Genomic DNA, 56,234 nt, shown 5'->3' with positions numbered 1-56,234 from the left:
CGGGTGCCGGATCACTGGCCCCGGGTCGGGGCCGCGACTTCACCCCCGCACGTGTGCAACCGATTGACACGTTCAGCCTCGGCGGGCGCTTCGACGTCGACGACGAGTCCGTCACGTCGGTCTCCGATGCCCGCGTGCGGGTGAGCACGCGCGGTGCGAAGGTGTTCACCGTGCTGTCTGGCCGCGGCGCACTGACCGTGCGCGTGACCGGCGAGCAAGACCGCACCATCGCCGTCGACGGGTTGCCGCGGCTGTACACCCTGGTCGACGGTGAGTCGCACCCGCGAGTGCTGGATCTGTCCTACACCCCGGGTATCTCGGTCTATACGTTCACGTTCGGGTGAGGTGGTGTCAGAAGCCGAGGTAGTCGGCAAGCCACTCGCGAATCGCACTGAGGGCATCGGCATCGATTCGGCCGATGAACCCGTCGAACCGGTCCCGGGACACGGTGCGCAGCTGCTCGGTCATGGCGAAGCCTGCCATTCCGGGGATCTCTACGGGAACGTGATTCGGCCACTCGCGGTTGGTCATGCTGAGTGGCACGCCCAAGGCGAGGGTGTCGACGAGTTCGAGGTAGGTGGGGGAGGCGACTAGGACGAATGGGCGCCGTCCCGCCTGTTCGCGTCCGACAACGGGATCGGGACGGACCCAGTACACCTCACCGGCCTGCATTCTCCGTGCCGCCGTTCTAGTCGCGTACCGCGGCGCTGAGGGAGTCGATCTCGGCAACCTCGGCCCAGTAGTCGGGCCCGGGCGGGTTCGCGTGCATCGCATTGGCCATGGCCTGCAGTCGTTCACGGCGCCGCGCGTCCTTGACGATCTGATCGAGGTACTCACCGATGGTCTGTCCGTGCTCGCGTGCGGCGGCACTAATGCGGTCGCGCAGGGCCGTATCGACCTTGATAGTGGTGACGCTCATGATGTCACCATACTGCGGCGGTATACCAATTGGTATGCCGTCTTGGGTTCGTCCGGTGTCGTTGGAGCTTATGCCTGGCATGTTGCCCGCCCGCCGCTGGTGGTCACGGTATCTGTGGCACGCACCTCGTCGTCGACGAGGATCGTGCACCGGGCGAACGAACCGCCGGTGGTGAACGTCGCGGACAGGCGCGTCGGGGCCTGGGCGGTGTACGCCAGGGTCGACGACCAGAGGGCCGCTGATCCCAGAGACTCGGCCAGCGGAGTCTTCGCCTGCGTACGGGGGCGGCCGAGGGCGTCGAACCACGTCGATTCGCCGTTGTCACGCACGTCGGACACGAACGTGATGGTGACGCGCATACCGGCGTCGACGTTCGGCTCCGCGTCGGGCTTGGCGGTGGCAGCGGGCGTCGCGAGGGTGCCGATGAAGCAAAGGAGAAGCAGGATTGCGAGCAGTCGTTTCGTCATACCTTCTTAGACGCACGAGCGTCCCGATCGGCTCCATCGCCCCTCCCGGCGCCGGTGTGGGCAGAAACGGCGAAGCCCCGTCGAGAAGGAGATTCGACGGGGCTTCGCGGGGCTGAGTCGGTGCAGGTCAGCGCGAGAACATCAGCGCGCGCTTGACCTCCTGGATCGCCTGGGTGACCTGGATGCCGCGGGGGCACGCATCCGTGCAATTGAACGTGGTGCGGCAGCGCCAGACACCGTCGACCTCGTTGAGGATGTCGAGGCGTTCGACGGCACCCTCGTCACGGGAATCGAAGATGAAGCGGTGCGCGTTAACGATCGCAGCCGGACCGTAGTACGAGCCTTCGTTCCAATAGACCGGGCAACTCGTGGTGCAGCACGCGCAGAGGATGCACTTGGTGGTGTCGTCGAAGCGGGCTCGGTCCGTGACGGACTGGATGCGCTCCTTGGTGGGCTCGTGGCCGCTGGTCATGAGGAATGGCTTGACTGCCCGGTAGGCGTCGAAGAACGGTTCCATGTCGACGACGAGGTCCTTCTCCACCGGCAGGCCCTTGATCGGCTCGACCGTGATGGTGAGGATCTTGGACGGGTCCTTGGGGAACAGGTCCTTCATCAGCAGCTTGCAGGCGAGGCGGTTGACACCGTTGATGCGCATCGCATCCGAGCCGCACACGCCATGCGCACAACTGCGGCGGAACGTGAAGGTGCCGTCGAGGTAGCCCTTCACGTACAGCAACAGGTTGAGGAGGCGGTCGGTCTCCAGCGCGGGGACACGGAAGGTCTCGAAGCCGGCGGCGTCGGGATCCTCGGGGTTGAACCGGTAGATTTTGAGATCCACCATGCGGGCCTCGGCGGGCACCGGGGGCAATGGCGGTTCGCCCTCGACAATGGTTTCTTCGACGGTTGCAGTCATCAGTACTTGCGCTCCATCGGCTCGTAGCGGGTCTGGACCACGGGCTTGTAGTCCAGCTCGATGTCGGCAATCAGGCCGGGGCCCAACTTGTACGCCATCGTGTGCTTCATGAAGTTCTCGTCGTCGCGAGTCGGGAAGTCCTCGCGGGCGTGGCCGCCGCGGGACTCCTTGCGGTTCAGCGCACCGACAACTGTGACCTCGGCCATCTCCAGGAGGAAGCCGAGTTCGATCGCCTCGAGCAGGTCGGTGTTGAACCGCTTGCCCTTGTCGTGGACGCGGACGTGGTTGTAGCGCTGCTTGAGGGCGCGCACGTCGGAGAGCGCCTGGGTCAGCGTCTCCTCGGTGCGGAACACCGACGCGTTGTTGTCCATCGTCTGCTGCAACTCGGTGCGGATATCGGCGACGCGCTCGTTGCCGTGCTCGGACAGCACGCCGTCGAGCCACTCGTCGACCATCGCCGTCGGCTCCGGCGGCATGGCCACGAAGTCGTGGGTGTTGGCGTACTCGGCGGCGGCGATACCGGCGCGGCGGCCGAAGACGTTGATGTCCAGCAGCGAGTTGGTGCCCAGGCGGTTGGCGCCGTGCACCGAGACGCAGGCGCACTCGCCGGCGGCGTACAGGCCGTGCACGACCTCGTCGTTGTTGGCCAGCACCTGGCCCTCGACGTTGGTCGGGATGCCGCCCATCACGTAGTGACACGTCGGGTAGACCGGCACGTACTCGGTGACCGGGTCGACGCCGAGGTAGGTGCGTGCGAACTCGGTGATGTCGGGGAGCTTCTCGTTGAGGACGTCCTCGCCGAGGTGGGTCACGTCGATGTAGACGTAGTCCTTGTTGGGGCCGGCGCCGCGGCCCTCGAGGACCTCCAGCACCATCGACCGCGCGACGATGTCGCGGGGCGCGAGGTCCTTGATCGTCGGTGCGTAGCGCTCCATGAAGCGCTCACCGTCGACGTTGCGCAGGATGCCGCCCTCGCCGCGAACCGCCTCGGAGATGAGGATGCCCAGGCCGGCCAGCCCCGTCGGGTGGAACTGGTGGAACTCCATGTCCTCCAGGGGCAGGCCCTTGCGGAAGATGATGCCCATGCCGTCGCCGGTGAGCGTGTGGGCGTTCGACGTCGTCTTGTACATGCGGCCCGAGCCGCCGGTGGCGAACACGATCGACTTGGCGTGGAAGACGTGGATCTCGCCGGTGGCCAGCTCGTAGGCCACGACACCGGTGGCGACCTTCTCGCCGTCCTCGTTCTCGGTCAGCGCAATGTCGAGCGCGTAGAACTCGTTGTAGAACTCGACGTCGTGCTTGACGCAGTTTTGGTACAGCGTCTGCAGGATCATGTGGCCGGTGCGGTCGGCGGCGTAACAGGCGCGGCGGACCGGACTCTTGCCGTGGTCGCGGGTGTGACCGCCGAAGCGGCGCTGGTCGATCTTGCCCTCGGGGGTGCGGTTGAACGGCAGACCCATCTTCTCCAGGTCGATCACCGCGTCGATGGCCTCCTTGGCCATGATCTCGACGGCGTCCTGGTCGGCGAGGTAGTCACCGCCCTTGACCGTGTCGAACGTGTGCCACTCCCAGTTGTCCTCCTCGACGTTGGCCAAGGCGGCGCACATGCCGCCCTGTGCCGCGCCGGTGTGGCTGCGCGTCGGGTAGAGCTTGGTGAGAACCGCGGTCCGGGCGCGGGGCGCAGCCTCGATCGCGGCCCGCATGCCTGCGCCGCCGGCGCCGACGATGACCACGTCGTAACGGTGTTCCTGCATGGCTGGTGGGTCTCCTTATGCGGGTCGCGGTGGTCTAGCTGCCGGTGTTGAACGTCAACAGCGCGTACGTGCCGAGGACGAGGGTGAGGATCATCGAGACGGCCAGCAGGAGGTTCAGCCAGAAGCGGGTCGAATCCTTGCGGGAGTAGTCGGCGATGACTGTGCGCACGCCGTTGCCGCCGTGCAGCTGTGCGAGCCACAGCATGGTCAGGTCCCAGATCTGCCAGCCCGGGCTGGACCAGCGCTCTTTGACGAACTCGGCGCTGATGCGGTGCACGCCCGTGTCCCAGGTCAGCATGATCGCCATGTGGCCGATCACGAGGAACACCAAGATGATCCCGGAGAAGCGCATGAACAACCATGCGTACTTCTCGAAGTTGCCGCCCTTGCGCTTGCGGGGCGCACGGGGGTTGTCCAACGACGGCGGGCGGTCGTGGCTCTTGAGGAGGGTCTTCGCGGGCTGCGGAGCGGCGGTGGTCATTGTGGCGTCCCCTAGTGGAAGGCGTGGGTCAGAATGAGCTGCAGCAGGCGGATGGCGGCCGCGCCGAAGACGATGATGAACAGTCCGACGACCACCCAGAGCATCTGGCGCTGGTAGCGCGGCCCCTTGGACCAGAAGTCGATGAGGATCACGCGGACGCCGTTGAAGGCGTGGAAGAGCACGCAGAAGACGAGGGCGATCTCCATGAGGCCGATGATCGGCGTCTTGTAGGTGTTGATGATCGCGTCGTACTCCTCCGCATTGATGCGGATGACGGCCGTGTCGAGGACATGGACGAAGAGGAAGAAGAAGATCGTCACACCGGTGATCCGATGTAGGACCCACGCCCACATCCCGGGATCGCCTCGATAGACGGATACCTTGCGCACCGGAGCGGGTGCCTCAGTGGGTGTGCTCATGGCGTGATTCGGCCTCCGAACGTGGTTTCTTAGGACCAGATGAGAATGACTCTAAACCCTGCTCAGCCGTCGTGAGAAAGCGCCCGAATACTTTTCTGATCCAACTGATCGGAACTAAGGTTTGCCTTACCAATACTAACTCTGGTAAAGGGACGGAAATAGCGCGGTCACAGGCAGTTGCCCGCTGTTATCGAGGTGTTTCCAAAGAGATCAGAGTGTGGAGAATGTCTCACCCGAAATCTGTGTCACGCTCAACACATGAGCGCTGAGACGACCTCCGTCACGCCCGGCGGCCCCTCATCCGGGTCGGGCGCGCCGATCACCATCGAGAACCTCCGCCTGTCTCCGAAGGTGCTGCTGCACGATCACCTCGACGGTGGTCTGCGGCCCGCGACCATCATCGACCTGGCCCGCGAGTCCGGGTATGGGGAGCTGCCCACCGAGGACCCCGCCGAGTTGGGCCGATGGTTCGTCGACAACGCCAACGCCGGGTCGCTCGTGCGGTATTTGCGGACCTTCGGACACACCGTCGCGGTCATGCAGACCGCCGCGGCACTGCACCGCGTCGCATTCGAATGCGTGGAGGACCTTGCCGCCGACGGCGTGGTCTACGCCGAGGTCCGGTTCGCTCCCGAGCTACACCTTGAGCAGGGCCTGACCCTCGACGAGGTGATGGCTGCGGTACTGAGGGGATTCGACGACGGTCAGCGCGCTGCCGCCGCGGCCGGACGGCCGATCGTCGTCGGATGCCTGGTCACGGCGATGCGGCACGCGGCGCGGTCGACCGAGATCGCCGAGCTCGCCGTGCGGTTCCGTCGCGACGGCGTCGTCGGGTTCGACATCGCCGGGGCGGAAGTGGGCAACCCGCCGACGCGCCACCTCGATGCCTTCGACTACCTGCGCGCCCACTGCATGAGGTACACGATCCACGCCGGCGAGGCGTTCGGACTCCCATCGATCAAGGAGGCCATCGGCTATTGCGGCGCCGATCGGCTCGGGCACGGCGTGCGGGTCATCGACGACGTGGAGTTGCCGGTCGGGGCGCAGTCGTCGCAATCACTGGCCGGCGCGCGTCTGGGCGACATCGCGAACTACGTGCGCGACAAGCGGATCCCGTTGGAGTTGTGTCCGTCATCGAATGTGCAGACAGGTGCGGTAGCCGACTTGGCGTCGCATCCGTTCGACATCCTCGCGCGGCTGCGGTTCCGAGTGACGGTCAATACCGACAACCGCCTGATGGGCGATACGACGATGAGTCGCGAGTGCCTGCTGTTGGCCGAACAATTCGGTTATGGCTGGGCCGATTTCGAGCGCTTCGCGGTCAATGCGATGAAGTCGGCATTCGTCCCGTTTGACAAGCGGATGGAGCTGATCGACAACGTGATCAAGCCCGGTTTCGCCGTGCTGAAAGGTTAAGACTTGCGCTCGAGGCGGTCCTCGAAGTCGTGGACCAGCGCGCGGAACGCCTCGGACTCGTTGTCGAACGGCGGGCTCGGCGCCAAGCGCTTCGGATCAGGGTTCGTCGCGTAGTCGATGAACCAGCCCAGCGGGGTGGTCGAGCTCAGTGCCTCGCCGACCGCCTCGTCGTCGGCGTACTCGCCGGCGTCGAGGAGTAGCTCCACGGCCAGATCGAGCTGCTCGCCGTCGATCCGGCGCGGGCCGTCGGCGATGTCCTCGGCGAGGCCGGGCAGCACATAGACGTTGTCGTCGTAGACCTCGAACTCGAGGACGCCGTCGGTCGCGGCGACGCGCACGTCGTCGAAGGTGGAGACCTTCGCAAGATCGTGGTCGTCATCCTCGGCGAGGAAGCGCGTGATCGAACGGATCGACGGGAACACGAAGATCGTTCCGTCCTTGCCGAGGAACACCGGCTCGTCATCGAGGTAGCAGCGCAGCGAGAGGTACTCGCCGTCCGACGTCGTGATCTGGATCGGGTCGATCCCGACGTTGACCCAGAAGTCGTCCTCCTCGATCTCGCCCTCGATCAGCTCGGCGGCCTCGGTATCGGTGTCGTCGTCGTCGTCGTCGACGAGGGACGCGGCCGACTCGTCACCGTCGTCACCGTCGTCACCGACGAGATCGAGATCGTCGTCCTCTGGCTCGTCCTCGTCCTCGGCCGACGCAGCGGCGGCGAGCTCGGCCTCGGCGGCAGCCGCGACGGCATCGTCCACGTCGGGGGTCTCCAGCACGTCGTCGAGCGCGTCGATCACGTCGTCCCAGTGCTTGGCGATGAGCCGGCCGATGCGGACCCAGAGGTCCTGGCCGTCGCGGCCCACGAAGTTGCGGGTGCCAGCGGTGACGGCGCCCAGGATCGGGTTGCCGTTGAAGAACTTGGTGATCTTGCCCAGCTCACACACCTCGCCGAGGATGCGCACGATCTCCAGTGCGTCCTCGAGCTCGGCGATGTTCTCCGGAGTCGGATCGTCGGCCGCGAGCTCGGGGACGCCGATGAGGTCATAGGTGTGCCGCTTGTCGGGCACCAGCTCGTCGGCCTGCAGTTCGACGACCGTCGACCACGCAGGATGGTCGACGAGGTCGTGCTCGTCGTCGGTGCTGCGGATGTAGCCGACGAGGTGGGCGACGTCGTCGAATCCGTATAGGTCTTCATCGAGCCCGAGGAACGCCTCCCACTCCTCGTCGTCCTCGCGCCAGCGCGGGGCCCAGAGGGTATAGGCGTTTCCGTCGGTGAGACCCAGCTCAATGGGGACGATGTCTCCGGCCATGGGGAAAGCCTAACGAAGTCAGGTGTGCCGCAACGAACCTGGGCTGCTCCTGACACGGTCCAGGTTGCCCTCGGGCGCCGGGTACGCCCCCTACGATGAGGGGGTGTTGGCGGAGTTCACCCCTGGCCAGCGCCGGGCACTCGGCGCGATGACGGTGGTCGTCCTCCTGTTCGCGGCCTACTTTCTCCGCCACTATCTGGTCCTGATCGGCTTTGCGGCGGTGCTCGCATACCTGTTCCAGCCGATTTACCGGCGTCTTCGCGCACACATGAGCAGCGGTCTGGCGTCGACCTTGACGCTGTTGAGCGCGGTCGCGATCGTGGGGATCCCGCTGGCGGGGATCCTCACGATGGCCGGTGTGCAGATCGCCCAGATGGTCTCCAGCGTGCGGGCCTGGTTGGACAAGACAGATCTGACGGAGGTGGGGGACCGGCTTCTCAACTCGGTCAACGAATTCCTGGGCAAGGTGCCGTTCGTCCACGTCGAACCGCTGACGATGGACCGGGTGCGCGACTGGGTGTCCAACGTCGCCGAGGCATTCGGCAAGTTTGCGATGGACGCGGCCGGTGACTCGGCCAGCGGCCTGGCCACGACGTTCACGATGGCGATCATCTTCCTGTATGTCTTCCTGGCGTTGTTGACCAACGCGCAGAAGGTCGTCGACGTGTTCAAAGACCTCAATCCGCTGGGGCCGGAGGTGTCTGACATCTATCTGGCGAAGATCGGGGCGATGGTCACCGCCACGGTGCGCGGCCAGTTCGTCATCGCCTTCTGCCAGGGACTGGCGGGTGCCGTGTCGATCTATATCGGCGGCATCCACCAGGGCTTCTTCATGTTCGTCATCTTCTTGACCGTGCTGTCGGTGATCCCACTGGGCAGTGGCATCGTCACCATTCCGCTGGGCATCGGCATGGCGTTGACGGGCAACATCGCCGGTGGGGTCTTCGTGGCCCTGTTCCACGTCATCGTCATCTCGAACATCGACAACATCCTGCGTCCGCAACTGGTGCCCCGCAGCGCGCGCCTGCAGCCGGCACTCATGATGCTCGGGGTGTTCGCCGGACTGGGGATGTTCGGGTTCGCCGGGATCGTGTTCGGTCCGGTCGTGATGATCATCGTGGTGACCACCGTGAACATGTACCGGTCGGTGTACAAGGGCGTTGCCTGGGTCGACGATTTCGAGGGAAACGACTCCGACGAGCCGGAGAAGCGCCCGTGGTGGCGGCTGGTCCTCTCGCTGGGAAAGGGCAAGGCGGCGTCGACCGACGCCGAGGTCCCGTCCGACGAGTCCGGGGCGACCGAATCCGACGCCGACGCGGCAAATCCGAGCCCTGCCACGTAGTCCGATGACGTCCGCCGACGACAGCAACGCGTCCGCCCCTGACACGCTCCAGGAGGCGGCGGATCAGGAGGCGGCTGCACCCGACCCTGCGGCCCCCGCAGATCTGGGGATCGTCGAAGCCGCGCTGATGACCGCGCTCGGTGGATTCATCGACGCCTACCTGTTCCTGCACCACGGCGTGTTCGCGTTCGCACAGACCGGCAACGTCATCTTCCTGGCCGTCGCGGTGGTGCAGGAGAAGCCGTGGCTCGTGTTCTTGTGGCCCCTGTTGGCCTACCTGGCCGGAATCTCCTTGGCCCATGTGGTGCGCGCATTCGCCCCGACGCTTCCGCCGCGGGCGATCGAGGCGGTGTTCCTCGGCCAGATCGCGGTCTTCACCGTGTTGGCGCTCCTGCCCGCGGGGGCACCCGCGGCGGCCTTCGTCGTGCCGCTCGCCGTCGTCGGCGGCATCCGGCTGCAACTCTTCCGGTCTGCGGGCGGGATCACCTTCGTCAGCATCGCGACGACGGGCAACTTCATGCGGCTCGTCGACTCGATAGTCAGGGCGGTGCGCACCCCGAGCAGCGAGAACAGGCGGTTGGCTGTCTTCGCCCTGCTCATCGTCACGGGTTTCATCGTCGGTGCCTTCGCCGGTGCCGCGGCCTCCAAGGCGTTCGGCGCCCCGGCGATCTGGGGCGTCGTCGCGATCGAAACCGCCGGGTTCATCGTCTACGTCGCGTCGCGGCGTCGTGCTCGTCGGCGCGGGTTGTCCTGACCGGGACCGCCGCAACCGCTACCGGTTTTCACAATCGCTACCGTCGCAACGGTAGCGGCGATTGTCGGGGCACGTAGCTGTTGTGGCCGGATTCCACTAGCGCGGCCGATAGAAGCCCTGGAATCCCTGGTCGAGGTTGGTGGTGCGGATCGGGTTGACCTGGACGGGGTCGCCAGCCTCCACCATGAGCCCATCGCCGATGATCATGGCCACGTGCCCGTCCCACACGGCGAGGTCGCCGGGTTGGACCTGGGCCTGGTCGACGCGATAGCCGGCCTCGTCCTGGTCCTGCGCGAGGCGGGGGATCTCCAGCCCGGCCTGCCGGTATGACCACTGCGTGAACCCGCTGCAGTCGAAGCCCTGCGGCGTCGTCCCGCCCCACACGTACGGCACTCCGCGCTGGCTGAGTGCGGCTCGTACCGCCTTGGCCGCGCGGGCGTTGGGTGCGTAGACGACCCTGCCGTTGGGCAGGGTGATGGCCAGTGAGGCGTCCTTCTTGTCGTCGCCCTCGCGATGATCACCATGACGGCCGTCGCCATGGTGCCCGTCGCCGTCGCGCTGGTGGTCGACCGGCGCCGGAACCGGTTTGGGCGCGGTGTGCCGTGAATCAGCGAGCAGCTTCGCCGCGTCGGAGGCGAGCTCACCCTGCGCCTTCACGACGGTCGCGACGCCGCGCGCTACGTGGTCGATCGCGACCGGTAACAGTGCCATCAGCCCCTCGATGCTGTGGATGGCGGGACCGAGGGACGACGCAGCCTTCGCGAACGAATCGACGAGGCGGCGCACCTCGGCAGCGGCCTGACCGACTCGAGTGCTGGCGGTTTCGACGATCGACGCCGACGACGAGTTGGCGGTCGCCGACCGTTGGTGGCGCCGACTCGCCGACGAGGAGGCGCGAGCCGCGGCATCTCCGCCACGGCCGGTCCACGACCCCGACAGCGACCTTGCACCCTGCTCGGCGTCGGCCGCCGCCCGGTGCGATGCTGCCGCAGCCTTCGCCGTGTTGGGCAGTGGTCCGCCCGCCGGGAGCACACCGGTTCCCAGAGTGTTGGCGAGACCGTGCAACGGGGCGATGAGGGTGTCGGCGCTCACCGTCGAACCGTCCCAATTCGAACGGCACCGGCTTCGTCAGTGGACTCGTAAGCGTTTGCCCCGGCGCGCGCGGCGTCTGCGGTCGACGCGTGGTGGGCGGCGAGGGTGTCGAGTTCGCCCGCCGATGCGTCGAGGACGTGGGCGAGAACGCCGAGGAACTCGGCGCCGATCAGCCCGAAGGTCGGCAGCAGTGGTGCGATATCGCCGCGGAGTGACGCGGCCGCGTCGGTAGCTTGCTGGGCGCTGGCGCGGTGTTGCGCGGCGAACCGGTGGGCGGTGGGGGAGTGAAGAGTGACCGTCATGATTCTTTGGACGCACGCGGTCGCTGAACGGTTCCCCGGGTTGTCGATCCGCAAGTCGCCCCGAACCGGCTTCGGACCTAGTCGCGCCACTGCTGCAACCACGGTTCGGTGACGGTCTGACCAGGTGTCTTTATGAGCAATGCGCTCGGGCCGACCTCGTACACGGTGCTTCCGGCGCGGAACACATACGTCGAACCGCGCATCTGTGGCCAGCTCACGTCCTTGGACCGCATACCTCCGGCGTAACCGATGTAGTACAGGCCACCCGACGCCTCTGACTGGCAGATCACCACCGACGAGCGCTGCGTGCGCCCGATGAACACGGCCGGGTCGTCGACGTTGCACCGCGCCGTCTCGCTAGTGAAGCCCTGCGCGTCCGTGCCGGGGATGCGTGAGTCGTTGGCGTCGGTGGGCGGAGCCAGGGGTGGCAGCGTCGGGGTGACGGTCATGGTCTCGGTGGTTGTCGTGGTCGTCGGGATGCCGCCGTCGTCGGCCGGAGCGGTGACAGTGGCGGTGGGTGCAGCTGTGCTGCTGGCCCGCGACTTCCCATAGATCGTCGCTCCGAGAGCCGCACCGACGACGAGGAGCCCGCCGACGGCCACCGAGACGGCGATCAGCGGCAGCGTGCTGCGCGGTGGGGGAGGCGGCGGAGGGGGTGCCATCTGCGGTGCGGCGGGGGGCTGCGACTGCGGCCAGAGTGCCGCGGTGTCAGCGGACGGTTCGTCGGAGCGGAACGGTGATTCCCCGTGCGGACCCCAACCCTGCGGGTACTGCGAACTCATCGATTCATCCTCCGAATAGGTCGTTGGCGATAGCGCAGGCAAGGTCGCTGGCCCTCGTGCGCGCCGCGCGCAGATCGTCGTCGTCGGGAGAGACAACGGGGACGACCGCCTCGACGTAGGCCTTCGCTTTCGGTTCAGTGCCCGACGGGCGGACCAACGCGCGAACGCGCGCGTCGCCGTCTGCGCCGATGAACTCGACCATGTCGGTGCGCAACCCGTCGTCGCGATTGGCATAGTCGCTCATCGCGCAGTCGATCCCGCCGAGGGTTCGTCGTGGTGCGGACCGGAACAGGTTCATTGCAGCGGTGATCCCGCCGGGCGTGGCGTGCAACGACCGCCCGACGGTGACGTGGCTGCCGTGCCGCAGTGCGAGATCGTCGAGCAGGGAGGCAATTGAGGATCCTTCGCGTCGCAGCCGCGCGGCGATCTGCGCGAGGAGGACGGCTGAGCCGATGCCGTCCTTGTCGCGCACGGCGTCGGGGTCGACGCAGTAGCCGATCGCCTCCTCGTAGGCGAAGCACAGGGGTTCGCCCGCGCGGACCAACCATTTGAAGCCGGTCAGCGTCCGTATCGACCGCGCTCCGGCCGCTTCGGCGACCTGAGCGGCCAGCGTTCCTGACACGATGCTGCTGGCGACGACAGCGCCGGGTACGGCGAGTTCGTGGCAGAGGATCGCACCTGTCTCGTCGCCGGTGAGCTGGCGCCAGCCGTCGCGGTCGGGGATGGCGATGGCGCACCGGTCGGCGTCGGGGTCCAAGGCGATTGCCAGGTCGGCGTCGACGCGCTGTGCCAGTGCCAGCAGCAGGCTGGTGGCCCCGGGCTCCTCAGGGTTGGGGAAGACGACGGTGGGGAAGTCGGGGTCGGGGGCGAACTGCTCGTCGACGATGTGGACGTCGTCGAATCCGGCGTTGGCCAGCGCCTCGACCGCCAGCCGCCCGCCGACGCCGTGCATGGGGGTCAGTGCGATGCGCAGCGAGTCGTCGACGTGGTCGAACCGGGTCGCCAGCCGGTCGAGGTAGCGGGATGCCGCTGCCCAATCGTGGTCGTCGGGATCGACGGGGTAGCACGGGATCTCTGGCGGTGCGGCGGCCATCAAAGCTTCGATCCGCGCGTCGACGGGGCTGACGATCTGCGCGCCGGGCACGTCGGTGCCGATACCGCCATAGAGCTTGTAGCCGTTGTCGCCGGCCGGGTTGTGCGATGCGGTGATTTGGATGGCCGCGGCGGTGCCGAGGTCGCGGCAGGTGAATGCGACCAGCGGGGTCGGGGAGTGGCCGGGCAGTGCGACGACGTCGAATCCTGCGGCGGCGAGGACCCCCGTCGTCGTCGCGAAGAAGTCGGCCGAGCCGTGACGGGCGTCGCACCCGACGACGACGGTGCGCCGAGAACCGTTGGCGCGCAACCACTCTGCGACGGCCCACGTGGCACGTGCGACGAGTTCGACATTCATCCCGCCGGGACCGGGGCGGACCGACCCGCGCAGGCCCGCGGTGCCGAAGCGTAGGTCGTCAGAGCCCATCGGCGCTCAGAAGTCGCCGAGGAGATCGGGGATCGTCCCCTCAGGTTCGCGGATGTTGTCCTCGAGAATGTTACGCACTGGGGTGTCGGGGATCGTGTTGGCCAGTGCGAAGACGATGCCGGCTAGCAGCATCCCGACGCGGCCGCCCGCGTCACGCCCAGACTGCAGCACCTCCTCGTGGCTCAGTGGCCCTCCGGTGATGCCTGCGGCGAGATTGGTGACCAGCGAGATCCCCAGGACCTCCATACCGGCGGCGCGTGCGGCGATCGTCTCGTGCACCGTCGACATGCCGACGAGGTCGGCGCCCATCGTCGTGAGCATCGCGATCTCTGCGGGCGTCTCATACTGCGGGCCCGGCAAGCCGGCGTAGACGCCCTCGCGCAGCGTGTTGCTGACGCCGACACCGCCGTCGAGGACGTCGTTGACCCGCTGGGCGGTGCTGCGCAGCGACGGTGAGTAGGCGTCGACCATGTTGACGAACTCCGCACCGATGAGCGGCGAGCGGCCGGTCAGGTTGATCTGGTCGCTGATCAGCACGGGGGAGCGCACCGGGAGTGACCGGTTTACCGCGCCCGCCGCGTTGGTCAGGATGATGCGACGGCAGCCGGTGGCTGCGGCAGTGCGTACGGGGTGGACGACGCATGCGAGGTCGTGGCCCTCGTAGGCGTGGATCCGTCCGGCCAGGATGAGGACGCGTAGGTCGCCGACGGCGACCGAGTAGATCGACCCGCCATGCCCTTCCGCTCCCGGGGCGGTGAAACCCGGCACCCGCGACATCGGAATCGCCTCGGGCAGTGGGTCAAAGGCCTTCAGCGCCGACGACCAGCCGGAGCCCAGGACGATGGCGACGTCGTGGCGAGGCGCTCCTGTCTCGGCTGCGAGGAAGGCGGCGGCCGCCGTCGCGGCGCCGCTGGGATCAGTGCTCGGGTCCATGGGTCCACGTTAGTGAATGGGCACCGGGTGCGTTCCGCGGAACGCACCCGTCCGGCCCCTGCGCGGTGGCCTACAGTGCTACCCATGCCATTCCTGCGCGAATCCGATGATGTGTACGAGCTTTACCTGGGCACCGAGGGCGTCGAGCTCGACGAGGCCAATCCGGAGAACCGATTCAACCTCGGGTGGATCGACACGGTGAACGCCCTGCTCGACGAGGTTGCCACCGCCGGCTCGTCGTCGAAGAAGGGCCTGGTGATCACCGCCACCGGCAAGTTCTTCAGCAATGGCCTCGATACCGACTACGTCTTCGCCAACGGTGACAAGCTGCCCGGATACCTCGACTCGGTGCACGACATCTACACCAAGGTCCTGACGCTGCCCGTGGCGACCGTCGCGGCCGTCAACGGCCACGCCTTCGGCGCTGGCGCGATGCTCGCGCTGTGCGCCGACTACCGGATCCAGCGTGCCGACCGCGGCTTCTGGTCGCTGCCCGAGGCGGCGCTGAACATGCCGTTTACCGCCGGGATGGCCGCGCTCGTCCGCACGCGGCTCACCGATGCGGCCGCCACCGAGGCGATGCTGACATCGCGTCGCTATGGCGCTGACGACGCGGCTGCCGCGGGGATCGTCGAAGAACCCGTCCCGGCCGACGACCTGCTCGCGCGGGCGCGTGCGGTTGCTGCCGAGCGCGCTGCGGCCGGTGCGGGCGCCAATCTCGCGATCATCAAGAGGGGCCTGCGCGCGCCGCTGCTGGAGCAGCTGGCGATCACGACGCCGACCTCGCTGCTCTGACGGACTACAGCTCGATGCCGTCGGCGTCTGCGCCGGGGCCAGGGCCGACGTTGCGCGCCGGATGCAGACGCAGCGACTGCACGTAATCGTCGGGGGCGCCGGCCTTCTCGGCTGCATCGGACATGACCCCGAGGTAGCGCGCCGACGGCAGGCCGCCTTCGAAGCCGTCGACGACGTAGAGCCAGGCAAGAGCAGGTCCGTCGGTGGTTTCGATGCGTGCCCGCAGCTTGCGGTGCAGCCCCAGCTCGGAGCCCTCCCAGCGGTCCATCGTGTGGACGTCCTCGTCGGAGACGTCGTAGAGGACGACGAAGACGCGGGCATCGGGGTTGTCGCGGTCTTCGACCACCGTCGCCAGGGAGCCCTCCCAGCCGATGTCCTCGCCGGCGAACGTCAGGCGCCAGCCGACCAGCCAACCCGTCGCCGACAACGGGGAGTGGGGCGCCCGCATCGCCATCTGCTCGGGATCCAGGTTCGAGCCATATGCGGCGTACAGCGCCACGGACATCTCCTCGGGGGCCGGGTGTGACAACAAAGCAGCGAGATAAGAGTAGCGCCGGGGCGACGCGTGCGTGGCACCGGTGAGTCCCGGTGTGGCGATGCGGCGCGAACCGTCGCGGTGTGCGACAGAATGGCACAAAGTGCCGGGCATTCAGCCAACTTCCCGGGAGTCAGGAGCGCGCAGTGACCAAGATCGTGATCATCGGAGGCGGGCCCGCGGGGTATGAGGCGGCCCTGTCCGCCGCCGCGTACGGGTCTGACATCACCATCGTCGACGCCGACGGGATCGGTGGGGCCTGCGTGCTTTACGACTGCGTGCCGTCGAAGACGTTCATCGCCTCGACCGGTGTCCGCACCGATGCCCGTCGGGCCACGGATCTGGGAATCGAGCTGCACATCGACAGCGCCGTCGTCGAACTGCCGCAGATCCACAAACGCGTCAAAGACCTCGCGTACGCGCAGTCGGCTGACATCAAGGCCCGGTTGATGAGCGAGGGCGTGCGGTTGATCGCCGGTGTCGGGGAGCTGGCCGATCCCGTGCTCGGGTCGGCCACCCACAAAGTCCTTGCCAAGTGCGCCGACGGCACGGAGGAAGTGCTCGACGCCGACGTCGTACTGATCGCGACCGGTGCCCGCCCACGCATCCTGCCCGACGCGCAGCCAGACGGTGAGCGGATCCTCACCTGGCGCCAGCTCTACGACCTCGACGAGCTGCCGACGCATCTCGTCGTCGTCGGGTCCGGTGTCACCGGCGCCGAGTTCGTCCACGCCTACACCGAACTGGGCGTCAAGGTGACCCTGGTGTCCAGCCGCGACAGGGTGCTGCCCGGTGAGGACGAGGATGCGGCCCTGGTGCTGGAGGACGCGCTGGCCGAACGCGGCGTGACGCTGGTGAAGAATGCGCGTGCCGACAAGGTCACCCGCGACGGCGACGAGGTGACGGTTTTCCTCGCCGACGGTCAGACGGTGACCGGATCACACGTGCTGATGACGGTCGGCTCGATTCCCAACACGAACAAATGTGGGCTCGAAGCCGCGGGTGTCGCGACGGACAAGGGCGGCTACATCACCGTCGACCGGGTTTCGCGCACGTCGGTCCCGGGCATCTATGCCGCCGGTGACTGCACCGGGTTGTTCCCGCTGGCCTCGGTCGCCGCGATGCAGGGACGCATCGCGATGTACCACGCGCTGGGCGAGGGAGTCCTGCCGATTCGGCTGAAGACGGTCGCGTCGGCGATCTTCACCCGGCCGGAGATCGCGACCGTCGGCGTCTCACAGAACGCGATCGATTCCGGCGAATACCCGGCGCGCACCGTGATGCTGCCGCTGGCCACCAACGCCCGCGCGAAGATGAGCGGGCTGCGACGCGGTTTTGTGAAGATCTTCTGCCGCCCGCAGACCGGCGTCGTGATCGGTGGGGTGGTCGTGGCGCCGGTCGCCTCCGAGCTGATCCTGCCGATCGCGCTTGCCGTGCAGAACAAGCTCACCGTCGGCGATCTCGCTCAGACGTTGTCGGTGTACCCGTCGCTCTCGGGGTCGGTGATCGAGGCGGCGCGCCAGCTGGTCCGCCACGACGACCTGGACTGACCCGGCTGGATCCTGTGCCGTTTCGTCAACCCAGCATCGATTGACGCTGGGTTGACGAAACGGCGGGGGTTCAGGCGGTTTCGTCGATACCGAGGTCGACGAGGAGTTCGGCCGCGTGGCGTTCCAATTCGGAGCGGACCGTCGTGAGGTCGGTGCCGGCGGGAACGCGGACGTCGAAGTTCGCCTCGAAGAGCAGGCCGCCCGACATCGGTGCCTCGCGAGTGCCGGTGGTCATTGACTCGATGCTGAGCCCGTTGGCGCTGAGCACCGTCGACAGTTCGCGGACGATGCCGGGATGGTCGTTGCCCAGGACCCCGATGGTGAGGTGGGTGAACGTCTCGGCGTCGGGCGTTTCGTCGGTGCCGGTGTGGACGGAGACGTCGAGGTCGGGCAGGGCACGGGCGGCGCCGAGCAGGCCGTCGGCCTTGTCAGCGGTGACGCTGACGACGATGATTCCGGCGAACTTGCCCTCCAAGCGCGCCAACTGGCTGCGCTCCCAGTTGCCGCCGTGGGTCGCGACGGTGTCGGCGAGGGCGGAGACGATGCCGGGTCGGTCGTCGCCGATGATGGTCAACACAAGATGCTGCACAGGCGAATGGTAGCGCCCGGCACCGTCGGATTGTGGCGATGCCGGGCGCGGTCGTGGAGCGCAGGTCGGGGGCGGGCCCGGATCGGCGGTCGGGACCCGGCCGACGCCGTCTGTGTCCGCGGGTTCAGTCGTCGGCGAGGAGCTCGTCGATCTGGTTGATCGCCGACGTGGCGCCCTCGATCATGCCCATCTCGAGGACCTGGGCCAGGCCCTCCTCGCTCGCGTAGACGGCGGTGTACTCGGCGCGGGTGCCGTCGCCGTCGGGGATGAAGCGGTACTCGTTCTTCGAGACCGGCAGATCGAGGTTGCGGGCGAAGTCCTCGGCGTTGAGGGCGAAGCCGTCCTCGAACTCGAAGGCCTTCTCCTCGTCGACGGAAGTGATGTCCCAGAAACCGCCGAACTTATCGCCCTCCGGGCTGGTCATGAAGTAGTGCATGGTGCCGCCGGGGTAGAGCTCGTGGCGGACGAACGTTGCCGGGTAGGTGGGCGGGCCCCAGATCTTCTCCAACTGGCGTGGATCGGCGTAGACCTGCCAGACCCGCGCGACGGGCGCGTTGAAGTGTGCGGTCATGCGCAGGGTGCGGTTGTCGGGGTCCTTGGTGACGTCGATGATCGGCATCGTCTTGCTCCTTTGATTGGTTGGTTCGGGTGATTGGTTGGTTCGGGCGGTCGTCGGTGCTCAGGCCCCGTCCGGGGAGTGGGTCCGTTGCGCCGGGGATGGATTACTACTCGTCACTGTCAGCGTCCGTGGGGGTTGTCAGGTCGGCCGCGAGCAGATCGTCGATGCGCGAGATGCGCCCGCGCCAGATCTGTTCCAGTTCGTCCAGCAGCGCGCTGACCGACCGGACTGCGGTGACTTCTCCCGACGCAAGTGCCTCCCGGCCGGCGCGTCGTTTTGTGACCAGACCGGCCCGCTCGAGCACCGCGACGTGCTTCTGCACGGCCGCGAAACTCATGTCGTAGTGCGAGGCGAGTGTGCTCACCGAGTACTCGCCGGCCAACGAGCGTCGCAGGATGTCGCGACGAGTCCGGTCGGCGAGTGCGTGGAACAGTGCGTCGACCTGCTCGTCGGAGAGGTCGAGGCGTTCTGCGGTGGTGGTCACGGAGCTATCATACAACCAAGCGGTTGTACGTTGTCAAGGGTTGGGTCACAACGGCTACCAGTCCCGACAATCGCTACGGTTGCTTCCGTAGCTGTTTTTGGGACTGGTAGCGGTTGTGGTGGTTGGGGCGTCGCCGATGAGTCGCAGGCCCGCGAGAGGCGCACTACTCCGGAATGCGCGCGATCGTGGCGCGCGTGAAAGCGATTGCGCGAGCGCAGATTTCAGAGCTTGGGCGTGTCGGAACCCGGTTGTAATTGACGATTGTGTTCACACCGGATTGCCCGCTCTGGACACGCGCGACGCAGGTACCGGGACCCATCGTGAATACGCCGACGCGTCGGCCATCGATCGCCTCGTTCGGTAGCCAGCCGAAAAGGTGGTTGAAGCGCCGATATGCATCGAGGCTGGGACTGTTACCAACTATCTGTGAAAGGCCCCAGACGGAGCCGTGTTTCCTGTCGAGCCAATCGCAGCCGCGTGCGGTTTGATTGTCGACGGTGGCAGCGTCGCGCCGTGACAACCAGTCCCAACCGAGTGTGTCTACGGCCGCCCGGTTCTCCTGGGTACACGGTTCGTAAGTCGTCCCGTCGTTGCCAGGGTTTAGGCGGTGGGGAAATGCGCCCGGGTGATCCGCCGCAGTGCGCGGATCTACGACCGCGGCTTGCCGTTGTGGCTCAGCCGATCCCGAGGTCGTGCACGCCACAATAGCCGCCATCAGACCGACGATGCTGAGCATCGCCAGTGTCACGCCAGACGTTCCGGCCCGTCTACCCGCCAAGAGTCAGGCCTCCAGCGAGATCTTGTCCGACGAAAGTTTGTGGGGTCTTGGCGCAACTGCCAGCCAACCCCGCCATGGCAGTGGTCTGCTTTGCCAGGACTGAAGCCCAGCTGGCCGGTCCAGTCGAGAGTGAATTCGTCAGATCGCTGTAGACCGGCGGAGCTTCGACGCACGAATTGCCCATGTAGTTCGAGGACAGAAGCTTCGAGGCGACCATCCTGCACGCATCCAACTCCTCCGCCGCCCACCTGGCGACCTTGGCGCGTTCCTCCCAGGCGTCGTCGTCGCTGCGGAATGGCGGTGGGCTCACGGGACCTCCGGTCGGATCGGTGGACTAGGTGTGACAGGTCGGGTGCCTAAAACATCCTCTCCATACTTGGACGCAGCGCGAGGCCGTTCGGTTCCATCGAGACTTGAGCCTCACTCACAACAACTACGGATCCCGACAACCGCTACGGTTGCGACGGTAGCTGTTGTGGGGATGCGTAGCGGTTGTGGCCAGAGGGTCGACGGAACCGTCGCAACCTCCGGTGCGTCTAAGTAGATATGGCTCCAGGGGGACGGACGCCGTGGGCGTCGTATGAGGTGTCGGCGGTCGCGGATATGGCGGAATCGATGGGCGCTGAGCAGGCACGGGCCGATGTCGCCGCCCTGTTCGCGGCCATTGAGCGCGCTCAGGCGGCGGCGCAACGGGTGGAGGCGGTGTTCCTTGCGACGTCGGGGTCGTTGAAGGGACAGGCGGCGACAAAGGGGACGCAGCAGGCCACGGCCATCGCCAACGACATCTCGCGGGCGGCGCGAGTCGCGGAATCGGTGGGGGTGAATCTGCGCGGGGTGGCGAACACGCTGTCGGCGACCAAGGCGAAGGCACCGGTGTTGCGGGCGGCGGCAGCGGAGATGGCGAAGTCGGATCTGACGGCCGATGAGACGGCGCAGGTACGTGCGACGGTCGCCGCAGCGATGAATCAGGTGTACAGCGATCCGATGCTGGACTCGGCGATTCCGCTGGGCATTGAGGCGGCGGTCCCGACCGGCTATGACAACGCGGGCGTGGTGCCGACCGACGCGGGCGGGCCTCGGCGCGACAACGATTCGTCGCTTTTCAACGGCCTCGGCTCGGGCCTGGCGCCAGGGTCGTCGGGGTCGCCCGGATCGCCGTCGAGCCGGACGATGCCGACGAGTACCACCTCACCGTCGGCGACGGGCGGCGTGGCGCCTGCGGGAGCGTCGGACACGGCGAAGAATCCCGGCGGCACCAGCTCCAGCGGGCCGGCCACAACCAACACACCGAAAGACAGGATCAACGGCGACCAGCCCGGCCCCTCGACACAAGGTCCCGGCAACCCCGCACTCCTCGGCGGTCCACGACCGGGCCTTGGGCAGCCACGACCCGCAAGCCCGGGGCCCGGGCTATCGGGAACGCGCGGAACGCCGGGGATCACCACCGGCCCCGGAACACCGAAACCACCGCTGACTACGCCGCGACTGGGGATGACGACGACCGGCGGACCGCCAGCGCCTACAGCGCCGCTGCGCCCTACGACGGGGTCGGGTATGCGGGGCGGCATGCCGTTCGTGCCGCGTGCAACCCGATCAGAGGACGCCGACGACCGTCGTGCCGCGGATTATCTGCACGTGCGGGAGAATGCCGATGAGGTCGTCGGCGAACTGCCGCTTGTCGGACCGCCGGTCCTCGGTGAACCAGACCCGCCGCCCGAACCGGGAGCGATGGCGAAGTAGCCGGAATCAGGCCAGATCGAGACTGTGCTCGACCGCCCTGTTCCATTCGGCGTAGAGGCGGGCGCGTTCGTCGTCGGGCATCCCCGGATCCCACTGCTTGTCCTGGGCCCAATTGGCGTGGATGTCGTCGGCGCTGCGCCAATAGCCGACGGCGAGACCAGCGGCGTAAGCCGCGCCCAGGGCGGTCGTCTCGTTGACGACCGGCCGGATCACCGGCACGCCCAACACATCGGCCTGGAATTGCATGAGCAGGTCGTTCACGACCATCCCGCCGTCGACTTTCAGCGTCGTCAGCCGCACTCCCGAGTCGGCTTCCATCGCCTCGATGACCTCGCGCGTCTGATAGGCACTCGCCTCCAACGCGGCCCGAGCCAGATGTCCGCGGTTGATGAAGCGCGTGAGGCCGACGATGACGCCGCGCGCGTCGGGCCGCCAGCGCGGCGCGAACAGTCCGGAGAATGCGGGCACGATGTAGGCGCCGCCGTTGTCGTCGACGGATTTGGCCAACTCCTCGACCTCCGCGGCCGACGAGATCATCCCAAGGTTGTCGCGCAGCCACTGGATGAGCGATCCGGTCACCGCGATCGAACCCTCCAGCGCGTAGCACGCGGGCGCGCCGCCAATCTGGTAGCAGACGGTGGTGAGCAATCCGTGCTCGGAGAACACCGGCTCGGTCCCCGTGTTGAGCAGCAGGAAGTTGCCGGTGCCGTACGTGTTCTTCGCCTGGCCGGGCGCCAAGCACGCCTGCCCGAAGGTTGCGGCCTGTTGATCACCGAGGATTCCCGCCAGCGGCACGCCCTCCGGCGCGCCGGGGGAGCGAAGCTCGCCGTAGACCTCGGAGCTGCTGCGGATCTGCGGCAGCATCGAGCGCGGAATACCGAAGTCGGAACAGATCTGTTCGTCCCACTGCAGCGTCCGCAGGTCCATGAGCATCGTGCGCGACGCATTGGTGACGTCGGTGATGTGGAGTCCGCCGTTGACGCCGCCGGTCATGTTCCAGGCGAGCCACGAGTCGATTGTCCCGAAGCACAGGTCCCCGGCCTCGGCACGCTCGCGCACCCCGTCGACGTTCTCCAGCAGCCACACCAATTTCGGTCCGGCGAAGTACGTGGACAACGGCAGTCCGGTCCGCGCCCGATACCGGTCGGGACCGTCGTCGCCGGCCAGGCGCTCGCACAGTGCTGCGGTTCGGGTGTCCTGCCAGACGATCGCGTTGTACACGGGGACGCCGGTACGACGGTCCCATACGACGGTGGTCTCGCGCTGATTGGTGATGCCGCAGGCCATCACATCGTCGGGCTTGACCTCCGCCGACGCCATCGCCGCCGCGGTTACGCGGCGCACATTGCGCCAGATTTCTTCCGCGTCGTGCTCCACCCATCCGGGTTTCGGGAAGATCTGCGCATGCTCGATCTGCTCGGATCCGACGGGACGCCCGCGGTGGTCGAACAGAATCGCGCGCGACGACGTCGTTCCCTGGTCGATGGACAGGACATATCCACTGCTTCTCGCCACGCCCGCCATCTTCGCACGCGGTAGGCTCAGCAATCGTGAATACCGAGTGGGAGGGCGATGGACCGGCGGCGTTGAGCCCCGAGTACCACGCTCGCGCGTGGGAGCGGCTGGGCAGCGAGCAGTTTGACGTCGTCGTCGTGGGTGGCGGTGTCGTCGGTGTCGGCGCGGCGCTCGACGCTGCGACACGTGGCCTGCGGGTGGCGCTGGTCGAGGCCCGCGACATCGCGTCGGGGACGTCGAGCCGGTCGTCGAAGATGTTCCACGGCGGCTTGCGCTACCTCGAACAGCTGGAGTTCGGCCTGGTCCGCGAGGCGCTACGCGAACGCGAATTGTCGTTGCGCCTTCTCGCCCCGCACCTGGTCCGGCCCCTGCCGTTCCTCTTCCCACTGACCAAGCGACTCTGGGAGCGGCCGTACGTGTCGGCTGGTCTGTTCCTCTACGACCGCATGGGCGGCGCGAAGTCGGTCCCCGGCCAGAGCCAGGTCACGCGGTCGGGGGCCTTGCGGGTCGCGCCGGCGCTCAAGCGCAACTCGTTGATCGGCGGGATCCGCTACTACGACACCGTCGTCGACGACGCTCGGCACAGCCTCACCGTCGCGCGTACCGCGGCCCACTACGGCGCGGTCATCCGGACGTCGACGCAGGTCGTCGGCTTTCTCCGCGAGGCCGACCGGGTGATGGGGGTGCGCGTGCGCGACTCCGACACCGGTGCGATCACCGAGGTCCGCGCGCATTGCGTCATCAACGCCGCGGGTGTGTGGACCGACGAGGTGCAGGCACTGTCGAAGGAGCGGGGCCACTTCAAGGTCCGGGCGTCGAAGGGTGTGCACATCGTCGTGCCGCGCGACCGGATCGTCAGCGAGACGGCCATCATCCTGCGCACCGCGAACTCCGTGCTGTTCGTCATCCCGTGGGAGACGCACTGGATCATCGGTACCACCGACACCGACTGGAACCTCGATCTCGCCCACCCCGCGGCAACCCACAAGGACATCGACTACATCCTCGACCGCGTCAACGAGGTGTTGGTGTCACCGCTGACCCACGACGACATCGAGGGCGTCTACGCCGGGTTGCGTCCGCTGCTTGCGGGTGAGGATGAGGGCACGTCGACGCTGTCGCGCGAGCACGCCGTCGCCGTCGTCGCGCCGGGCCTCATCTCGATTGCGGGCGGCAAGTACACCACCTATCGCGTGATGGGTGCCGACGCGGTGGATGCGTGCAACGACTTCATCCCGACAAGGGTCGCGCCGTCGATCACCGAGCGCGTCCCGCTGCTGGGGGCCGACGGATACTTCGCGCTGATCAACCAGTGCGACTTCCTGGGGAAGCGCTTCGGGCTGCACCCGTACCGCGTGCGCCGGCTGCTCAACCGCTACGGATCGCTGATCGACGACGTTCTGCGCCTGGCCGACGACGACCCGACGCTGCTGGAGCCGTTGGCGGCTGCACCGCAATACCTGCGCGTCGAGATCGTGTACGCGGTGCGCAACGAGGCGGCCCTGCACCTGGAGGACCTGCTGGCCCGGCGGACGCGCATCTCGATCGAGTACTCGCACCGCGGCGTGGGTTGTGCGACCGAGGTCGCCGATCTCATCGCACCCATCCTTGGATGGACCCAGAAAAAGAAGGCCTTCGAAGTGGCCAACTATGTCGCCCGCGTCGAGGCGGAGATCGCGTCGCAACAGCAGCCCGACGACGAGTCGGCTGACGCGTTGCGGGCCGCTGCGCCGGAGTCGCGAACGGAGATCCTGGAGCCGGTTCCGGTCCCCGAATAGGGCCTTGAACTGCGATTACAGGGGACCTTCGGCTCTAGAGTCCGCCTCGTTCACCTCGATACGATCGAGATGAACGATCACGCGGCAACGAGGAGGCGTCATGGTGGAGGGCAATCCCATCGAGGTTCTCGATGAGGCACAGGCGTGGGGGTTGTTGGCCACCCGCGAGTTCGGCCGACTTGCCACGAGCGTCGGCAACCAACCCGAGATCTTCCCCATCAACTTCCATGCTGGCGACGGCAAGATCTACTTCCGCACGGCAGCAGGGACCAAGCTCTCGGAGATCGCGGTCAACGACCGTCTCGCGTTCGAGGCCGATGAGACCGGCACCGACGGCGGGTGGAGCGTCATCGCCAAGGGTAGAGCGCACATTCTGACCGGTACCCGCGAGATTGCGGCGGCCGATGAGCTTCCGCTGCGCAGCTGGGTTCCGACGCTGAAGTACGACTACGTCGAACTCGCCGTCGACGAGATTTCCGCGCGGCGGTTCACTTTCGGCCCGGAGCCGGATCGGTACGGGAACCAATAGCGGGCTGGCAGGTGGGGCAGTAGTAGGTCACGCGGTCGCGGTCTTGGCCCGCCATTCGTGCGATGGCCGTGCCGCAGCGCCGGCACGGGCGGTTCTCGCGGCCGTACACCCAGTGATTCGCACGCCCGGGTAGGCCCGTGGTGTTTCGGATCGGACGTAGTCGGTTGTCCCACAACAGTTCTCGGGCGAGTGCTACCGCCTTCTGTGTGTCGACGTCGGCGATCGGCGTCGACGGGTGCGCCCCGAGTAGGAAGCAGATCTCGTTGCGGTAGATATTGCCGACTCCGGCCATGATGCGCTGATCGAGCAGTGCCGCCGACACCGTCAGACCGGGGTCGCGCTCGACGGCCGCGGCGAGGTTGGCCACCGCTCGCTCTGCATCCCAACCGGGGCCGAGCAAGTCGGGGCCGAGGTGGGCGAGCCCATCGTCATCACGGCCGTCGACGTGGAGCTCGCGCAGTGCGAACCCGACGACCTCGGCGTCGTCGACTCCTATTACGGCGCGGGCGGTGTGACCGGGCTTGGACCATCGCTGTCCCGGCGCGAAGACCCGCCACGACCCGTCCATCCCCAAGTGCGAGCGGATGGTGCAGCGCCGATCATCGTCGGAAACATCGATCAACAGGTGCTTGCCGACCGAGCGCACGTCGTCGACTCGCCACCCGGACAGGTCGACGGTGGCCAGACGCGGCACACGGAAGTCGGTGCGACGCAGCGTCTTTCCCGCGAGTATCGGGCGCAGGCGAGCAGCGAGCGCGAAGAGGGAGTCGCCCTCAGGCATCGGCGGCGAACCGAGCCGCGACGATCAGTGCGAGGGTGTCGGCCGTTCGCGTGCAGAACGCGTGTGCGTCCTCGTTACCGCGGGTCAGCCCGCGGATCGTCGTCGATGCAACGAGGAGGTCGAACACCTCGTCCCCGACGGTGGGCGCCTGCGCGGCGTGGTCGGGGTAGTCGTCGACGATGAGTTCGATCAGCGCGTGGCGGATTGGGTGGTCCCAGCGCGCGAGGAGCTTGTCATGGGCACCCTCGGAATGCTGGTAGGACGCGATAAGGCCGGGGATCGCGGTACGCACGGAGGGCTCGGCGATCTGGGCGAGGAACCATCGCGCCCAGGCGGTGAGATCGGTGCGCAGGTCGCCCGACGCGGGCGGGGGAACGGCGTCGTCGCTGCCGAAGACGGCCTCCTCGACAATCGCCTCCTTCGACGACCAGCGGCGATAGATGGCCGGCGTGGCGACGCCGGATCGCCGGGCGATGGCGCTGATAGTCGTCTTCGCGTAGCCGACCTCAGCGAGCAGCTCCAGGGTGGCAGAGAGGATGGCTCGGTCCAGGCCGGGATCGCGCGGGCGACCGGCCACGGCAACGTTGTCCAAGCGTTCGGTCACGGGTTCGACACTACCCGAGGTCCGATTCGGGCCCTTCCGTTACGGAGTGGATTGCTACGTAACAATCTGCCTGGAGACAATTGCCCACCGAGAACAGGTCGCGGGCGACCGATCACGCGTGGGAACCGTATCGCAGGCGAATGCCGCGTGGAGTCGTCGTGAAGCCGGATTCGACGAGGAGTCTGCCGAAATCGGTGGAGAGCACCGGCTGACCGTCGACGGTGTCGATCGCCAGGCGCTCGACCCGTCCGGAGCGGACGAGGTCGGCGAGGGCGATGGCGGCAGAGTCTCGATACACCGACTCGCTGTGGTCGTCGGCACTCGACCACCGAGGATTGAACGTCAGCACCGTCTTGCCGCCGCGTTCGACGAAGCAGGCGAGCTCGCCGTCGACGAGGACGACCATCGCGCCGGCTTTGCGGCCGGGTCGATGGGATCCGGTGGTGCTGTCGGGCCAATCCAGCGCGGCACCATAGGGATTGGCCGGGTCGGTCGCCGCCAACACGATGGCGCGACCGGCGTGGTCGCGTGGAACGGTGGTGTGGTCACGAAGCTCGTCGACCGTCGCGGGTACGGCAAACTGTGCACCGCCCAGACCGTCGACGTAGTAACCCCGCCGCACCTTGCCACTGTCCTCGAAGACGGTCAGTGCGCGGTAGATGCGGGAGAAGCCGCCCGCCACGCCTTCGTTGTGGACCGCACCCTTGGTGACGACGCCGTAGCGCTCGAGCAGTACCTCACACACCGCTGATGTCGCTGTGGTTGCGTCGATTGTCGGACGTTCCAGCAGGAACCAGCGCCCGCTCAGCACGCCGGGCACCGAAGGAGCGGTTCCCGACGTGCCGGCCAGGTATGCGCCGGACAACCGGGCTCCGCGCAACCGCGGTGGGCGACGCGACCGATGACTCGGTGCCGCCTTCTTGGCCGCACCGCGCCCCGACAGCAGCGCGCGGACGGGGGCGAACGTGTCGTTGGCGACGCGGCCCGACCACACCAAGCCCCACACCGCTTCGGTCACGTCGCCGGGCGCGTCGAGGCGGGTGACCAGTTCCGGCAAGCGTTGCGCGCCACCGGCGTCCAACGCATCGACGAGCGCGATCATCGTCGGCGACAGCTCGATGTCGTCAGGTGGCGGCAGGGTGGCCGCAGTGAGGTCGGCGGGGTGGAACGCCACCCAGCCGTCGGCGGCGCCGATCGCACCGTGTCCCGACCAGACCACCTCGCCGGTCGACAGGAGTTCGTCGAGCATGGACGGTGCATAGTCGACGACGCGGACGGGCAGGACCAGTGACTCCCATGCCGACGCCGGGATCGGCACGCCGGCGAGTTGATCGAGGACGGTCGCGACGCCGTCGGTACCGCGGAGTCTCGATACCCCTCCTTGCAAGCTCGAAGGCACTCGGCCAACGTCGCCGACGACGTGCTGCCAGTCGAGGAGGAACCGCGCGAAGCTCGCGTGGTCGACGGGGGCGATGGCCGAACGGGTCGCGGCAAGCGATCCGCGCCGGATCTGGCCGAGGACGTCGGGATGACACCACTGGACGGGGTCGTGACCGGTGATGAACTCGCCCTCCACCACGCGGCGGGAGGCGGCCAGGCGTGCCAGGGTGTCGGCGACCGCGGCCGGAGGCAGACCGAGCTGTTCCGCGGCCTCGGCCGTCGTGAACGGGCCGTGGGTTCGGGCGTATCGACCGACGAGGTCGCCCAGCGGGTCGGCGACGGGGTCGATGAACGCGACCGGCACACCGGGTGGGAGGACGACGCCGAGTCCGTCGCGCAATCGGGCCGCGTCCTCGACCGCCGCCCACATGGCCCGGCCGCGGTGGGTGACCGCGATGACCTGGCCGCGCAGCGAGTCGAGGACGGCGTCGGCGGACTCGTCACCCCGGTAGCGTTCGGCGATCTCGTCGACAGCGAGGGGGCCGAGCCAGCGCAGGAGGTCGGCGACGTCTTGCGCGTCGCGCGCCTGCCGTGCGGGGTCCAGTCGTTGCAGTCGCGCCACGACCTCGGCGATGACATCGTCGTCGAGCAGTTCCCGAAGGTCGAGGCGGCCCAGGAGCTGCGCGAGCAGTGCGGTGTCGAGGGAGAGGGCCGCGGCGCGGCGCTCGGCGACGGGGACGTCGTCGGCATACATGTACGAACCGACGTAGTCGAAGAGCAGTGCTGCGGCGAACGGTGAGGCACTCGGCGTCTCGACCGCGGTCAGGCGCACCTGCCGCCGGGCGATACGGGCCAGCAGGTCCTGTAGGGCGGGTAGGTCGTACACGTCTTGCAGGCATTCGCGCACGGCTTCCAGAACGATGGGGAAGTCGGGGTAGCGCGTCGCGACGCCGAGTAGCTGCGCACTGCGTTGGCGCTGCTGCCACAGCGGGGATCGTTTGCCCGGATCGCGACGGGGCAGCAGCAAGGCTCGGGCGGCGCACTCGCGGAACCGGGCGGCGAACAGCGGCGAATCACCGAGTGCGTCGGTGACCATGGCCTCGATCTCGTCGGGATCGATCACGAACACTTCGGGCCCCGGCGGCGCGTCGTCGGTGTCGGGCAGGCGCACGACGATCCCGTCGTCGGCCGCACTGACCGCACCGTCGAGGCCGAGCGTCGCCTTCAGGCGGTTGGCGATGGCGCTGGCCCACGGCGCGTGGACGCGCAGCCCGTACGGGGAATGCAGGACGACCCGCCAGTCGCCGAGTTCATCGCGGAACCGTTCGACGACCAGGGTGCGGTCGGTGGGGACTGTCCCCGTCGCGTCACGTTGCTCGGCGATGAGCGTCGTGAGGTTGGTGCGCGCGAAATCGGTGAGGCCCAATCCCTCGGCCTCGGTGGCGACGTCGTCGATCGCCTCGCCAACCGACTCAGAGTTGGCCACCCGCCCAGTGAAGGCGCCGATCGCCTGGCCCAACTCGGCGGGACGGCCGACCGCGTCGCCGATCCAGAACGGCAGGCGACCGGGCATTCCTGGTGCGGGGGTCACGAGGACGCGGTCGGGGGTGATCTCGGCGATGCGCCAACTGGAGGCGCCGAGCGCGAAGACATCGCCGACGCGCGACTCGTAGACCATCTCCTCGTCGAGCTCGCCGACGCGTCGCGGCCCCTCCTCGTCGCCGGCCAGGAACACGCCGAACAGCCCGCGGTCGGGGATGGTGCCGCCGGAGGTTACGGCCAGCCGCAGCGCACCGCGCCGCCCGGTGAGAGTGCCCGCCACGCGATCCCAGGTGACGCGGGCGCGCAACTCCGCGAACTCTTCCGACGGGAAGCGGCCCGACACCAGGTCGAGGGTGGCTTCGAAGACGTCGCGGCCCAGTTCTCGGTACGGCGCGGCGCGACGGACGGTGTCGTACCACTCGTCGACGTCGAGGTCGTCAACAGCGGCCGCGGCGATCGTCTGCTGCGCGAGCACGTCGAGCGGATTGGTCGGGACCTGCAGCTCCTCGATAAGCCCGTCGCGCATCCGGGCCGCGGCCACCGTGGTGTGGATGAGGTCCGTGCGGTGCTTGGGGTACAGGATGCCGCGGCTGATCTCGCCGACCTGGTGTCCCGCACGCCCCACCCGCTGCAGGCCGCTGGCCACCGACGGCGGCGACTCCACCTGGACCACGAGGTCGACCGCGCCCATGTCGATGCCCAACTCCAGCGAACTGGTCGCCACGACGCAGCGCAGGTTCCCGGTCTTGAGGTCGTCCTCGATCTGCGCCCGCTGCTCCTTGCTCACCGAACCGTGGTGTGCGCGGGCCAGGACTGGAGCGTCGATCGGGATCGCGGGGGTATCGGCGGTGGTGATCGACGACGGGTTGCCGCCGGGGTTCTGGTAGTTGCGTGTGTCCCCGGCCTCGTAGCCCAATCTGCGGGCATACAGCTCGTTGAGAGCCGCAGTGAGCCGCTCGGCAAGCCGGCGGGAGTTGGCGAAGACGATCGTCGCGCGGTTGGCCAGGATCTCGTCGGCGATGGACCGCTCGATTGCCGGCCAGATCGAGCCGGCGGTCGGGGACAGGGCGTCGTCGCCGTCATCGCCTGCCTCGGCGGGAATGTTGGCCATGTCTTCGACGGGTACGTCGATGCGCAGTTCGAAGGTCTTCGCTGCGGGCGGGTTGACGATGCGGCAGCCCGCGGCACCGCCGAGGAAATCGGCTACCGCTTGTGGCGGGCGGACGGTCGCGGACAGGCCGATCCGTTGCGCTGGCTTCGCGAGTCGTGCATCGAGGCGTTCCAGTGACAGCGCCAGGTGGCTGCCGCGCTTGGTTCCCGCGACAGCGTGCACCTCGTCGACGATCACCGTCTCGACCTGCGACAGTGTCTCGCGCGCGGAGCTGGTCAGCATCAGATACAGCGACTCGGGGGTGGTGATCAGGATGTCGGGCGGGGTGCGCACGAGCTGGCGCCGGGCAGCAGCTGGGGTGTCGCCGGACCGGATGCCAACGGTGACCTGCGGGGCGGGACCGCCCGCGGCGATGGTGGCGGCCGCGATCCCCGCGAGCGGTGCGCGCAGGTTCCGCTCGACGTCGACGGCTAGCGCCTTCAGCGGCGACACGAAAACGACCCGGGTTAGGCGCGGTCGGTTCGTCGGCGGCGCGGTCGAGAGCCGGTCGATGGCCCACAGGAATGCCGACAGGGTCTTGCCCGAGCCGGTCGGGGCGATGACCAGCGTGTGCTCTCCGTCGGCGATCGAGTCCCAAGCTCCCACCTGGGCGGGCGTCGGCGCGGCGAACGAGCCGAGGAACCACTCGCGCGTGGGCGCCGAGAAGCGGGCGAGCGCATCGGGGGCGGGCACGGGTCCATTCTTCCCGACTCCTCTGACAGAGAGGCGTGTGACGTCGAAGCGGACAACACCGAGAGCGCGCGATGCGCATGACGTCGAACCTGCAGGGCCGTCGGGGGCTACAGTGATCAGGTCAGCAGAAGCGGGGAACCCGGTGCGAGTCCGGGACGGTCGCGCCACTGTGAGTCGCCGGTTTCCCGCCGACGCCGAGTCAGGACACCGCGCTGACGGACGCACAGAACGCGGACGCGAGATCCGCCGACGAAAGGACCCGATATGACTCAGGTGACAGCCGCCAAGCGCGCGCTCGCCGTACCCGTGCCCAACCTGACCGCGTTGAGCGCCGCGCTGACGCTGACTGCGGCCGTGCTGCTTGCGGCGCTGGCCTACTACTTCCTGGGCTACGACCAGGGCGCCGTTTCGGTGTTCGGGTCCGACACCCACATCCACGAGTTCATCCATGACTCGCGGCACTTCCTCGGCTTCCCCTGCCACTGAGTAAGGGGACGGAAGCAACCATGGAGCGCAAGTTCATCGGCGCGGGGCTCTTTGCTGGCCTCATCGCCGGAATCATCTCGTTCATTTTCGCGCGGATCTTCATCGAGCCACAGGTCGCCAAGGCGATCTCCTACGAAGAGGGCCGCGGCGCGGCCGAAGAGGCGCTGGAAGCCGCGTCGGGCCACGGTCACCACGGCGATGGCGCCGAGGTCTTCACCCGCTCGGTCCAGGAGAACATCGGCGCCGGTGTCGGCACCGTCGTGTTCGCGCTGTCGATGGGCGTCTTTTTCGCCGTCGCATTCACGGTGCTGTGGGCCTACGTCGGGCGGCGCTGGCCGGCCACGGATCCGCGTGCCGTGACCGCGGTCGTCGGCCTGCTGGGCTTCATCGCCGCGTTCGGTGTGCCGTTCTTCGTCTACCCGGCGAACCCACCGGCCGTCGGCAACGACGACACCATCGGAGAGCGGTCGGGGGCGTTCCTGACCATCACACTGGTGTCGGTGATCGCCATGGTCATTGCCGTCGTGGTGGCGCTGCAGTTGCGTGACCGCCTCGGCGGCCTCGCTTCGACGACGGTCGCCGGCATCGGCTACCTCGTGGTGATCGCGATCGCGAAGGCACTGCTGCCGGAGTTCCACGAGGTCCCCGAGCCGCTGAAGAACGACCAGGGCGCGATCGTGTTCCCCGGATTCCCCGGTGGGGTGATCGGTGACTTCCGGGTCTACGCGATCACCAACCAGGTGGTGTTGTGGACGGTGTTGACCTTGGTGTTCGCCGCCGCGATCTCCGCGATCGGTCGTCGCACTACTGACGCTGCGGGTGAACTCGTCGCGTCGGCGCGCTGATCGGACGTCACTCATCGGACCGTCGTCGACACAGCGGCGGGTCGTAGTCGCCGGGCGCACCGGGCCCAACCACCTGGTGCGCTTCGGCGAGTCCGACGTAGCGCTCGATGATCGTGGCCGCTCCGATGTAGAGGCGCTGGGCCTGACGTTCACATCAGTGATCTGCGGTCCTGAGCTGGCGACGCGTGAGACGGCTTCGCTGGTGTCGACGGCGGTCATCGTCGACGCCGGGTTGGCCAGTCTCGACGTCGGAAAATGGGCCGGGCGACTACCTGAGGAGATCCCGGGCTCCGAACTGGGGGCTTGGTTCGGCGATCCCGCGTCGCGCCCGCACGGTGGCGAGACCGTCGTCGCATTCGTCGATCGGATCAAGGCGTGGGCGCTGCGCGCACCGTCGTCGGCAATCGTCGTCGCAGGTCCGGTCGCCCAAGCCCTGCTATGCGACGGTTCCGAGTCGTTCTTCGCTGTGCAGGTCGTGCCGGGGTGCTGCTACGACGCGTGACCCAGGGGCTCAGGCCAGCGCGAAACCGAGTAGCTGAGGCTGGTTGAAGATGCCTTGCCACCAGTTGAAGCCCATCCACACCCCGGGCGTCACCTCGCGGACCTCGTCGTAGACCGGCAACACCAGCGACGGCGTGTAGTTGAACACCCACGCGGGCTTGCCGTCGATGCGGGACCGGCCCCGGTAGACGTAGGCGGGGAACCCCTCGATCCGTGCGCCGGTGATCAGGTTCATCAGAGCGCCGCCGTTGGGGCCGGTCCGAAACGTCTTGCCCATCCAGAGACCCGAGGCGATCTCCGGCAACAGGGGTGGGCGGATCACCCACCCGTTCTTCGGTCCCATCGGCACCGCGCCCGCCTGGGCGCGCAGATAGATCCGGTCCTGCTGACCCCAGTTGCAGCGGTAGCGCAGCGAGTCGATCGTCGCTGCACGGTTGTTCGGATAGAGCACACATCCGCCGCCGTAGTGAAGCGGAGCGGCGGGTGCCGCGTTGGCGGCGCCGACAGGGAAGGCGCCGATCGCTGCCAGGGCCGAGGTGGCCAGTGCGAGCTTGACGAGTACGGACGGAAGACGCATGAGGAGCCCTTCGATCTACGCGACTTGACACTCATTGTCGCCTCTCAGAGACCGAATCGTGCCGATATGCCCCGCAGATCCAACACGGCGAGGAGCTATACGCCTCGCGTCTCCGTGGGCAACCTACTTGCTGCGTTGGAAACGTGGCGGCGAGCCGCTGTAGGCGGCGGCGATGTAGTCGGACACCGAGAGTGCGGTGGGAGGAGAGCCCAGCAGCTCGCGCAACCGGCGAATCGCGGTCGGATGGATTCCTGCGTGCCAGAGGCGGCGTAGGCCGTTGTACTCCCTGACCCACGGATGGTTGGCGTCGAACTGCTCGATATCGAGTCGATCAGCAGTCCACCACCGGATACCTTCGGCGACTTGCCGAGTTTGCCAATCGTGTGCGATCTCCCTACTCGCGGCGAACTGGGCCGAGCGGGCGTGAGCGGCGGCCGCGTAGACACTCGGGAAGTAGTGGCCGTCCAGTCGCCACTCGGAGGCGTACAGGTGTTCGACGGGCACGAATTCGCGTCGCTGATTGATTTTGATGAACCGCTGAACAGCCTTGATTGACTTGTCCAACTCCAGGCAAGACATCCTTGAACCGAATGCCGCGGCGATCCGCTCTACCTCCATGTCGTGAGGCGTGACCACTGACCAGTCGGGATTGACGGTGATGGGGTGACGCGTGACATTTTCCCGGTCATCCCCGACGTGGCAGTCGATCTCGAAAGTGATCGGCTCTGCCAAACAGAACTCCTCGGCCTCTCGCATGTCCTGCAAACTATCCGGAGGGTCGGACAACACCCGTGCAGTCACGGATTGGCTATACCGCGGGCGTCAGTGCGCTGATCGCCGCAGGTGTCCAGGCTGGCCAGGCTGCGGCCGTGGCAAAGCCTCGTTCGAATTCGGCAACCAGAACAGTCTGTTCATCACCGTTGTCATAAACGAATGCTTCAGTGCTTCGACATACTGCGGCTGCGAGTAACGGCCGCTGGTATCGGGCACGGATCTTGTCCTCGGGGACAGAGTGTCCACCTGAGAGGACGCGCGAGTGAACGCGACGGACGGCCACTTCTTCAGGGACCATGACGATGTGAAGCACAACCCGGAAGCCGAGCCCGATGGCCTCGTCGATCAGTTCCAGTTTTGACGGGTGCGAGAACACGGTCTCTGTGATGAACGGATGTCCGTGTTCAAGCAGCGTCGTGCGCGCATGGTCTGCCAGGCGGGCGGCCTCATAGGACTTCTTCTCTTCGTCGCCGGGCCACTTTGAATGGGCGATGTCGTCGGCGTTGACGTAGGTCGATCCGGGTAGCGCAGGTCGAAGGAGGGTTCGAATCAGGGTCGACTTTCCCGCGCCGTTGCATCCGGCGACCAGGTCCAGGCGAGGACTACTCATCAACGAGCGGACGACGTGATCCGTCGGGCAGGCACTCGATCAGGACCCCGTCGTGAAGTATGACGGACGAATACCCCGCGGTTGCGCGCTCCTCAACGTGGTTGATCGTCGGCAGCTTGGTTTTGATCAGCGTGGCGATCTCGGCGTCGAAGACAACGGCCTCCTCGGTGGTCAAGTCCTCGCTCGCGAGCTTGCCGGCAAGTGCTGCCTCGACGCGACTGCGGGATGCGCTCGTCTGATTCGAGACGGATTGGCCGAGGCGCGCCCAATGCTCCAACTGCTGTCTGGCGGAGCGATTCTCGCGTGCGCCAGCCTTGACAGCCTCGTCGAACAGGTCGCCGGAGAAGCGGGTCACTCTATCCGGAGCGGTCATGACAACCTCCTGTAGCAGTTTGCTACATCGAGAATAGCAGTCGATTGGTGGGCTGTGCGGATAGTGCTGCTGATGTAGATCAGATGCCGTTGTCGTCGAGTCGTACCCGCACAACGGTGGCCCACCGGGCGAGTACCTCGGCCCAATCCGCCTCCATCTGCGGGTCCCAGGACTCGCCTAGTCCGGCGCGGAACTCGTCGACGATGCAGGTGAACATCGACTCGAACATCGTCCGGGTGACCTCCCAGGAGACATGGTCGTTCACCCACCACGCACTGGACTCGGGATCCAGCGTTCCGTCGGCGAGGTCGAGGAGCAGTCCGAAGATGCCGGTCATCATCCGCCGCTCGCTGTATATGTCTCCACCTTCGCCGAAGAGGTCCTCGGCGTCGGGGTTGGCGGCGAAGAATCGTTGGTAGATCGCCATGGTCGGATCGCCCAGCTCTTCGTCGTAGATCTCCATCGATCGTGCGACCGCCCCGCTGAGCCCGGTTCGTGTCATGGTTTCGATGCTGCCATTTGGACCCAATAGACCGAAGGGGTCGGGACTTTGGGCCTTGGTGGGTTAGCGCCGGCGTATCTCGTTCAGCCGTCGTACCGCCGATGGGCCGACACCGTGAAGACCGAGCAGTTCGTCCAGGTCGTCGGGCAGGTCGGCGAGTGTGCGGTAGCCCGCGTCGATCAGAGCGCCGGTGGCTGGGCGGCCAATGCGCACGCCATCAAACTCGAGTCCACGGTCTTCCATGGCCGGCCTCACGCCCCGCGGGCGAGGGTGATCATCTCTTTGAGGCCCATGCCGGCTTTTGTGCCACCGTCGCAGAGGATGTCGACGCCGGTGAGGTAGCCCGGTTTGGAGCTGGCGCAAAAAGCGAGGAGTTCGGCGATCTCCTCGGGTCGGCCGAAACGCTTGAGCGCGGCGAACTGGGTCAGCTGGCCCGAGCCGCCCGACTCCTCCAGCCGGCCCATCTCGGTGTCGAAGGAGCCCGGCGAAACCGACAGGATGCGTGCACCCGACGCGCCGAATGCCGCCGCCATCTCCGCGGAGTACCAGACGACGAAGGCCTTCGAGATGGGATAGGCCTGCTTGGGGGCCGCCCTCTTCCCGGTGCGGTTCGATGCGGCGATGAGCTTCTGGCGGAGCTTGTCGACGTCGGTGCGGGCGTAGCCGAACGCGCGTTTGGGGATCATGAACCCGGGGACCATCACCGCGGCGATCGAGGCGACGTTGACGACGGCGAACCCCTCGTCGGCGACGGCCAGCGCGGCCTCGACGACGTTGATCGTGCCGACGGCGTTGATCTCGATGATCTTCTCCGCCGAACCCATCCGCGGGCTCACCCCGGCGGCGTGGACGACGGCGCGCAGCCCGCCTGCCTGCGCCGCGCCTGCGAACACCGCGTCGACCTGGGCGCGGTCGGTGATGTCGGCGACGACGAACTCCGCGGTGCCGCCGTCGGACTCGATCTCGGCGACCGCGGCTGCGAGCGCCTCACCGTCGACATCGCTGAGGACGATGTGGTGGTCGGCGGCCATGATCTTGGCCGTCGCGAGGCCCATGCCGCGGGCACCGCCGGTGATGATTGCGGTCTTGTTTGCCATACCTTGAGCGTATCGGCACCACAACGGCTACAGCATCCGACAACCGCTACCGTCGCAACGGTAGCTGTTGTCGGGACCGGTAGCGGTTGTCGACGGGACGAGGGCGCGGGGAGCCAAATGGTCCCTTCGTGCGTCTAAGAAGACATGGATCTCCCCGCCACCAACGCCATCGTCTACCGTGCGGACGCCCTGACCGAGGGCCTGAGCGACCGAGACCTCGCCCGACTCGAACGACTTGCGCCCGGTTGCTATACCCGCGTCAACACCCGAGCACTCCGCCCAGAGCAACGGCATCGGCTGATGTCGATAGGCGTAGCGACCAAGTCCGGGACCGATTGTGTGCTGAGCCACCAGTCGGCGGCCGCGGTTCTGGGACTTGCGATGCTCGGCCCGGATCTACGGCGCGTGCACTTCACCAGTGCTCGGGTCAACGGCAACGTCAGAGGAGTGCGGCACCTACACGCGGGTCAGCTGTCTGATGACGAGATCACCGTCGTCGAGGGGGTGGCGGTCACCGGGATCGAGCGGACCGCAGTCGATCTGGCCTGCGCGAGTCGCTTCCCGGCCGCTTTGACGATCATGGACTCGGCACTTCGTACCGGTGCCAGCCGGGAATGGATGGAACAGATGTGCGCGGGGCGCCAGTGTCGGGGAATCCGGGTCGCGCGGAGGGCACTTGAACTGGCTGATGGCGAGTCCGCGAACCCGGGTGAGTCGTGGAGTCGCGCCCAGATGATCGGAGCGAAGCTGCCGATTCCGGTGCTTCAGCGGGAGTTATGGGTGGAGGGGAAGCAGTACTTCCTGGATTTCGATTTCGACTGTCTGGTCAACGGCGAATTCGACGGTGAGGGCAAGTACTTGGAGCACCGACGTCCAGGTGAGGACGTTGCGGCGGCGATCATCAGGGAGAAGAACCGCGAGAACGCAATCCGGTCGACGGGGCGCGACGTGGTCCGCTGGGATTGGGATGACCTGCGCGGTGGGCACATGATCCCCCGACTGACGAAGGCGCTGACGCGGGCAAGGCTGTTGTAGCGCCACAACAGCTACGAGTCCCGACAACAGCTACGGGCGCAACGGTAGCTGTTGTCGGTTTCGGTAGCCGTTGTGCCAGGTCGCCGAACCGCTACTTCAGCGCCCGGTTGATCGTCGACGCCAACGTCGCGTAGTGCTTTCCGTCGTTGCCGCTGACCGGCTTGCCGCTGCTGATGATCCCGACGGCCATATCGCGCGATGGGTCCGACCAGATCGCGATCTGGGTGAGGCCGGTGTTGCCGAAGGCGTGCTCGGCGTCGGTGCCGAAGGGGCCGAATCGTTTGGAGCCCAACATGAACCCGGTGCCCCAGCGGATCGGGGCGCCGCCGGTGGCGATGTCGGGGCGCAGCCGCCGGCGCTGCTCGACAGCTTTGGAAATCGTCCCCGGCGCGAGGACGCGGTGACCGTCGAGTGAGCCGCCGAGCCGGAGGAACTCCGCGAACTTGGACAGCTCGAAAGCGGTGGACACCAGATTCGACGACGGGATGACGTCGGTCAGGTACTCGGGGCGGTTGGAGATAGGGATGATTTCCTCCATCGACCCGCCGACGGCCTTGCGGAAGCCCGCGTCGAGCAGACCGGGGCTTGCCGAGCCGGTGGCATGGCTCGGTGCGACGAGGGGAACGTCGGATTCGGCGACGCCGAAGTTGTTCCACCGATAGCGGAACGGGGCGAGGAACTCGTCGGCGGCGATGTCGCGGATGCTGCGCCCGGTGGCCGCCGCGACGAGTTCGCGCACGATCGGACCCCAGGTCAGCCCGTGGTACATGTGCAGCGTGCCGGGCGGATAGACCGGGCGCAATTCTGCGAGCACCGACCGCGCGTACTCGCTGTCGCGCATGCGCCGCGGGTCTGGCGTCGGGCCGGTGAACAGCGGGACACCGGCGCGGTGGGTGAGCACATGGTCGATGGTGGTGCGGCTCTTGCCGTGCGCGCCGTAGGAGGGCAGATAGTCGGTGACGCGGTCGTCCAAGCTCCACACGCCCCGGTCGACGAGGTGCAGCACGATGGCCGCGGCCAGCCCCTTGCCCGCCGAATAGCAGCAATACGGGGTGTCGACCGTAACCGGGATCAACTCGGCATCGGGGGGATCGGTGGGCCCGGCTCCCCACGCGTGCCCGACAGCGCGGTTCAGCACGACGCGACCGTGGCGCCGGATGCAGACCTGCAGCGCGGGCTGCTGACCTGCGCGGTACCAGTCGAGCGCCGACGACCAGATCGCCTCGACGGCGATGCGGTCGCGGGCGGAGATCTCTTCGTCGCCGACGTCGGTGATGGCCGAAAGGTCGTCCATGTCGCCAACAGTAGTTGGTCGACGACCGGGATTCCGCGATGCAGCCCGGCCACTCCTGGCAGGATGGAATGAAATCTGAAACCTGTTCCAAACTGTGGAGGCGCAATGTTCGAGTGGTCCGACGAAGATCTCATGGTGCGCGACGCCTTGCGCGCGTTCATCGACAAAGAGATCCGACCGCACATCGACGAACTCGAGACCGGCCAACTCCCGCCCTACGACATCACCCGCAAGCTGCTCGCCACCTTCGGCGTGGACGCGATGAACCGGGATCAGCTCGAGAAGGAACTCGCGGCACAGGAGGCGGGCGAGGCGAAGCCCAAGAGTGGCGGCGGAGCACTGTCGTCGTCGATGGCGCTCATCCTCAACATGGAGCTCGCGGGCGTCTGTCTGGGCCTGGTCGGCTCGATGGGCGTCAGCATGGGGCTGACCGCATCGACGATCCGCTCTCGCGGCACGCTCGCCCAGAAGAAGCGGTGGCTGCCCGGCCTGGTCACGATGGAGACCGTCGGCGCCTGGGCGATCACCGAGCCCGACAGCGGGTCGGACGCCCTCGGCGGCATGAAGACGTCGGTCCGCCGCGACGGCGACGGCGGCTACATCCTCAAGGGCCAGAAGACCTTCATCACCAACGGGCCCTACGCCGACACCATCGTCGTGTTCGCCAAGCTGGACGAGGGCGACGGCACCCCGATGCGCGACCGCAAGGTCCTGACGTTCGTCCTGGACAAGGGCATGGAGGGCCTGACCCAGGGCAAGCCGTTCAAGAAGATGGGCATGATGAGCTCGCCGACCGGTGAGTTGTTCTTCGACGATGTGCGCCTATCGGCCGATCGGCTGCTGGGTGAGACCGAGGACACCGGCGCGGACAAGCGCGGCGGCTCCAGCGCGAAGGACGGCTTCACCGCCGAGCGCATCGGCATCGCCGCGCTGAGCCTGGGCATCATCAACGAGTGCCTACGCCTGTCGGTGGACTACGCGAAGAACCGCAAGCTGTGGGGCCAGGAGATCGCGCAGTTCCAGCTCATCCAGCTCAAGCTCGCCGAGATGGAGGTGGCCCGCCTCAACGTGCAGAACATGCTGTTCGTCGCGATGGAGGCGATGAAAGCCGGTAGGCCCCCGACGCTGGCACAGGCGTCGGCGATGAAGCTGTACTCCTCCCGCGCGGCCACCGACGTCGCGATGGAGGCGGTGCAGTTGTTCGGCGGCAACGGCTACATGGCCGAGTACCGCGTCGAACAGCTGGCGCGCGACGCGAAGTCGCTCATGATCTACGCCGGGTCCAACGAGATCCAGGTGACCCACGTCGCGAAGGGCCTGCTGCGCGACTGACCCGCCCGCAGACTGCGTGATGGCAGTGGCGGGCGGGTCAGTGGGTCAGCGCAGCCCTACGACGCGGAGCCGGTGAGCTCGGCGGCCAGGGTGTGGAAGGCCGGATCCGGGTTGCCGAAGCGGTGCAGCGTGATCGAAACTGCCTGCTCGGCCAGCCAGTAGCGCAGTTCCACGCGGCCCGAACCGGTCACCTCGTCGTCGAGCAGTGCGACGTCGGGCCGCGCGGCGACGGCGACGCGCACCTCGTCGTCGACGCTGCCGACCAAGCGGACCCGGTGCTGGCGAAGTGAGCCGATCGACGTCGCGAACGCCGCGTCGTCACCGCGATCGGTGACCGCGACGCCGAGGTGGCGCGTGGCAAGGTCGAGGACCTGCGCGACGGCTGAGGACGACGCGGGGGACACCGACACCTGGGGCGCAGTGCCGGCACGATGGGCGGCGACGAGGACGCGGGCGAGGTCGGCCGGCGCGGCATCGGCGCCAACCCGGACCAGCACGCTGGTCGGGCGGTACCGGAAGACGTTCGCCTCGCATTCCAGACCAGTCTCGTCACGGCCCGCGCCGAACTCGGCGCGCCACGCGGCGTCGTCGTCAGCGGCGGCCCGGCGCACCCAGGCGACGCTGTCTTCGTCGAGGACCGTGGCCGCGTCTGCGGTGAACGCCGCTGCAGCGGGGAGCTCACTGCCGGCAGTAGCGTCCACGACGTGCGGCGCATCCGACCAGCTGCCCAACAGCATCACGTAGTTGGGGCCGCCGGCCTTGGAGCCGAGGCCGACCGAGGAGCGCTTCCACCCGCCGAACGGCTGGCGGCGCACGATGGCACCGGTGATCCCGCGGTTGACGTAGAGGTTGCCCGCCTGCACGTGGTCCAGCCAGGTGTTGACCTCGGTGATGTCGCGCGAGTGCACTCCGGCGGTGAGGCCGAAGTCGGTGGCGTTCTGCAGGGCCAGCGCCTCGTCGATGTCGGTGGCGCGCATCAGACCGAGCACCGGCCCGAAGACCTCGGTGCGGTGGAAGAACGATCCGGGGGCCACGCCGTCCTTGATTCCTGGCGACCACAGGCGGCCGGTGTCGTCGAGCTGGCGCGGCTGCAGGAGCCAACTCTCGCCGGGCTCCAGGGTCGTGAGGGCGCGCAGGAGCTTCTCGCTCGGTGGCTCGGTCAGCGGCCCGACCGTGGCCTTCATGTTCGACGGCCAGTCGACGACCAGCGACGACGCGGCGTCGATCAACTGGCGGCGGAAGCGCGCCGAGTTGTAGACGGCACCCACCAGGATGCCCAGAGAGGCTGCGGAGCACTTCTGACCGGCATGCCCGAACGCGCTGTGCACGAGGTCGGCGATCGCCAGGTCGCGGTCGGCGGCGGGAGTGATGACCAGAGCGTTCTTGCCCGAGGTCTCCGCGTTGATGGCCAGTTCCGGACGCCACGACGCGAACAGCGCAGCGGTCTCTGAGGCGCCCGTCAGGATGACCCGGTCGACCTGCGGATGGCTGAGCAGCCGCTTGCCCGCGGGTCCCTCGTCGGGGAACATGCCGACGCACACCTCGCGGGGGACACCGGCCTCCCACAGGGCCTCGAGTACCGCCATTGCGCAGCGCGGCGTGGGGGCGGCCGGCTTGTGGATGACCGCGGCGCCGACCGCCAGGGCGGCGAATGTCCCGCCCGCGGGGATCGCGATGGGGAAGTTCCACGGCGGTGCGACGACGATCAGACGATCGGGCGAGAACCGGGCGCCGTCGACCTCGTCGAGCTCCATTGCGCGGCGCGCGTAGTAGCGGGCGAAATCGATGGCCTCGGAGATCTCCGGGTCGGACTGCTCGGGTGACTTCCCGGCCTCCGCGGCGGCAATCGCCATCAGCCGACCGCGACGGCTGGCCAACAGGTCGGCGGCGCGCTCGAGGATCGCCGCCCGCTCGGCCGCCGGGCGTGCCGCCCAATCAACGGCCGCGGCGCGCGCGGTCGCGATGACGTCGTCGACCTCGTCGTCGGCGATGACCGCCGGAACCGCCACGGTGTCCAACCACCCTGCAGTGGTGGCCATAGTGATGGCCTCGCGCGCCCAGGCCTGGTTGGCCGGCAGCGCGGCGTTGGTGTCGGGCTCGTTGTCGAACGGCGGCAGGACGGCGGGCAGCTCCGGCAGCGGAGCCTGCTCCTGTGCGGCACGATCCTGATGGTCGTTGGCGCCGGGGACCGGCGGGTTGGTGGCGAGGAGCTTGCCCAGTTCCTCGACGGCGCTGTGGAATCGCCCGGCCTCGCGGACGAACGCATCGCTACCCGGCGCGAGATCGAAGATGCCTGACATGAAGTTCTCCGACGCTGCGTTCTCCTCCAGGCGTCGTACGAGGTAGGAGATGGCGACGTCGAACTCGGTCGGCGCGACCGTCGGTACGTACAGCAGGAGGCGGCCGACGTCGCTGGACAGCGCCTGGGCCTGCTCGGTCGCCATGCCGTGCAGCATCTCGAATTCGATGTGATCGGTGACGCCGCGATGCTCGGAGAGCAGGTGGGCGAAGGCGATGTCGAAGAGGTTGTGTCCCGCAACGCCCAGGCGCAGCGCCGGGGCGCGGTCGGGGCCGTCGCCGACGAGTGCGGTCATCACCTCGGGGCGCATGGTCTCGAATAGCACGCGCTTGTAGTTGACGTCGGTGGCGAGCTTGGAGTCACACGTCACCAGCGGCCAGTCGGCCATCTCGGCGTGGACCTTCTCCATCGCGAGGTTGGCGCCCTTGACCAGGCGGACCTTGATCCCGGCGCCGCCGCGGCTGACGCGGTCGGCGGCGAACTCGGCGAGGCGATTCATTGCCCCGAGCGCGTCGGGCAGGTAGGCCTGCAGCACGATCCCGCCCTCGTAGTTGTGCAGTTCCGGGTGGCTGAGCAGCCGGGTGAACACCTCGACGGTGAGGTTGAGGTCGCGGTACTCCTCCATGTCGAGGTTGATGAACTTGGTGCCGGCGGGTGCGGCGGCCGCCTCCAGGTACATCGGCTCGAGGCGCTCCAGGACGTAATCGACCGTCTCGTCGTAGGCCCACATCGAGATCTGCGAGGCGACCGATGAGACCTTGATCGACACGTAGTCGACGTCGTCGCGGCGCAGCAGGGCGCGTGCCTGCTCCAGGTGACGATCGGCCTCGCCGTCGCCGAGGACGGCTTCGCCGAGCGGGTTGATGTTCAGTCGATGGCCGCCGCGGCGCAGCTTGGCGACGGTGCGCGTGAACTGGCGGTCGCGCGCGTCGACGATCATGTGGCCGACCATCGAACGCATCCGGGCGCGGGCGACGGGGATGACGACGCGGGGCGCGATGCGGCCCATCGCACCGCCGAGGCGCAGTTGGGCGCGGTCGAGCGCGTTGAGCGAGGTGGGCAGGTCGGCGGTGAGTTCGGCCAGCGCCGTCGCCGCTGCGCGGTCGTCTTCGATCCCGATCACACAGTCGACGAATCCGACGGTGAAGTCCAGGCCCTTCGGATCGGCGAGGATGGCGGCCAGCCGCTGCGCCGAGGGATGCGGCTTCTGCGCAAGCGTCGCCGTGGTCTGCAGCCAGCGGCTCACGAGCGCCTCTGCACTGCTGTCCAGGTCGGCCAGCTCGGCGGCGATCGAGGGGGAGTAGGACTCGGAGTTCGGGGTCAGCGGTGCCATGCTGCTAGTACACCGCTGGACAAGAGGTTTCGACATCGTCCATTTGTCTGAATTCAGACGTCATAGTTCGTCTGATTGTCCAATCAAGTGGCAGACTGGTGAGATGGCGGAAACGACTTGCGTGGCCTTTGGTGAGATCGTCGACGCACTCGACTCGGCGGTGATCGCCAGCGCCGTGCCCGAGCACTCCTCGATCGGCTCGGTCGCCATGGTCGGTCCGGAGGATGTCCAGGGCAGCACGGGATCGACCGACGGCGTCCCGTCGGCTGATCTGCTGCTGCTCGTCGGGGTCGACGATGAGCGCGTCGCTCACCACTGGGCGGACCCGACCGTGCCGCGGCCGGTGGGCCTCGTGACGAAGGACGACGCGGTGGCCCGAGTGGCGCAGTCGCTACAGATCGGCGTGGTGACCATTGCGCCGGCCGCGCGCTGGGACCGCGTGCTGGCACTGCTGGCCGATCGCTTGGATCGCGCGGCCGCCGATCACGGACTCGCAGTGGTCGACCCGACGTCGGCTGATCTGGACTTGTTCGGTCTGGTGGGGCTGGTGGCCGAGGGTACCGGCGGACTCGTCTCGATCGAGGATCCGACCAGCGCGCGGGTGCTGGCCTACTCGCCGTCGCACGGCGAAGCCGATGAACTCCGGACGCAGACGATCCTGGGTCGCAGTGGACCGTCGGAGTATTTGGCGTTGCTGCGCGAGTGGGGGGTGTTCGACGCGGTACGCCACGGCGGTGAGGTCATCGACGTGCCCGACCATCCCGAGTTGAACATGCGGCGCCGGTTGGTCGTCGGCGTGACTGCCGCATCGGGACGACCGCTCGGATCGATCTGGGTGCAGGAGGGGGCGCAGCCGCTGGCCGTCGGGTCGGCGCAGGTGCTGCTCGGCGCGAGTGCGGTCGCCGCACGCATCCTCACCCGCGAAATGCAGGCGCCGTCGACTGAGGCCCAGTTGGTGCAGCGGCTGTTCGGCGAGCACGGCGGCATCGATGCGGCGTCGGTGGGTGCCTATCTGCGACTGCCCGTCGATGGTCGTTACGCCGTCGTCGGTCTCGGCGTCGGAAGCGAAGCGAGCGGACCGAATGGTTTCGGCGCCGGAAGCGAAGCGAGCGGGCCAAGTCGTTTCGGCGCCGGGAACGATGACGCGATGGCACAGATCGGCGGCGCACTACGGCTGGAGGCGAGTGCTTTTGCCGCCTCGTCGCTCACTGCGGTGGTCGGTGACCGCGCCTACCTGCTGCTGCCGGACACCTCGGTGAACCGTTTGACGCGGTGGACGACGGCGCTGGTGAAACGCTTTGACGGGGCGTCGGCCCTGCGGGGCGCAGTGCTGCGGGGCGCGATCGTCTCCGATGTCGACGGTCTGGCCGGGGTGGCGGCGGCCCGCGCCGAGTGCGACCGTGTGCTGCTCGCCGCCGGTGGTCAGCGCGTCACGACGCTGGCCCAGGCGCGCACGGCGGTCCTGCTGGGCGAGATCATCGGCGCGCTCCAAGGGCGCCCCGACCTCGTCGATCCACGCTTGGAGCGGTTGCGCGCCTACGACGAGGAGCACGCCGGCTCGCTGGTCGCGAGCCTGCGTGCCTACCTCGCCGCACTGGGCAACGTCCGCGACGCGGCACGCGCCCTTGACATCCACACCAATACGTTGCGCTACCGGCTGGAGCGGGCCCAGCAAATCACCGGGTTGCGCCTCGACGACCCGCAGGACCGCCTGTTGACGGCCCTGCAGCTCGCGATCACTCAGGCCGGGGCCAACGCCGGCGCTTTGTCGTAGCGCAGGAAGCCGTCGTCGACGGCGCCCTTGCGCAGGTTCTTGATGTCGTTGGAGACCGACATCGTGGTCTTCCACGGGTCCTGCGTGCCCTGCTTGGGGAGGGTGTCGATCGAGCGCTTGACGTAGCCGGCCTCGAAGTCGAGGAGCGGGCGGGTCTCCATGTTCTTCGGTGCGACCGGTCGGACCGAGGAGTACCCCGCCTTGTCCATGTGGCTTAGCACCCGGCAGAACCACTCGCACAACAGGCCGATCTTCAGTGTCCACGAGGAGTTCGTGTATCCGATGGCCATGATGAAGTTCGGCAGCCCCGAGAGCATGGCGCCGCGGTAGGCGACCGTCGACGGGAAGTCGAGCGGTTCGCCGTTCACCGAGACCGCCATCCCGCCGAAGAGCTGCAGGTTCAGTCCGGTCGCGGTGATGATGATGTCGGCGTCGAGGTGGGTCCCGTCGTCGAGCTGGATACCGGTGGCGTCGAAGGTCTTGATGTTCGCGGTGACCACGGAGGCGTCGCCGTTGCGGATCTCCTTGTACATGTCGCCGTTGGGCACGGCGCACAGCCGCTGGTCCCACGGGTCGTACGGCGGGTTGAAGTGCTTGTCGACGTCGAAGCCCTCCGGCAGCTGCTTCTCGTTGACCTTGCGGATCAGCTTGCGCGCGGCGCCCGGGAAGCGCTGGCAGAACTGGTAGATCGCCTTCTGCTGCAGGATGCTGCGCTGCCGGTTGACCTTGAAGCCGCGCTCCTCGCCGAGTAGCTTGCGTGTCTTCTTGGCGATCGGATCCTCGCGCGGCACGGGCATGATGTAGGACGGGGTCCGCTGCAGCATGGTGATGTGCGCAGTGTCGGGGGCCATGGCCGGCATCAGGGTGACCGCCGTCGCGCCGCTGCCGATGATGACGACCTGCTTGCCCTTGTAATCGAGGTCTTCGGGCCAGTGCTGCGGGTGCACGATCTGGCCTTGGAAGTCGTCCTGGCCGGGGAACTGCGGGGTGTAGCCCTCGTCGTAGTTGTAGTAGCCGGTGCCGGAGAAGATCCAGTGAGCGGTGATGGTGTCGGGCTTCTTGCGATCCGTCTTGTCGGTGCGCGCGACGGTCAGGTGCCACAGCTGGTCGGCGTCGGACCAGTCGACGGCGGTGACGCGGCGGTGGAAGACGATGGTGTCCTCCAGGTTGTCGTCGGCGACGGCCTCGCGCAGGTAGTCGAGAATCCGGGGCGCGTCGGCGATCGACTGGTCGTCGGTCCACGGCTTGAACTCGTAGCCGAAGGTGAACAGGTCGCTGTCAGAGCGGATGCCGGGGTAGCGGAACAGGTCCCAGGTGCCGCCGATCGCGTCGCGCGATTCCAGGATGGCGAAGCTCTTCTCAGGATGATTTGTGCGCAGGTAGTGGGCTGCACCGATTCCGGAGATGCCGGCGCCGATGATGACGACGTCGTAGTCGGCGGTCGTGGCGATCGGCTGGGAGGCGGGCTGGGCGGTGGTCATATTTCGCTCCTGACGGCGGTGGTTCTCGTATTCAATACTCCTGGGAGCGGGCATCGGAGGGCAAGGGTGATATGCACCCGAAGGTGCAAGGTCCCGGTGCACAATGAACACCATGGAAGAGCAGTGGGTGACGCCGTCGGCCCCCGCGTCCGCACTGATCGTCGCGGCCGTGGAGAGGGTGATCGACGCACCGCAGGAGTGGATCGACGAGTTCAACGCCGCTGCGTTGCGCGGGGTGCGGCTTGACGAGATCGCTGGGGAGCAGATCCTCGTCGACGCGGTTCGGCAGACAAACGAGGGCAACCTGGCCCAGTGGGCGCAGCACAACCTCGTGGACCCGGGTGCGCGGGTGCCCGTCCGCGACGTGGAGATCGGCGCCGACATGGTGCGCGAGCTGGTCCGCCGCGGGATCGACTCGGGGATCCTCGACGCCTTCCGAACGGCGCAGTCGGTGGCGTGGAGGTTGTGGATGGAGATCTGCTTCGCGCTTACCGACGACGTGGAGCTCCTGCACGAGGTCTTGTCGGTCTCGTCCAGATCGATTGGGGTGTTCATCGACGACACCGTCGCGGCGCTGGCCGATCAGATCGCGGTGGCCAAGGCCCAACTCGCGGGGGACACCCATGCCGAGCGCCGCGCCGCGGTGGCCCTGATCCTCGAGGGCGCACCGATCGACGATGTGCGTGCCGAGGCCCAGTTGCACTATCGCGTCGCGGGACCGCAGACCGCCGTCGTGCTGCGTGGTACCGGCATGTCGATGAGTCGGCTGGAGGCCACGTGTGACGCCATCATGTCGGCCAACAGGTTGAGTCGGCGCCTGACGGTGTTGGCCGGCGTCGACCGGATGTGGGTGTGGTTTCCGACGGCGCAACTCACCGTCGAGGAGGCGTGCGTCTCCGACGGGGTGAGCGTCGCCGTCGGGCTGCCGGGGAGCGGTCGAGACGGTTTCCGGCGCAGTCATTTCCAGGCGCTGGGCGCCGACCAGACGCTGCTGGCGTTGGGGTCGGCGCGCTCGGTCGTCCGGTACGACGAACTCGCGCTGATCGGCGCGATGAACGACGACCGGAGCGTCGTCGACGACTTCGTGCAGCAAACGCTGGGGGAGTTGGCGCTCGCCGATCCCGAATTGCGCGAATGCATGCGGGTCTGGTTCGCGCAGCAGTGCAACTCGACGACGGCGGCGGCGAAGCTGTTCACCCACCGCAACACGGTGGTCCGGCGCTTGGCGAGGGCGCAGGAACTGCTGCCCGTCGAATTGTCGCGCAACGCGATCGCCGTCGCCGCCGCGCTGGAGTACCAGCACTGGCAGGGGTAGCCGGCCGCCGACCGTGTACCGATTCCCACCGAACGTGCGGTGCCGAACGGCTACTCCGTGCGGTGCCGAGGATCGAAGTTGTGCACCTGATCGGTGACCGCGGGTGGGGCGAAGTCGGTGTCGGAGAAGGTGTACCTGTACCACGGCGCGTCATCACAGCGGCCCAGCTGGTGGCGCAGGTTGCTGAACGCGCGGTAGAGGGTCTTGTACGGCTGGCCGTTGAAGTGCTCGAGGATCTCCTTCCAGGCCCGCGGTTGTGCCCGGATGAAATCGCCCATGGCTGCGGTCAATTCGTCCTCGCTGAGCTCGGTGACGCCGGGCGGCGGCGCGGGGAGTGCGAAGACCGAACTGCGGTCGAAGTGCGAGCGCACGTAGTTCGGGCTGATCGGAATGGTGCAGTCGAGCCCGATCTTCGAGGACGTCCCGGGGGCGTCGAGTTCGCTGATCATCGGGTCCACGGTCATCGTGTTGCAGTTGGGGATCTGCACGGTGTCGACGTGGGGCATATAGCGGAAGGCCATCGCGAACTGGACGGCGTTGTCGTCCCAGACGTCGACGTCGGTGTCGACCACGACCGCGATCTTCGGCAACCCCTGCTTCGAGCACGTCAGCATCACGCCGAGTGCTTGCTTCGCGTCTCCGGCGCCGAGCGGATTGATCGCCGCATACGCAATGTTCGACAGCCCGCCCAGGGGCGCCCGGACCGCGCGGACGTCGATGCCCGCGTTTTTCAGCCCGGCGAACAGGTCTGCCTCGATCATCGGCAGCTGCAGCATGTTGTCGGTGTACCAGGGGTGTGCGCCGCCGATCGTCGCGTGCTGGAAGATCGCGTTGCGGCGGAACGTCATCGCCTTCACAACAGCGCGGAAGTTGTGCTTGATGCCGCCGCCGTACATGCCGGTGAACTCGCCGTACGGGCCCTCGTCATGGGTGAGGCCTTCGGTGGCCATCAACTCGCACTCGATCACGATCTCGGCGTTGGCCGGAACCAGCAGGTCGATGGTCTCGCAGCGCACGAGCTTGGCCGGATGACCATAGAAGCTGCCGAGGACCTCGAAGTCGTCCACCGTCGACGGCACGCCGCTGACGGCGGCGACCTTGTCGACGAGCGGTCCGCCCAGAACGATCGCCAGGTCGAGGTTCTCGCCCTTGGCCATGGCGGCCTTGGCGTTGATGCGCGCCCGGTGTGACGAGCACGTCATGTCGAACATCTTCTCGTTCTTGGTCCGGAACATGCTGCGATAGATGCCCCAGTCGTGGACCCCGGTGTCCGGGTGCTTCGTCACGACCAGGTTGTCGTTGGTGTAGGCATGGCCGTCGCGGTCGTGGTGCAGGAACAGCGGCAGGCGGGTGAGGTCCACATCATCACCGGTGAGGATGACTTCTTTGCAGGGTGAGGTGTCGACGATCTCCGGCTTGATCCGTCCCTTCGCCAATTCGGCCATGCGGTTGCCGGTCTCGCGCTTGTCGCAGCCCAGCGCCCACGCCGTCTGGTCCTGATTGGAGTAGGCATTCGCGAGGAATTGGAATTCGCAGTCGGTGACCTTCTCGACCAGCACCGCCATCGTCGGATACTCCTCCATGACCGACGGCAGTTCGTCGACGCGCTTCTCGTCCTTGATGCGGACCAGCAGGCCCGCGGCCTCCATCGCGTTGACGAACTCGGGCAGGCTTTGCTGAGGCATGGCTTCTCCTTCAGGGGAATGCCGGCGCGGGCGCCCCGGTCTCGACGGCCTGTTTGAGGTGGTGGAGCAGCACGCCCCAGATCGTGTTGCACTTGCGGAAATTGCCGTCGGTGTCAGCCCAGCCCGTGTGACCGAGCAGCAGGTGGGTCTTGCCGTCGGACGCCGTTGCGATGGTGAACACCGCCTCGGTGCCGGCCGAGTCGCCGGGGCCTGCGGTGCAGGTCCACGCGATGCGGCTCGGTCCGGCTTCGTCTATCCGCCAGGCGAATTCCGGGCGGCCGTCGAAGATGAAGCGCCAGGTGGACCCGACGGCACCATCACCCTCGACGTGTGGGGTCTGCCACCCGGCGATGCCGGCGTTCGTGGTGAGCGCAGCGCGGACCGCTTCGGTGCTCGCGTTGATCTTGATCTCGTGGTCGATGCTCGGCATGGCTGGTTCCTATCCGTTGGAGTTGATTTCGGGCAGGTCGAAGTCGCGCCAACCGGGCACGTCGGCGACTTCGAGGAATTCGCCGCCGTGCTCGGCGACCGATGCGCCGCAGGCTTCCCCCGCCACCTTGACGATCAGGCCGAACGGGTACGTGGCGTCGATGCCGAGCGCGGAACCGCGGCGCTGGTCGAGTGGTATGTCGTCGGAGACCGACGGGTCGAGCGGTCCGGCGGGCAACTGGTCGACGACGATGACGTCGCGCGCGGGCTGGGTCCGGAATGCGATCGCCCATTCGACCTGATCGGGATCGTTGACGTCGATGTCCGGGTCGACGACGACGACGTGCTTGGGGCGCAAGTTGGTCCCCATCGCTGCGAGAATGGCTTGGCGCGCCTCACCCCCGTAGCGCTCCTTCATGGCGATGACCATGTAGAACGAGACACCGCCCGACGCCGGGATCGCGACCTTGCGGATCGTCGGGAACTGCTCGCGCATGAGTTTGAAGAACGAGGCCTCGAACGGCAGCTGTTTGAGGACATGGTTCTCTTGCGGCGGTACACCGGTGAGCAGGCATTGGAAGATCGGGTCGTTGCGGTGGGTGATCGCGGTGACCCGCGCGATCGGCTTCATCGATCCGGGTGTGTAGTAGCCGGTGTATTCCCCGAGGGGGCCTTCGAACACGGTGGTCTGGAAATCCACTTCGAATTCGATGACGAACTCGGCGTGCGCGGGGACCGCGATGTCGTTCGTCTTGCCTTTGACGAGCTCGACGGGCGCGCCGCGCAGCCCGCCGGCGACGGTGAAGTCGTCGGTGTCGTCGCTGACCTGGATGGGGCACGTGTAGGCGATCATCGGATCGACACCGATGACCAGGGACGCCCGGAATGTGGTCTGCCCGAGCTGCTGCGCTTTGGCAAGGTTCTTGCCGAACCGGTGGTTGGGTTGGGCGAGGAACGACAGCGTGTTCTTGTCGATGAGTTCGAACCGGTAGTGGCCCATGTCGGGCACACCGGTCTCAGGATCGTGGCTGACGACGATCCCCGGCGTGATGTAGGGGCCGCCGTCGTCGGGGCTGTACTTGGGTATGGGGAGCTGGTGCAGGTCGATATCGTCGCCCGTCAGCACGTTCTCGTGGACGGGACCCGTATCGAGGGTGACCGGCGGGACGGGGCTGGCGAGGCCGGTGAGGATCTTGTCGAATACTTCGTCCTCGGTCGATTCGAAGGCGATAAGCGCCTTGGCGCGGGAGTTGTAGACGCCGCCCACCAGTGGGAACGGGGTGCCGTTGTCGCGGAACATCAGCGCGGGTCCGCCAGTCGCACCGCTCTTGCGGAGCGCTTTGGCGACATCGAGGTCAAGGGCGATGTGCCGGTTCACGTCGACAAGCTCACCTTGTGCGCGCAGCGCGGCCAGGAATTCGCGAAAGTCTTGGTATGCCATGTAATCGCTTTCCGGGCGGTGGGGAGGACGAGCACGACGACAGTGATCGTACGCAGCAGTCGGCCCCAGCGGGGTGATCCGCGGTCAGTGCGTGGATACCGATGGAATGTCGAGGGCGGGCATGGCATCCTCGGCGTGGTGAGTGCGAAGGGCTTACCGGGGTTCGCCGTCGCCGTATACCGGCGCGACGGTGTGTCCGCGGCCTGCTTGCATCTGCAGGAGCGCTTCGACGCCGACGTGAACCTCGTGCTGTGCGCCGCCTTTACCGGTGCGGTTCGCCGTCACGATCCGACCGAGTCGGAAGTCGTCGCCATGCGGGAGGCGGTCGCGCCGTGGCACACCGAGATCGTCGTACCGCTGCGGGCGGTGCGGCGGCGCCTGCGGACCGGCCCGCCACCGGCACCCGACGACGCGACGACGGAGCTACGCGCCAGGATTCAGCGCGATGAGATTGAGGCCGAACTCATCGAACTCGGCGTCCTGGACGGCCTCGTCGCGACGTTCTCGGAGGGAGAAGCGGCCGGCGACGACGAGTCCATCTGCCGCGCGATCGGGCGCGTGCTCCCCCCTCTGGCCGCAGCCGACGGCGATGCGGTCGCGGTCATCGCGGCCGCGGCGAGAGCGGAACGAGGCCACGCATGAGACGAATGATCGTCGCGATCACCGGAGCATCCGGCGCGATCTACGGCATCAAGGCGCTACAGATGTTGGCAGATATCGACGACGTTGAGACGCATCTCATTCTCACCGACTCGGGGAAGCGGACGCTGGCCGCCGAAACCGACTACTCGGCGGCCCAAGTCCGTGCCCTCGCCGATTATGCGCACAACCCCAAGGACATCGGGGCGTCGCTGTCGTCGGGATCCCATGTCACCGCGGGCATGCTCGTCGCACCCTGCTCGATAAAGACGCTCAGCGGTATTGCCAACTCCTACAACGAGGGCCTGGTCGTCCGGGCCGCCGACGTCTGCCTCAAGGAGCGGCGCCGGGTCGTCCTGCTGCTCCGCGAAACCCCCTTGCATGCGGGACATATCGACCTGATGGCACGCGCCGACCGCAGTGGCGCGATCGTCATGCCGCCGGTCCCGGCGTTCTACCACCGTCCGACGAGCATCGACGACGTGGTGACCCAGACGGTTGCCCGTGCCCTGGATCTGTTCGACTTGTCGCACGAGTTGACCTACCGCTGGAACGGCACGACGACGGCGCGGGACGAGTAGCCGAGCGAGCCCAGCTCCGGGCTCGGTCGGCGGGGATTTGGGCTCGGTCGGCGGGTTTTTGGGCTCAGTGGGCGGTGGGGGACCGGTAGGGCGCCGACTCGGCGACGTTGTCGTCGACGACGATGGGCCGGCCCAGCTGGGGGAAGGCGCGCTGCGGGCAGGCGGGCCGGTCGCACACCTTGCATCCCGACCCGATCGGCACCATGCGTCGCGGATCGTGCAGGTCGACGCCGGTGGAGTACACCAGCCGATCGGCGTGGGACAGATCGCAGCCGAGGCCGATGGCGAAAGCGCTGCGCGTCCCCAGGTAGCCCTGCATCGGTTCGTCGGTGGTGCGGGCCAGCCAGAAGTAGGACCGTCCGTCGGGCATCGACGACACCTGCGTCACGATGCGGCCCGGAGTCGTAAACGCGTCGTGCACCACCCATAGCGGGCAGCTGCCGCCGACCCTGGAGAAGTGGAAGGCCGTGGCGGACTGACGCTTGGAGATGTTCCCCGCGCGGTCGGTGCGCACGAAGATGAACGGCACGCCGCGCTGTCCAGGGCGCTGCAGAGTCGATAGGCGGTGGCACACCGTTTCGAAGCCGACCTCGAACCGTAAGCCGAGCAGCTCGACGTCGTACTTCAGCGCTTCCGACGCGGCGTGGAACTTGGTGTAGGGCAGGACGAGGGCGCCGGCGAAGTAGTTCGCCAGGCCCACCCGGGCCACGGGCAGCGCATCCGGACTCAGTCCGTCCGCGCCGAGGGCGATCGCATCGATTGCCTCGCCCTGGGTGAGAAAAGCCAGTTGTGTGGCCAATTGGAACGCGCGCTGACCGGGGCGGAGGTGCCGCGCGAGTGTGATGACCCGGGACGTCGGGTCGTAGGAGCGTTTGCGCGACGCCGACGACGATGACGCTGGGTCGGCCAGCACGACGCGGATGTCGTGGTCGCGTTCGAGGACGGTGGTGAGTTGTTCGTCGAGCCCGCCGACGCGCAGGCCGAGACGGGTGAACATCTCCTCGGCGGCCATGTCGAGGCGGTGGACGTAGTTCTTGCGGTCGTAGAAGAAGTCGCGGACCTCCTCGAACGGCGTCGACGCGCGGGGTGTCGAGTCCTCGTCGCGATTCACCGTCGCGCGGTAGGTGTCCAATTCGCCGGTCGCCGCGACGAGTCGCCGGTGCATCGAGACCATGGCCTTGCCGACGCGAGGCATCCGCGCCACCAGTTCTTCGATCTCGGCCTGCGTGATGCCGTCGAATTCGGTGTGTCCGGCGGCCTCCGACAGGTCCCCGACGAGTCTGGCGTCGGTGTCGTTGGCGAAGTAGTCCGGCGCTAGGTCGAACTCGCGGCGCAGCGCCATCAGCACCGGGATGGTCAGCGGCCGGTGGTCGTTCTCCAGTTGGTTGACGTAGCTCGTCGACAGGTCGAGCCGCCGGGCCAGCGCGGCCTGGGAGATCTTCTGCTCCTCGCGCAGGCGGCGCAGGCGGGCCCCGGAATGGCTTTTCCCCGCTTGACCAGACACGACGTCACCTCACTTACACAGAGTTCGCAAATGATGCTACATCAGTACACATAAATACGCATGACTAGGCACTTTACATCTCAATTGGGGCGTGCGTATGGTGCGAAATATGATCAACCACAAGGTTCGTACCCACCGCAGCGCCGAGGATTTCCCGATCGAGGAGCACCTCGCCCACAAGATCGCCCAGATCGCCGTCGACCCCGTCGAGGTCCCCGAGCAGACCGCGGAGATGATCATCAACCGAGTCATCGACAACGCCGCCGTCAGCGCGGCATCGGTCACCCGGCGCCCGGTCACGACAGCCCGCGCGCAAGCTTTGCGCCACCCCGTTGCACCGCCGGCCGACGGCGTGGGCGCCGGGTCGCAGGTCTTCGGTGTCAACGGCGCGTACTCGCCGGAATGGGCGGCATGGGCCAATGGTGTGGCCGTGCGCGAGCTCGACTTCCACGACACGTTCCTTGCTGCCGAATACTCCCACCCGGGCGACAACATCCCGCCGTTGGTCGCCGTGTCCCAGCACAAGGGTGTTTCCGGCCGTGACCTGATCCGCGGCCTGGCCACCGCCTACGAGGTCCAGATCGACCTGGTCCGCGGCATCTCGCTGCACAAGCACAAGATCGACCACGTCGCCCACCTCGGACCGTCGGCCGCCGCGGGCATCGGAACGATGCTCGGCCTCGACGTCGACACCATCTACCAGGCCGTCGGACAGGCGTTGCACTTGACGACGGCCACCCGCCAGTCGCGCAAGGGCCAGATCTCCAGCTGGAAGGCCTACGCGCCGGCGCTGGCCGGCAAGGTCGCCATCGAGGCGGTCGACCGGGCCATGCGCGGCGAGGGCGCACCGTCGCCGATCTGGGAG

The 56,234-nt window shown here is 67.4% G+C and carries 54 protein-coding genes and 1 riboswitch (1 of these 55 running past the window's edge); of the genes, 19 read left to right on the top strand and 35 right to left on the bottom strand.

The window, feature by feature from the left end:
* Positions 1-344, top strand: the 3' portion of a protein-coding gene (locus tag B4L26_RS03740; protein ID WP_290715997.1) for a cytochrome c biogenesis protein DipZ. It extends 1,360 nt beyond the left edge of the window; 344 of the gene's 1,704 nt are visible here — the last part of the coding sequence; its start codon lies beyond the left edge, outside the window; its stop codon occupies positions 342-344.
* A gap of 7 nt (positions 345-351) precedes the next feature.
* Here B4L26_RS03740 and B4L26_RS03735 read toward each other — a convergent pair whose 3' ends face one another.
* The 7 genes from B4L26_RS03735 to sdhC all read right to left on the bottom strand — a co-directional run bounded on the left by B4L26_RS03735 (position 352) and on the right by sdhC (position 4,953).
* Positions 352-672 carry a type II toxin-antitoxin system PemK/MazF family toxin gene (locus B4L26_RS03735; RefSeq protein ID WP_290715995.1) on the bottom strand — a complete coding sequence of 107 codons (321 nt, stop codon included), beginning with the start codon at positions 670-672 and terminating at the stop codon, positions 352-354.
* 16 nt (positions 673-688) lie between these two features.
* Positions 689-919 (bottom strand): hypothetical protein, encoded by a 231-nt coding sequence (locus B4L26_RS03730; RefSeq protein ID WP_290715993.1) that lies wholly within the window; start codon positions 917-919, stop codon positions 689-691.
* Positions 920-987: 68 nt separating this feature from the next.
* Positions 988-1,386, bottom strand: a complete 399-nt coding sequence (locus B4L26_RS03725) for a hypothetical protein (RefSeq protein ID WP_290715991.1) — start codon at positions 1,384-1,386, stop codon at positions 988-990.
* A 127-nt stretch (positions 1,387-1,513) separates the two neighbouring features.
* Positions 1,514-2,299: a succinate dehydrogenase iron-sulfur subunit gene (locus B4L26_RS03720; protein WP_290715988.1), complete on the bottom strand. Its 786-nt coding sequence runs from the start codon at positions 2,297-2,299 to the stop codon at positions 1,514-1,516.
* On the bottom strand, positions 2,299-4,053 hold the full coding sequence (gene sdhA / locus B4L26_RS03715) for a succinate dehydrogenase flavoprotein subunit (RefSeq protein WP_290715985.1): 1,755 nt from the start codon (positions 4,051-4,053) through the stop codon (positions 2,299-2,301). Before sdhA ends, B4L26_RS03720 begins: the two co-directional genes overlap by 1 nt.
* Before the next feature lie 34 nt (positions 4,054-4,087).
* Positions 4,088-4,534 (bottom strand): succinate dehydrogenase hydrophobic membrane anchor subunit, encoded by a 447-nt coding sequence (locus B4L26_RS03710; protein WP_290715983.1) that lies wholly within the window; start codon positions 4,532-4,534, stop codon positions 4,088-4,090.
* 11 nt (positions 4,535-4,545) lie between these two features.
* The gene (gene sdhC / locus B4L26_RS03705; RefSeq protein WP_290715980.1) at positions 4,546-4,953 is read right to left on the bottom strand and encodes a succinate dehydrogenase, cytochrome b556 subunit; all 408 of its coding nucleotides are present in this window, start codon (positions 4,951-4,953) and stop codon (positions 4,546-4,548) included.
* 258 nt (positions 4,954-5,211) lie between these two features.
* Here sdhC and B4L26_RS03700 point away from each other — a divergent pair, with 258 nt between their 5' ends.
* Positions 5,212-6,369: an adenosine deaminase gene (locus B4L26_RS03700; protein ID WP_290715978.1), complete on the top strand. Its 1,158-nt coding sequence runs from the start codon at positions 5,212-5,214 to the stop codon at positions 6,367-6,369.
* On the opposite strand, the gene B4L26_RS03695 is transcribed toward B4L26_RS03700, so the two are convergent.
* Positions 6,366-7,676, bottom strand: a complete 1,311-nt coding sequence (locus B4L26_RS03695; protein WP_290715977.1) for a primosomal protein — start codon at positions 7,674-7,676, stop codon at positions 6,366-6,368. The two genes, B4L26_RS03700 and B4L26_RS03695, sit on opposite strands and share 4 nt — an antisense overlap.
* Before the next feature lie 103 nt (positions 7,677-7,779).
* On the opposite strand from B4L26_RS03695, the gene B4L26_RS03690 reads away from it, so the two are divergent.
* Both B4L26_RS03690 and B4L26_RS03685 read left to right on the top strand, forming a co-directional pair.
* On the top strand, positions 7,780-9,018 hold the full coding sequence (locus B4L26_RS03690; RefSeq protein ID WP_290715974.1) for an AI-2E family transporter: 1,239 nt from the start codon (positions 7,780-7,782) through the stop codon (positions 9,016-9,018).
* 4 nt (positions 9,019-9,022) lie between these two features.
* Positions 9,023-9,772 (top strand): YoaK family protein, encoded by a 750-nt coding sequence (locus B4L26_RS03685; protein WP_290715973.1) that lies wholly within the window; start codon positions 9,023-9,025, stop codon positions 9,770-9,772.
* 96 nt (positions 9,773-9,868) lie between these two features.
* Here the strand turns inward: B4L26_RS03685 and B4L26_RS03680 are convergent, their stop codons facing one another.
* The 5 genes from B4L26_RS03680 to B4L26_RS03660 form a co-directional block, all read right to left on the bottom strand.
* Positions 9,869-10,864 carry a C40 family peptidase gene (locus B4L26_RS03680; RefSeq protein ID WP_290715971.1) on the bottom strand — a complete coding sequence of 332 codons (996 nt, stop codon included), beginning with the start codon at positions 10,862-10,864 and terminating at the stop codon, positions 9,869-9,871.
* On the bottom strand, positions 10,861-11,166 hold the full coding sequence (locus B4L26_RS03675) for a type VII secretion target (RefSeq protein ID WP_290715969.1): 306 nt from the start codon (positions 11,164-11,166) through the stop codon (positions 10,861-10,863). The genes B4L26_RS03680 and B4L26_RS03675 overlap by 4 nt, the downstream gene beginning before the upstream one ends.
* Positions 11,167-11,243: 77 nt before the next feature.
* A complete protein-coding gene (locus B4L26_RS03670; protein WP_290715967.1) occupies positions 11,244-11,948 on the bottom strand; it encodes a hypothetical protein in 705 nt (234 codons plus the stop codon).
* Positions 11,949-11,952: 4 nt separating this feature from the next.
* Complete coding sequence (locus B4L26_RS03665; RefSeq protein ID WP_290715964.1) at positions 11,953-13,467, bottom strand: phospho-sugar mutase; 1,515 nt, start codon at positions 13,465-13,467, stop codon at positions 11,953-11,955.
* Between the two features lie 6 nt (positions 13,468-13,473).
* Complete coding sequence (locus tag B4L26_RS03660) at positions 13,474-14,400, bottom strand: purine-nucleoside phosphorylase (RefSeq protein ID WP_290715961.1); 927 nt, start codon at positions 14,398-14,400, stop codon at positions 13,474-13,476.
* Positions 14,401-14,484: 84 nt separating this feature from the next.
* Here B4L26_RS03660 and B4L26_RS03655 point away from each other — a divergent pair, with 84 nt between their 5' ends.
* A complete protein-coding gene (locus tag B4L26_RS03655) occupies positions 14,485-15,195 on the top strand; it encodes an enoyl-CoA hydratase/isomerase family protein (protein ID WP_290715959.1) in 711 nt (236 codons plus the stop codon).
* Positions 15,196-15,199: 4 nt separating this feature from the next.
* Here the strand turns inward: B4L26_RS03655 and B4L26_RS03650 are convergent, their stop codons facing one another.
* Positions 15,200-15,694, bottom strand: coding sequence for a gamma-glutamylcyclotransferase (locus tag B4L26_RS03650; protein WP_290715957.1), 495 nt, complete (start codon positions 15,692-15,694; stop codon positions 15,200-15,202).
* Positions 15,695-15,876: 182 nt separating this feature from the next.
* Between B4L26_RS03650 and B4L26_RS03645 the strand changes: the two genes are divergently transcribed.
* A complete protein-coding gene (locus B4L26_RS03645) occupies positions 15,877-17,280 on the top strand; it encodes an NAD(P)H-quinone dehydrogenase (RefSeq protein ID WP_290715954.1) in 1,404 nt (467 codons plus the stop codon).
* A gap of 70 nt (positions 17,281-17,350) precedes the next feature.
* Here the strand turns inward: B4L26_RS03645 and B4L26_RS03640 are convergent, their stop codons facing one another.
* The 4 genes from B4L26_RS03640 to B4L26_RS19070 form a co-directional block, all read right to left on the bottom strand.
* Positions 17,351-17,869, bottom strand: a complete 519-nt coding sequence (locus B4L26_RS03640; protein WP_290715952.1) for a glycine cleavage system protein R — start codon at positions 17,867-17,869, stop codon at positions 17,351-17,353.
* A gap of 124 nt (positions 17,870-17,993) precedes the next feature.
* Positions 17,994-18,488, bottom strand: coding sequence for an SRPBCC family protein (locus B4L26_RS03635; protein WP_290715949.1), 495 nt, complete (start codon positions 18,486-18,488; stop codon positions 17,994-17,996).
* A gap of 106 nt (positions 18,489-18,594) precedes the next feature.
* Entirely contained in the window at positions 18,595-18,972 is a 378-nt protein-coding gene (locus B4L26_RS03630) for an ArsR/SmtB family transcription factor (protein WP_290715947.1), read from the bottom strand.
* 163 nt (positions 18,973-19,135) lie between these two features.
* Positions 19,136-19,687 (bottom strand): DUF3558 family protein, encoded by a 552-nt coding sequence (locus B4L26_RS19070; RefSeq protein ID WP_366915359.1) that lies wholly within the window; start codon positions 19,685-19,687, stop codon positions 19,136-19,138.
* 678 nt (positions 19,688-20,365) lie between these two features.
* Here B4L26_RS19070 and B4L26_RS03625 point away from each other — a divergent pair.
* Positions 20,366-21,490 (top strand): hypothetical protein, encoded by a 1,125-nt coding sequence (locus B4L26_RS03625; RefSeq protein ID WP_290715945.1) that lies wholly within the window; start codon positions 20,366-20,368, stop codon positions 21,488-21,490.
* Between the two features lie 6 nt (positions 21,491-21,496).
* Here B4L26_RS03625 and glpK read toward each other — a convergent pair whose 3' ends face one another.
* Entirely contained in the window at positions 21,497-23,014 is a 1,518-nt protein-coding gene (gene glpK, locus B4L26_RS03620) for a glycerol kinase GlpK (protein WP_290715942.1), read from the bottom strand.
* 26 nt (positions 23,015-23,040) lie between these two features.
* Between glpK and glpD the strand changes: the two genes are divergently transcribed.
* Both glpD and B4L26_RS03610 read left to right on the top strand, forming a co-directional pair.
* A complete protein-coding gene (gene glpD / locus B4L26_RS03615; RefSeq protein ID WP_290715940.1) occupies positions 23,041-24,783 on the top strand; it encodes a glycerol-3-phosphate dehydrogenase in 1,743 nt (580 codons plus the stop codon).
* Positions 24,784-24,886: 103 nt separating this feature from the next.
* Complete coding sequence (locus B4L26_RS03610; protein WP_409563541.1) at positions 24,887-25,312, top strand: pyridoxamine 5'-phosphate oxidase family protein; 426 nt, start codon at positions 24,887-24,889, stop codon at positions 25,310-25,312.
* Here the strand turns inward: B4L26_RS03610 and B4L26_RS03605 are convergent.
* The 3 genes from B4L26_RS03605 to B4L26_RS03595 all read right to left on the bottom strand — a co-directional run bounded on the left by B4L26_RS03605 (position 25,272) and on the right by B4L26_RS03595 (position 31,462).
* Positions 25,272-26,093 (bottom strand): DNA-formamidopyrimidine glycosylase family protein, encoded by an 822-nt coding sequence (locus B4L26_RS03605; RefSeq protein WP_290715936.1) that lies wholly within the window; start codon positions 26,091-26,093, stop codon positions 25,272-25,274. The two genes, B4L26_RS03610 and B4L26_RS03605, sit on opposite strands and share 41 nt — an antisense overlap.
* Complete coding sequence (locus tag B4L26_RS03600; protein WP_290715934.1) at positions 26,086-26,697, bottom strand: TetR/AcrR family transcriptional regulator; 612 nt, start codon at positions 26,695-26,697, stop codon at positions 26,086-26,088. Before B4L26_RS03600 ends, B4L26_RS03605 begins: the two co-directional genes overlap by 8 nt.
* 112 nt (positions 26,698-26,809) lie before the next feature.
* Complete coding sequence (locus tag B4L26_RS03595) at positions 26,810-31,462, bottom strand: ATP-dependent helicase (protein WP_290715932.1); 4,653 nt, start codon at positions 31,460-31,462, stop codon at positions 26,810-26,812.
* Between the two features lie 85 nt (positions 31,463-31,547).
* A riboswitch (cobalamin riboswitch) is annotated at positions 31,548-31,692 on the top strand.
* 34 nt (positions 31,693-31,726) lie between these two features.
* Between B4L26_RS03595 and B4L26_RS03590 the strand changes: the two genes are divergently transcribed.
* The 3 genes from B4L26_RS03590 to B4L26_RS03580 are packed head-to-tail and all read left to right on the top strand — an operon-like array spanning position 31,727 to position 33,295.
* Complete coding sequence (locus B4L26_RS03590; RefSeq protein ID WP_290715930.1) at positions 31,727-31,948, top strand: CbtB domain-containing protein; 222 nt, start codon at positions 31,727-31,729, stop codon at positions 31,946-31,948.
* Between the two features lie 20 nt (positions 31,949-31,968).
* Positions 31,969-32,793 carry a CbtA family protein gene (locus B4L26_RS03585; protein WP_290715928.1) on the top strand — a complete coding sequence of 275 codons (825 nt, stop codon included), beginning with the start codon at positions 31,969-31,971 and terminating at the stop codon, positions 32,791-32,793.
* Positions 32,768-33,295 carry a histidine phosphatase family protein gene (locus B4L26_RS03580; protein ID WP_290715926.1) on the top strand — a complete coding sequence of 176 codons (528 nt, stop codon included), beginning with the start codon at positions 32,768-32,770 and terminating at the stop codon, positions 33,293-33,295. The genes B4L26_RS03585 and B4L26_RS03580 overlap by 26 nt, the downstream gene beginning before the upstream one ends.
* Before the next feature lie 9 nt (positions 33,296-33,304).
* On the opposite strand, the gene B4L26_RS03575 is transcribed toward B4L26_RS03580, so the two are convergent.
* From B4L26_RS03575 to B4L26_RS03550, 6 genes are all read right to left on the bottom strand, one after another.
* Positions 33,305-33,871, bottom strand: coding sequence for a hypothetical protein (locus B4L26_RS03575; protein ID WP_290715923.1), 567 nt, complete (start codon positions 33,869-33,871; stop codon positions 33,305-33,307).
* A 123-nt stretch (positions 33,872-33,994) separates the two neighbouring features.
* Positions 33,995-34,672, bottom strand: coding sequence for a hypothetical protein (locus B4L26_RS03570; RefSeq protein ID WP_290715921.1), 678 nt, complete (start codon positions 34,670-34,672; stop codon positions 33,995-33,997).
* Positions 34,673-34,679: 7 nt separating this feature from the next.
* Positions 34,680-35,255 carry a zeta toxin family protein gene (locus tag B4L26_RS03565; protein WP_290715919.1) on the bottom strand — a complete coding sequence of 192 codons (576 nt, stop codon included), beginning with the start codon at positions 35,253-35,255 and terminating at the stop codon, positions 34,680-34,682.
* On the bottom strand, positions 35,248-35,628 hold the full coding sequence (locus B4L26_RS03560; protein ID WP_290715917.1) for a TA system antitoxin ParD family protein: 381 nt from the start codon (positions 35,626-35,628) through the stop codon (positions 35,248-35,250). Before B4L26_RS03560 ends, B4L26_RS03565 begins: the two co-directional genes overlap by 8 nt.
* Before the next feature lie 79 nt (positions 35,629-35,707).
* On the bottom strand, positions 35,708-36,130 hold the full coding sequence (locus B4L26_RS03555) for a globin (RefSeq protein WP_290715915.1): 423 nt from the start codon (positions 36,128-36,130) through the stop codon (positions 35,708-35,710).
* 251 nt (positions 36,131-36,381) lie between these two features.
* Positions 36,382-37,227: an SDR family NAD(P)-dependent oxidoreductase gene (locus tag B4L26_RS03550; RefSeq protein WP_290715912.1), complete on the bottom strand. Its 846-nt coding sequence runs from the start codon at positions 37,225-37,227 to the stop codon at positions 36,382-36,384.
* A 144-nt stretch (positions 37,228-37,371) separates the two neighbouring features.
* Between B4L26_RS03550 and B4L26_RS03545 the strand changes: the two genes are divergently transcribed.
* Positions 37,372-38,262 carry a hypothetical protein gene (locus B4L26_RS03545; protein WP_290715910.1) on the top strand — a complete coding sequence of 297 codons (891 nt, stop codon included), beginning with the start codon at positions 37,372-37,374 and terminating at the stop codon, positions 38,260-38,262.
* 91 nt (positions 38,263-38,353) lie between these two features.
* Here B4L26_RS03545 and B4L26_RS03540 read toward each other — a convergent pair whose 3' ends face one another.
* Positions 38,354-39,556, bottom strand: coding sequence for a serine hydrolase domain-containing protein (locus B4L26_RS03540; RefSeq protein ID WP_290715908.1), 1,203 nt, complete (start codon positions 39,554-39,556; stop codon positions 38,354-38,356).
* Between the two features lie 105 nt (positions 39,557-39,661).
* Between B4L26_RS03540 and B4L26_RS03535 the strand changes: the two genes are divergently transcribed.
* Positions 39,662-40,888, top strand: a complete 1,227-nt coding sequence (locus B4L26_RS03535) for an acyl-CoA dehydrogenase family protein (RefSeq protein ID WP_290715906.1) — start codon at positions 39,662-39,664, stop codon at positions 40,886-40,888.
* A 56-nt stretch (positions 40,889-40,944) separates the two neighbouring features.
* On the opposite strand, the gene B4L26_RS03530 is transcribed toward B4L26_RS03535, so the two are convergent.
* Positions 40,945-44,520 (bottom strand): bifunctional proline dehydrogenase/L-glutamate gamma-semialdehyde dehydrogenase, encoded by a 3,576-nt coding sequence (locus B4L26_RS03530; RefSeq protein WP_290715904.1) that lies wholly within the window; start codon positions 44,518-44,520, stop codon positions 40,945-40,947.
* A gap of 103 nt (positions 44,521-44,623) precedes the next feature.
* Between B4L26_RS03530 and B4L26_RS03525 the strand changes: the two genes are divergently transcribed.
* Complete coding sequence (locus B4L26_RS03525; protein WP_290715902.1) at positions 44,624-46,294, top strand: PucR family transcriptional regulator; 1,671 nt, start codon at positions 44,624-44,626, stop codon at positions 46,292-46,294.
* Here the strand turns inward: B4L26_RS03525 and B4L26_RS03520 are convergent.
* Positions 46,261-47,775, bottom strand: a complete 1,515-nt coding sequence (locus B4L26_RS03520; protein WP_290715899.1) for a flavin-containing monooxygenase — start codon at positions 47,773-47,775, stop codon at positions 46,261-46,263. The genes B4L26_RS03525 and B4L26_RS03520 overlap by 34 nt on opposite strands.
* Positions 47,776-47,887: 112 nt before the next feature.
* On the opposite strand from B4L26_RS03520, the gene B4L26_RS03515 reads away from it, so the two are divergent.
* On the top strand, positions 47,888-49,090 hold the full coding sequence (locus tag B4L26_RS03515; protein WP_290715896.1) for a PucR family transcriptional regulator: 1,203 nt from the start codon (positions 47,888-47,890) through the stop codon (positions 49,088-49,090).
* A 50-nt stretch (positions 49,091-49,140) separates the two neighbouring features.
* Here the strand turns inward: B4L26_RS03515 and B4L26_RS03510 are convergent, their stop codons facing one another.
* From B4L26_RS03510 to B4L26_RS03500, 3 genes are read right to left on the bottom strand one after another with little or no spacing between them, the layout of a single operon-like run.
* Positions 49,141-50,775 carry a UbiD family decarboxylase gene (locus B4L26_RS03510; protein ID WP_290715893.1) on the bottom strand — a complete coding sequence of 545 codons (1,635 nt, stop codon included), beginning with the start codon at positions 50,773-50,775 and terminating at the stop codon, positions 49,141-49,143.
* Between the two features lie 10 nt (positions 50,776-50,785).
* Positions 50,786-51,205 (bottom strand): SRPBCC family protein, encoded by a 420-nt coding sequence (locus tag B4L26_RS03505; protein ID WP_290715891.1) that lies wholly within the window; start codon positions 51,203-51,205, stop codon positions 50,786-50,788.
* Between the two features lie 9 nt (positions 51,206-51,214).
* Positions 51,215-52,645 carry a UbiD family decarboxylase gene (locus B4L26_RS03500; protein ID WP_290715888.1) on the bottom strand — a complete coding sequence of 477 codons (1,431 nt, stop codon included), beginning with the start codon at positions 52,643-52,645 and terminating at the stop codon, positions 51,215-51,217.
* Positions 52,646-52,783: 138 nt separating this feature from the next.
* On the opposite strand from B4L26_RS03500, the gene B4L26_RS03495 reads away from it, so the two are divergent.
* On the top strand, positions 52,784-53,287 hold the full coding sequence (locus B4L26_RS03495) for a TIGR02444 family protein (protein ID WP_290715885.1): 504 nt from the start codon (positions 52,784-52,786) through the stop codon (positions 53,285-53,287).
* Positions 53,284-53,865 carry a UbiX family flavin prenyltransferase gene (locus B4L26_RS03490; RefSeq protein WP_290715882.1) on the top strand — a complete coding sequence of 194 codons (582 nt, stop codon included), beginning with the start codon at positions 53,284-53,286 and terminating at the stop codon, positions 53,863-53,865. Before B4L26_RS03495 ends, B4L26_RS03490 begins: the two co-directional genes overlap by 4 nt.
* Positions 53,866-53,929: 64 nt before the next feature.
* On the opposite strand, the gene B4L26_RS03485 is transcribed toward B4L26_RS03490, so the two are convergent.
* The gene (locus B4L26_RS03485) at positions 53,930-55,369 is read right to left on the bottom strand and encodes a short-chain fatty acyl-CoA regulator family protein (RefSeq protein ID WP_290715879.1); all 1,440 of its coding nucleotides are present in this window, start codon (positions 55,367-55,369) and stop codon (positions 53,930-53,932) included.
* A 109-nt stretch (positions 55,370-55,478) separates the two neighbouring features.
* Here B4L26_RS03485 and B4L26_RS03480 point away from each other — a divergent pair.
* Positions 55,479-56,234: MmgE/PrpD family protein (locus B4L26_RS03480; protein ID WP_290715876.1), on the top strand; the 756-nt coding region annotated here is incomplete at its 3' end.

This window comes from Gordonia sp. UBA7599 (assembly GCA_002477755.1).
GTDB lineage: Bacteria > Actinomycetota > Actinomycetes > Mycobacteriales > Mycobacteriaceae > Gordonia.
Note: the sequence above shows the minus strand (reverse complement) of the source record. Positions and strands in the feature narration are given on the sequence as shown.

Excerpts from the sequence above, each read along its gene's own strand:
- B4L26_RS03735 (WP_290715995.1), bottom strand. The coding sequence starts at position 672 with ATGCAGGCCGGTGAGGTGTACTGGGTCCGTCCCGATCCCGTTGTCGGA.
- B4L26_RS03730 (WP_290715993.1), bottom strand. The coding sequence starts at position 919 with ATGAGCGTCACCACTATCAAGGTCGATACGGCCCTGCGCGACCGCATT.
- B4L26_RS03725 (WP_290715991.1), bottom strand. The coding sequence starts at position 1,386 with ATGACGAAACGACTGCTCGCAATCCTGCTTCTCCTTTGCTTCATCGGC.
- B4L26_RS03720 (WP_290715988.1), bottom strand. The coding sequence starts at position 2,299 with ATGACTGCAACCGTCGAAGAAACCATTGTCGAGGGCGAACCGCCATTG.
- sdhA (WP_290715985.1), bottom strand. The coding sequence starts at position 4,053 with ATGCAGGAACACCGTTACGACGTGGTCATCGTCGGCGCCGGCGGCGCA.
- B4L26_RS03710 (WP_290715983.1), bottom strand. The coding sequence starts at position 4,534 with ATGACCACCGCCGCTCCGCAGCCCGCGAAGACCCTCCTCAAGAGCCAC.
- sdhC (WP_290715980.1), bottom strand. The coding sequence starts at position 4,953 with ATGAGCACACCCACTGAGGCACCCGCTCCGGTGCGCAAGGTATCCGTC.
- B4L26_RS03700 (WP_290715978.1), top strand. The coding sequence starts at position 5,212 with ATGAGCGCTGAGACGACCTCCGTCACGCCCGGCGGCCCCTCATCCGGG.
- B4L26_RS03695 (WP_290715977.1), bottom strand. The coding sequence starts at position 7,676 with ATGGCCGGAGACATCGTCCCCATTGAGCTGGGTCTCACCGACGGAAAC.
- B4L26_RS03685 (WP_290715973.1), top strand. The coding sequence starts at position 9,023 with ATGACGTCCGCCGACGACAGCAACGCGTCCGCCCCTGACACGCTCCAG.
- B4L26_RS03675 (WP_290715969.1), bottom strand. The coding sequence starts at position 11,166 with ATGACGGTCACTCTTCACTCCCCCACCGCCCACCGGTTCGCCGCGCAA.
- B4L26_RS03670 (WP_290715967.1), bottom strand. The coding sequence starts at position 11,948 with ATGAGTTCGCAGTACCCGCAGGGTTGGGGTCCGCACGGGGAATCACCG.
- B4L26_RS03665 (WP_290715964.1), bottom strand. The coding sequence starts at position 13,467 with ATGGGCTCTGACGACCTACGCTTCGGCACCGCGGGCCTGCGCGGGTCG.
- B4L26_RS03660 (WP_290715961.1), bottom strand. The coding sequence starts at position 14,400 with ATGGACCCGAGCACTGATCCCAGCGGCGCCGCGACGGCGGCCGCCGCC.
- B4L26_RS03655 (WP_290715959.1), top strand. The coding sequence starts at position 14,485 with ATGCCATTCCTGCGCGAATCCGATGATGTGTACGAGCTTTACCTGGGC.
- B4L26_RS03635 (WP_290715949.1), bottom strand. The coding sequence starts at position 18,488 with ATGCCGATCATCGACGTCACCAAGGACCCCGACAACCGCACCCTGCGC.
- B4L26_RS19070 (WP_366915359.1), bottom strand. The coding sequence starts at position 19,687 with ATGGCGGCTATTGTGGCGTGCACGACCTCGGGATCGGCTGAGCCACAA.
- B4L26_RS03625 (WP_290715945.1), top strand. The coding sequence starts at position 20,366 with ATGGGCGCTGAGCAGGCACGGGCCGATGTCGCCGCCCTGTTCGCGGCC.
- glpK (WP_290715942.1), bottom strand. The coding sequence starts at position 23,014 with ATGGCGGGCGTGGCGAGAAGCAGTGGATATGTCCTGTCCATCGACCAG.
- B4L26_RS03605 (WP_290715936.1), bottom strand. The coding sequence starts at position 26,093 with ATGCCTGAGGGCGACTCCCTCTTCGCGCTCGCTGCTCGCCTGCGCCCG.
- B4L26_RS03590 (WP_290715930.1), top strand. The coding sequence starts at position 31,727 with ATGACTCAGGTGACAGCCGCCAAGCGCGCGCTCGCCGTACCCGTGCCC.
- B4L26_RS03585 (WP_290715928.1), top strand. The coding sequence starts at position 31,969 with ATGGAGCGCAAGTTCATCGGCGCGGGGCTCTTTGCTGGCCTCATCGCC.
- B4L26_RS03575 (WP_290715923.1), bottom strand. The coding sequence starts at position 33,871 with ATGCGTCTTCCGTCCGTACTCGTCAAGCTCGCACTGGCCACCTCGGCC.
- B4L26_RS03565 (WP_290715919.1), bottom strand. The coding sequence starts at position 35,255 with ATGAGTAGTCCTCGCCTGGACCTGGTCGCCGGATGCAACGGCGCGGGA.
- B4L26_RS03560 (WP_290715917.1), bottom strand. The coding sequence starts at position 35,628 with ATGACCGCTCCGGATAGAGTGACCCGCTTCTCCGGCGACCTGTTCGAC.
- B4L26_RS03555 (WP_290715915.1), bottom strand. The coding sequence starts at position 36,130 with ATGACACGAACCGGGCTCAGCGGGGCGGTCGCACGATCGATGGAGATC.
- B4L26_RS03550 (WP_290715912.1), bottom strand. The coding sequence starts at position 37,227 with ATGGCAAACAAGACCGCAATCATCACCGGCGGTGCCCGCGGCATGGGC.
- B4L26_RS03545 (WP_290715910.1), top strand. The coding sequence starts at position 37,372 with ATGGATCTCCCCGCCACCAACGCCATCGTCTACCGTGCGGACGCCCTG.
- B4L26_RS03540 (WP_290715908.1), bottom strand. The coding sequence starts at position 39,556 with ATGGACGACCTTTCGGCCATCACCGACGTCGGCGACGAAGAGATCTCC.
- B4L26_RS03535 (WP_290715906.1), top strand. The coding sequence starts at position 39,662 with ATGTTCGAGTGGTCCGACGAAGATCTCATGGTGCGCGACGCCTTGCGC.
- B4L26_RS03530 (WP_290715904.1), bottom strand. The coding sequence starts at position 44,520 with ATGGCACCGCTGACCCCGAACTCCGAGTCCTACTCCCCCTCGATCGCC.
- B4L26_RS03525 (WP_290715902.1), top strand. The coding sequence starts at position 44,624 with ATGGCGGAAACGACTTGCGTGGCCTTTGGTGAGATCGTCGACGCACTC.
- B4L26_RS03520 (WP_290715899.1), bottom strand. The coding sequence starts at position 47,775 with ATGACCACCGCCCAGCCCGCCTCCCAGCCGATCGCCACGACCGCCGAC.
- B4L26_RS03515 (WP_290715896.1), top strand. The coding sequence starts at position 47,888 with ATGGAAGAGCAGTGGGTGACGCCGTCGGCCCCCGCGTCCGCACTGATC.
- B4L26_RS03510 (WP_290715893.1), bottom strand. The coding sequence starts at position 50,775 with ATGCCTCAGCAAAGCCTGCCCGAGTTCGTCAACGCGATGGAGGCCGCG.
- B4L26_RS03505 (WP_290715891.1), bottom strand. The coding sequence starts at position 51,205 with ATGCCGAGCATCGACCACGAGATCAAGATCAACGCGAGCACCGAAGCG.
- B4L26_RS03500 (WP_290715888.1), bottom strand. The coding sequence starts at position 52,645 with ATGGCATACCAAGACTTTCGCGAATTCCTGGCCGCGCTGCGCGCACAA.
- B4L26_RS03490 (WP_290715882.1), top strand. The coding sequence starts at position 53,284 with ATGAGACGAATGATCGTCGCGATCACCGGAGCATCCGGCGCGATCTAC.